This is a genomic window from Priestia megaterium (genome assembly GCF_046599315.1).
Taxonomy (GTDB): domain Bacteria; phylum Bacillota; class Bacilli; order Bacillales; family Bacillaceae_H; genus Priestia; species Priestia megaterium_F.
The window spans coordinates 115344-171040 of sequence record NZ_JBKIKC010000005.1 but is presented as its reverse complement, the minus strand read 5'-3'; the positions used below and the strand labels follow the sequence as shown (position 1 = coordinate 171040).

68 protein-coding genes and 1 riboswitch (2 of these 69 cut by a window edge) are annotated in these 55697 nt (G+C 38.0%); of the genes, 52 read left to right on the top strand and 16 right to left on the bottom strand.

Annotation, left to right across the window (positions count from 1 at the left end):
* From ACLHDF_RS17490 to ACLHDF_RS17475, 4 genes are all read left to right on the top strand, one after another.
* On the top strand, positions 1-742 hold the 3' portion of the coding sequence (locus ACLHDF_RS17490; RefSeq protein ID WP_413919973.1) for an arsenic transporter. 557 nt of this gene lie to the left of the window's left edge; 742 of the gene's 1299 nt are visible here — the last part of the coding sequence; its start codon lies beyond the left edge, outside the window; its stop codon occupies positions 740-742.
* A 23-nt stretch (positions 743-765) separates the two neighbouring features.
* On the top strand, positions 766-1188 hold the full coding sequence (arsC, locus tag ACLHDF_RS17485; protein WP_413919972.1) for an arsenate reductase (thioredoxin): 423 nt from the start codon (positions 766-768) through the stop codon (positions 1186-1188).
* Positions 1189-1395: 207 nt separating this feature from the next.
* On the top strand, positions 1396-3549 hold the full coding sequence (locus ACLHDF_RS17480; protein ID WP_413919971.1) for a DNA topoisomerase III: 2154 nt from the start codon (positions 1396-1398) through the stop codon (positions 3547-3549).
* 113 nt (positions 3550-3662) lie between these two features.
* Entirely contained in the window at positions 3663-4061 is a 399-nt protein-coding gene (locus tag ACLHDF_RS17475; RefSeq protein ID WP_413919970.1) for a PaaI family thioesterase, read from the top strand.
* Between the two features lie 4 nt (positions 4062-4065).
* Here the strand turns inward: ACLHDF_RS17475 and ACLHDF_RS17470 are convergent, their stop codons facing one another.
* On the bottom strand, positions 4066-4695 hold the full coding sequence (locus tag ACLHDF_RS17470) for an NUDIX hydrolase (RefSeq protein ID WP_413919969.1): 630 nt from the start codon (positions 4693-4695) through the stop codon (positions 4066-4068).
* 135 nt (positions 4696-4830) lie between these two features.
* Here ACLHDF_RS17470 and ACLHDF_RS17465 point away from each other — a divergent pair, with 135 nt between their 5' ends.
* Positions 4831-5520, top strand: coding sequence for a DUF421 domain-containing protein (locus ACLHDF_RS17465; protein WP_413920045.1), 690 nt, complete (start codon positions 4831-4833; stop codon positions 5518-5520).
* A 42-nt stretch (positions 5521-5562) separates the two neighbouring features.
* Here ACLHDF_RS17465 and ACLHDF_RS17460 read toward each other — a convergent pair whose 3' ends face one another.
* A complete protein-coding gene (locus ACLHDF_RS17460; RefSeq protein ID WP_413919968.1) occupies positions 5563-7080 on the bottom strand; it encodes an alpha/beta hydrolase in 1518 nt (505 codons plus the stop codon).
* Positions 7081-7335: 255 nt separating this feature from the next.
* Here ACLHDF_RS17460 and ACLHDF_RS17455 point away from each other — a divergent pair, with 255 nt between their 5' ends.
* Together ACLHDF_RS17455 and zwf are read left to right on the top strand one after the other, a co-directional pair.
* Positions 7336-8247 (top strand): AEC family transporter, encoded by a 912-nt coding sequence (locus ACLHDF_RS17455; protein WP_413919967.1) that lies wholly within the window; start codon positions 7336-7338, stop codon positions 8245-8247.
* Between the two features lie 126 nt (positions 8248-8373).
* Positions 8374-9873: a glucose-6-phosphate dehydrogenase gene (zwf, locus tag ACLHDF_RS17450; RefSeq protein WP_413919966.1), complete on the top strand. Its 1500-nt coding sequence runs from the start codon at positions 8374-8376 to the stop codon at positions 9871-9873.
* A 12-nt stretch (positions 9874-9885) separates the two neighbouring features.
* Here the strand turns inward: zwf and ACLHDF_RS17445 are convergent, their stop codons facing one another.
* Entirely contained in the window at positions 9886-10563 is a 678-nt protein-coding gene (locus tag ACLHDF_RS17445; protein WP_413919965.1) for a GntR family transcriptional regulator, read from the bottom strand.
* 210 nt (positions 10564-10773) lie between these two features.
* Here ACLHDF_RS17445 and ACLHDF_RS17440 point away from each other — a divergent pair, with 210 nt between their 5' ends.
* A complete protein-coding gene (locus ACLHDF_RS17440) occupies positions 10774-11829 on the top strand; it encodes a tartrate dehydrogenase (RefSeq protein WP_413919964.1) in 1056 nt (351 codons plus the stop codon).
* 204 nt (positions 11830-12033) lie between these two features.
* On the top strand, positions 12034-13245 hold the full coding sequence (locus ACLHDF_RS17435) for an MFS transporter (protein ID WP_413919963.1): 1212 nt from the start codon (positions 12034-12036) through the stop codon (positions 13243-13245).
* A gap of 117 nt (positions 13246-13362) precedes the next feature.
* Here the strand turns inward: ACLHDF_RS17435 and ACLHDF_RS17430 are convergent, their stop codons facing one another.
* Positions 13363-13686, bottom strand: coding sequence for a winged helix-turn-helix transcriptional regulator (locus ACLHDF_RS17430; RefSeq protein WP_413919962.1), 324 nt, complete (start codon positions 13684-13686; stop codon positions 13363-13365).
* A gap of 354 nt (positions 13687-14040) precedes the next feature.
* On the opposite strand from ACLHDF_RS17430, the gene ACLHDF_RS17425 reads away from it, so the two are divergent.
* The 4 genes from ACLHDF_RS17425 (at position 14041) to ACLHDF_RS17410 (ending at position 17278) form a co-directional block, all read left to right on the top strand.
* Positions 14041-14790 carry a GTP cyclohydrolase II gene (locus tag ACLHDF_RS17425; protein WP_413919961.1) on the top strand — a complete coding sequence of 250 codons (750 nt, stop codon included), beginning with the start codon at positions 14041-14043 and terminating at the stop codon, positions 14788-14790.
* Positions 14787-15878, top strand: a complete 1092-nt coding sequence (gene ribD / locus ACLHDF_RS17420; protein WP_413919960.1) for a bifunctional diaminohydroxyphosphoribosylaminopyrimidine deaminase/5-amino-6-(5-phosphoribosylamino)uracil reductase RibD — start codon at positions 14787-14789, stop codon at positions 15876-15878. Before ACLHDF_RS17425 ends, ribD begins: the two co-directional genes overlap by 4 nt.
* 132 nt (positions 15879-16010) lie before the next feature.
* Positions 16011-16145, top strand: coding sequence for a hypothetical protein (locus ACLHDF_RS17415; protein WP_413919959.1), 135 nt, complete (start codon positions 16011-16013; stop codon positions 16143-16145).
* 257 nt (positions 16146-16402) lie between these two features.
* A complete protein-coding gene (locus tag ACLHDF_RS17410; protein WP_413919958.1) occupies positions 16403-17278 on the top strand; it encodes a helix-turn-helix domain-containing protein in 876 nt (291 codons plus the stop codon).
* 304 nt (positions 17279-17582) lie between these two features.
* Here ACLHDF_RS17410 and ACLHDF_RS17405 read toward each other — a convergent pair whose 3' ends face one another.
* Both ACLHDF_RS17405 and ACLHDF_RS17400 read right to left on the bottom strand, forming a co-directional pair.
* Positions 17583-17729 carry a hypothetical protein gene (locus ACLHDF_RS17405; protein ID WP_013056671.1) on the bottom strand — a complete coding sequence of 49 codons (147 nt, stop codon included), beginning with the start codon at positions 17727-17729 and terminating at the stop codon, positions 17583-17585.
* Between the two features lie 12 nt (positions 17730-17741).
* A complete protein-coding gene (locus ACLHDF_RS17400; RefSeq protein WP_013082820.1) occupies positions 17742-17966 on the bottom strand; it encodes a DUF3892 domain-containing protein in 225 nt (74 codons plus the stop codon).
* A 104-nt stretch (positions 17967-18070) separates the two neighbouring features.
* Here ACLHDF_RS17400 and ACLHDF_RS17395 point away from each other — a divergent pair, with 104 nt between their 5' ends.
* From ACLHDF_RS17395 to ACLHDF_RS17380, 4 genes are all read left to right on the top strand, one after another.
* Positions 18071-18751, top strand: a complete 681-nt coding sequence (locus tag ACLHDF_RS17395; protein ID WP_413919957.1) for a class I SAM-dependent methyltransferase — start codon at positions 18071-18073, stop codon at positions 18749-18751.
* A 65-nt stretch (positions 18752-18816) separates the two neighbouring features.
* Entirely contained in the window at positions 18817-18945 is a 129-nt protein-coding gene (locus ACLHDF_RS17390; protein ID WP_413919956.1) for a YuzL family protein, read from the top strand.
* A gap of 366 nt (positions 18946-19311) precedes the next feature.
* Positions 19312-19584, top strand: coding sequence for a CD3324 family protein (locus ACLHDF_RS17385; protein ID WP_413920044.1), 273 nt, complete (start codon positions 19312-19314; stop codon positions 19582-19584).
* A 141-nt stretch (positions 19585-19725) separates the two neighbouring features.
* Complete coding sequence (locus ACLHDF_RS17380; protein ID WP_413919955.1) at positions 19726-20370, top strand: FusB/FusC family EF-G-binding protein; 645 nt, start codon at positions 19726-19728, stop codon at positions 20368-20370.
* 75 nt (positions 20371-20445) lie between these two features.
* Here ACLHDF_RS17380 and ACLHDF_RS17375 read toward each other — a convergent pair whose 3' ends face one another.
* The gene (locus ACLHDF_RS17375) at positions 20446-21288 is read right to left on the bottom strand and encodes a sulfurtransferase (RefSeq protein ID WP_413919954.1); all 843 of its coding nucleotides are present in this window, start codon (positions 21286-21288) and stop codon (positions 20446-20448) included.
* A gap of 245 nt (positions 21289-21533) precedes the next feature.
* On the opposite strand from ACLHDF_RS17375, the gene ACLHDF_RS17370 reads away from it, so the two are divergent.
* The 3 genes from ACLHDF_RS17370 (at position 21534) to ACLHDF_RS17360 (ending at position 23120) form a co-directional block, all read left to right on the top strand.
* Positions 21534-22283 (top strand): Cof-type HAD-IIB family hydrolase, encoded by a 750-nt coding sequence (locus ACLHDF_RS17370; RefSeq protein WP_413919953.1) that lies wholly within the window; start codon positions 21534-21536, stop codon positions 22281-22283.
* A 141-nt stretch (positions 22284-22424) separates the two neighbouring features.
* Entirely contained in the window at positions 22425-22820 is a 396-nt protein-coding gene (locus ACLHDF_RS17365) for a M15 family metallopeptidase (RefSeq protein ID WP_413919952.1), read from the top strand.
* Between the two features lie 75 nt (positions 22821-22895).
* Positions 22896-23120, top strand: a complete 225-nt coding sequence (locus tag ACLHDF_RS17360; protein ID WP_413919951.1) for a peptidoglycan-binding domain-containing protein — start codon at positions 22896-22898, stop codon at positions 23118-23120.
* A gap of 117 nt (positions 23121-23237) precedes the next feature.
* On the opposite strand, the gene ACLHDF_RS17355 is transcribed toward ACLHDF_RS17360, so the two are convergent.
* Both ACLHDF_RS17355 and ACLHDF_RS17350 read right to left on the bottom strand, forming a co-directional pair.
* Complete coding sequence (locus ACLHDF_RS17355) at positions 23238-23402, bottom strand: hypothetical protein (RefSeq protein ID WP_013056680.1); 165 nt, start codon at positions 23400-23402, stop codon at positions 23238-23240.
* A 455-nt stretch (positions 23403-23857) separates the two neighbouring features.
* Positions 23858-24607: a polysaccharide deacetylase family protein gene (locus ACLHDF_RS17350; RefSeq protein ID WP_413919950.1), complete on the bottom strand. Its 750-nt coding sequence runs from the start codon at positions 24605-24607 to the stop codon at positions 23858-23860.
* 159 nt (positions 24608-24766) lie between these two features.
* Here ACLHDF_RS17350 and ACLHDF_RS17345 point away from each other — a divergent pair, with 159 nt between their 5' ends.
* The 4 genes from ACLHDF_RS17345 to ACLHDF_RS17330 all read left to right on the top strand — a co-directional run bounded on the left by ACLHDF_RS17345 (position 24767) and on the right by ACLHDF_RS17330 (position 26817).
* Complete coding sequence (locus tag ACLHDF_RS17345) at positions 24767-25177, top strand: hypothetical protein (protein ID WP_413919949.1); 411 nt, start codon at positions 24767-24769, stop codon at positions 25175-25177.
* An 84-nt stretch (positions 25178-25261) separates the two neighbouring features.
* The gene (locus ACLHDF_RS17340) at positions 25262-25450 is read left to right on the top strand and encodes a hypothetical protein (protein ID WP_013056683.1); all 189 of its coding nucleotides are present in this window, start codon (positions 25262-25264) and stop codon (positions 25448-25450) included.
* Between the two features lie 312 nt (positions 25451-25762).
* Positions 25763-26005 (top strand): hypothetical protein, encoded by a 243-nt coding sequence (locus ACLHDF_RS17335; RefSeq protein ID WP_029321328.1) that lies wholly within the window; start codon positions 25763-25765, stop codon positions 26003-26005.
* A gap of 614 nt (positions 26006-26619) precedes the next feature.
* On the top strand, positions 26620-26817 hold the full coding sequence (locus tag ACLHDF_RS17330; RefSeq protein ID WP_413919948.1) for a hypothetical protein: 198 nt from the start codon (positions 26620-26622) through the stop codon (positions 26815-26817).
* A gap of 58 nt (positions 26818-26875) precedes the next feature.
* Here ACLHDF_RS17330 and ACLHDF_RS17325 read toward each other — a convergent pair whose 3' ends face one another.
* Positions 26876-27100, bottom strand: coding sequence for a hypothetical protein (locus ACLHDF_RS17325; RefSeq protein ID WP_413919947.1), 225 nt, complete (start codon positions 27098-27100; stop codon positions 26876-26878).
* A gap of 103 nt (positions 27101-27203) precedes the next feature.
* On the opposite strand from ACLHDF_RS17325, the gene ACLHDF_RS17320 reads away from it, so the two are divergent.
* Positions 27204-27941, top strand: a complete 738-nt coding sequence (locus tag ACLHDF_RS17320) for a hypothetical protein (RefSeq protein ID WP_413919946.1) — start codon at positions 27204-27206, stop codon at positions 27939-27941.
* Between the two features lie 264 nt (positions 27942-28205).
* Here ACLHDF_RS17320 and metA read toward each other — a convergent pair whose 3' ends face one another.
* Complete coding sequence (gene metA, locus ACLHDF_RS17315; RefSeq protein ID WP_413919945.1) at positions 28206-29117, bottom strand: homoserine O-acetyltransferase MetA; 912 nt, start codon at positions 29115-29117, stop codon at positions 28206-28208.
* A gap of 352 nt (positions 29118-29469) precedes the next feature.
* On the opposite strand from metA, the gene ACLHDF_RS17310 reads away from it, so the two are divergent.
* From ACLHDF_RS17310 to ACLHDF_RS17285, 6 genes are all read left to right on the top strand, one after another.
* Positions 29470-31158 (top strand): formate--tetrahydrofolate ligase, encoded by a 1689-nt coding sequence (locus ACLHDF_RS17310; protein WP_413919944.1) that lies wholly within the window; start codon positions 29470-29472, stop codon positions 31156-31158.
* Between the two features lie 129 nt (positions 31159-31287).
* Positions 31288-31806 carry a hypothetical protein gene (locus ACLHDF_RS17305; RefSeq protein WP_413919943.1) on the top strand — a complete coding sequence of 173 codons (519 nt, stop codon included), beginning with the start codon at positions 31288-31290 and terminating at the stop codon, positions 31804-31806.
* 61 nt (positions 31807-31867) lie between these two features.
* Positions 31868-32344 (top strand): glutathione peroxidase, encoded by a 477-nt coding sequence (locus tag ACLHDF_RS17300; RefSeq protein WP_413919942.1) that lies wholly within the window; start codon positions 31868-31870, stop codon positions 32342-32344.
* Positions 32345-32469: 125 nt separating this feature from the next.
* Positions 32470-33123 (top strand): HD domain-containing protein, encoded by a 654-nt coding sequence (locus tag ACLHDF_RS17295; protein ID WP_413919941.1) that lies wholly within the window; start codon positions 32470-32472, stop codon positions 33121-33123.
* The gene (locus tag ACLHDF_RS17290; protein ID WP_413919940.1) at positions 33104-35002 is read left to right on the top strand and encodes an ABC-F family ATP-binding cassette domain-containing protein; all 1899 of its coding nucleotides are present in this window, start codon (positions 33104-33106) and stop codon (positions 35000-35002) included. The genes ACLHDF_RS17295 and ACLHDF_RS17290 overlap by 20 nt, the downstream gene beginning before the upstream one ends.
* A 63-nt stretch (positions 35003-35065) precedes the next feature.
* The gene (locus tag ACLHDF_RS17285) at positions 35066-36190 is read left to right on the top strand and encodes a conserved virulence factor C family protein (protein WP_413919939.1); all 1125 of its coding nucleotides are present in this window, start codon (positions 35066-35068) and stop codon (positions 36188-36190) included.
* A 30-nt stretch (positions 36191-36220) separates the two neighbouring features.
* On the opposite strand, the gene ACLHDF_RS17280 is transcribed toward ACLHDF_RS17285, so the two are convergent.
* A complete protein-coding gene (locus tag ACLHDF_RS17280; RefSeq protein WP_413919938.1) occupies positions 36221-37087 on the bottom strand; it encodes a polysaccharide deacetylase family protein in 867 nt (288 codons plus the stop codon).
* Positions 37088-37328: 241 nt separating this feature from the next.
* On the opposite strand from ACLHDF_RS17280, the gene ACLHDF_RS17275 reads away from it, so the two are divergent.
* The 14 genes from ACLHDF_RS17275 (at position 37329) to rarD (ending at position 48241) form a co-directional block, all read left to right on the top strand.
* The gene (locus ACLHDF_RS17275; RefSeq protein WP_413919937.1) at positions 37329-37766 is read left to right on the top strand and encodes a BrxA/BrxB family bacilliredoxin; all 438 of its coding nucleotides are present in this window, start codon (positions 37329-37331) and stop codon (positions 37764-37766) included.
* 134 nt (positions 37767-37900) lie between these two features.
* Positions 37901-38680, top strand: coding sequence for a class I SAM-dependent methyltransferase (locus ACLHDF_RS17270; protein ID WP_413920043.1), 780 nt, complete (start codon positions 37901-37903; stop codon positions 38678-38680).
* Positions 38681-39060: 380 nt separating this feature from the next.
* Positions 39061-39663 carry a YpjP family protein gene (locus ACLHDF_RS17265; protein ID WP_194273252.1) on the top strand — a complete coding sequence of 201 codons (603 nt, stop codon included), beginning with the start codon at positions 39061-39063 and terminating at the stop codon, positions 39661-39663.
* Between the two features lie 189 nt (positions 39664-39852).
* Positions 39853-40167, top strand: coding sequence for a thioredoxin family protein (locus ACLHDF_RS17260; protein ID WP_336438852.1), 315 nt, complete (start codon positions 39853-39855; stop codon positions 40165-40167).
* 90 nt (positions 40168-40257) lie between these two features.
* A riboswitch (cobalamin riboswitch) is annotated at positions 40258-40391 on the top strand.
* Between the two features lie 245 nt (positions 40392-40636).
* Positions 40637-41596, top strand: a complete 960-nt coding sequence (locus ACLHDF_RS17255) for an ABC transporter substrate-binding protein (RefSeq protein WP_413919936.1) — start codon at positions 40637-40639, stop codon at positions 41594-41596.
* 88 nt (positions 41597-41684) lie between these two features.
* Positions 41685-42293, top strand: coding sequence for an adenosylcobinamide amidohydrolase (locus ACLHDF_RS17250; protein WP_413919935.1), 609 nt, complete (start codon positions 41685-41687; stop codon positions 42291-42293).
* A 4-nt stretch (positions 42294-42297) separates the two neighbouring features.
* On the top strand, positions 42298-43284 hold the full coding sequence (gene cbiB, locus ACLHDF_RS17245; RefSeq protein ID WP_413919934.1) for an adenosylcobinamide-phosphate synthase CbiB: 987 nt from the start codon (positions 42298-42300) through the stop codon (positions 43282-43284).
* Positions 43259-44338, top strand: coding sequence for a threonine-phosphate decarboxylase CobD (cobD, locus tag ACLHDF_RS17240; RefSeq protein ID WP_413919933.1), 1080 nt, complete (start codon positions 43259-43261; stop codon positions 44336-44338). Before cbiB ends, cobD begins: the two co-directional genes overlap by 26 nt.
* Positions 44335-44895, top strand: a complete 561-nt coding sequence (locus tag ACLHDF_RS17235; RefSeq protein ID WP_413919932.1) for a bifunctional adenosylcobinamide kinase/adenosylcobinamide-phosphate guanylyltransferase — start codon at positions 44335-44337, stop codon at positions 44893-44895. Before cobD ends, ACLHDF_RS17235 begins: the two co-directional genes overlap by 4 nt.
* Complete coding sequence (gene cobS, locus ACLHDF_RS17230; protein ID WP_413919931.1) at positions 44892-45665, top strand: adenosylcobinamide-GDP ribazoletransferase; 774 nt, start codon at positions 44892-44894, stop codon at positions 45663-45665. Before ACLHDF_RS17235 ends, cobS begins: the two co-directional genes overlap by 4 nt.
* Positions 45623-46237, top strand: a complete 615-nt coding sequence (locus ACLHDF_RS17225) for a histidine phosphatase family protein (protein ID WP_413919930.1) — start codon at positions 45623-45625, stop codon at positions 46235-46237. The genes cobS and ACLHDF_RS17225 overlap by 43 nt, the downstream gene beginning before the upstream one ends.
* Positions 46189-46614, top strand: coding sequence for a bifunctional adenosylcobinamide kinase/adenosylcobinamide-phosphate guanylyltransferase (locus tag ACLHDF_RS17220; protein WP_413919929.1), 426 nt, complete (start codon positions 46189-46191; stop codon positions 46612-46614). The genes ACLHDF_RS17225 and ACLHDF_RS17220 overlap by 49 nt, the downstream gene beginning before the upstream one ends.
* A complete protein-coding gene (locus tag ACLHDF_RS17215; RefSeq protein WP_413919928.1) occupies positions 46611-47180 on the top strand; it encodes a cob(I)yrinic acid a,c-diamide adenosyltransferase in 570 nt (189 codons plus the stop codon). The genes ACLHDF_RS17220 and ACLHDF_RS17215 overlap by 4 nt, the downstream gene beginning before the upstream one ends.
* 134 nt (positions 47181-47314) lie before the next feature.
* A complete protein-coding gene (gene rarD / locus ACLHDF_RS17210) occupies positions 47315-48241 on the top strand; it encodes an EamA family transporter RarD (RefSeq protein WP_413919927.1) in 927 nt (308 codons plus the stop codon).
* Positions 48242-48332: 91 nt separating this feature from the next.
* Here the strand turns inward: rarD and ACLHDF_RS17205 are convergent, their stop codons facing one another.
* The gene (locus ACLHDF_RS17205) at positions 48333-48659 is read right to left on the bottom strand and encodes a MerR family transcriptional regulator (protein WP_413919926.1); all 327 of its coding nucleotides are present in this window, start codon (positions 48657-48659) and stop codon (positions 48333-48335) included.
* 294 nt (positions 48660-48953) lie between these two features.
* Here ACLHDF_RS17205 and ACLHDF_RS17200 point away from each other — a divergent pair, with 294 nt between their 5' ends.
* Positions 48954-49118: a hypothetical protein gene (locus ACLHDF_RS17200; RefSeq protein ID WP_413919925.1), complete on the top strand. Its 165-nt coding sequence runs from the start codon at positions 48954-48956 to the stop codon at positions 49116-49118.
* A 28-nt stretch (positions 49119-49146) separates the two neighbouring features.
* Here the strand turns inward: ACLHDF_RS17200 and ACLHDF_RS17195 are convergent, their stop codons facing one another.
* Positions 49147-50067 carry a CobW family GTP-binding protein gene (locus tag ACLHDF_RS17195; RefSeq protein ID WP_413919924.1) on the bottom strand — a complete coding sequence of 307 codons (921 nt, stop codon included), beginning with the start codon at positions 50065-50067 and terminating at the stop codon, positions 49147-49149.
* Positions 50068-50319: 252 nt separating this feature from the next.
* Between ACLHDF_RS17195 and panE the strand changes: the two genes are divergently transcribed.
* Complete coding sequence (gene panE, locus ACLHDF_RS17190) at positions 50320-51249, top strand: 2-dehydropantoate 2-reductase (protein WP_413919923.1); 930 nt, start codon at positions 50320-50322, stop codon at positions 51247-51249.
* The gene (locus ACLHDF_RS17185) at positions 51249-52052 is read left to right on the top strand and encodes a GIY-YIG nuclease family protein (RefSeq protein ID WP_413919922.1); all 804 of its coding nucleotides are present in this window, start codon (positions 51249-51251) and stop codon (positions 52050-52052) included. Before panE ends, ACLHDF_RS17185 begins: the two co-directional genes overlap by 1 nt.
* A 47-nt stretch (positions 52053-52099) precedes the next feature.
* Here ACLHDF_RS17185 and ACLHDF_RS17180 read toward each other — a convergent pair whose 3' ends face one another.
* Positions 52100-52411, bottom strand: a complete 312-nt coding sequence (locus ACLHDF_RS17180) for a hypothetical protein (protein WP_413919921.1) — start codon at positions 52409-52411, stop codon at positions 52100-52102.
* A gap of 242 nt (positions 52412-52653) precedes the next feature.
* On the opposite strand from ACLHDF_RS17180, the gene ACLHDF_RS17175 reads away from it, so the two are divergent.
* From ACLHDF_RS17175 to proC, 4 genes are read left to right on the top strand one after another with little or no spacing between them, the layout of a single operon-like run.
* A complete protein-coding gene (locus ACLHDF_RS17175; protein ID WP_413919920.1) occupies positions 52654-53541 on the top strand; it encodes a 5'-3' exonuclease in 888 nt (295 codons plus the stop codon).
* A 46-nt stretch (positions 53542-53587) separates the two neighbouring features.
* Positions 53588-53935, top strand: coding sequence for a YojF family protein (locus tag ACLHDF_RS17170; protein WP_413919919.1), 348 nt, complete (start codon positions 53588-53590; stop codon positions 53933-53935).
* 23 nt (positions 53936-53958) lie between these two features.
* Positions 53959-54621 carry a bacillithiol biosynthesis deacetylase BshB2 gene (gene bshB2 / locus ACLHDF_RS17165; RefSeq protein WP_413919918.1) on the top strand — a complete coding sequence of 221 codons (663 nt, stop codon included), beginning with the start codon at positions 53959-53961 and terminating at the stop codon, positions 54619-54621.
* 3 nt (positions 54622-54624) lie between these two features.
* On the top strand, positions 54625-55428 hold the full coding sequence (proC, locus tag ACLHDF_RS17160; protein WP_413919917.1) for a pyrroline-5-carboxylate reductase: 804 nt from the start codon (positions 54625-54627) through the stop codon (positions 55426-55428).
* A gap of 162 nt (positions 55429-55590) precedes the next feature.
* Here the strand turns inward: proC and ACLHDF_RS17155 are convergent, their stop codons facing one another.
* Positions 55591-55697, bottom strand: partial view of a thiol-disulfide oxidoreductase DCC family protein gene (locus ACLHDF_RS17155; RefSeq protein WP_413919916.1) — the final stretch only. Its footprint extends 292 nt past the window's final position; 107 of the gene's 399 nt are visible here — the last part of the coding sequence; its start codon lies off the right edge, out of view — the gene reads right to left on this strand; the stop codon is at positions 55591-55593.

The window sequence follows — 55697 nt, the reverse complement described above, 5'->3', positions numbered from 1 at the left end:
TTTGGTTTCTTTGTTTGCAAGTATTATGGTCTTGTATGTGTATTTCTGTAAGAGGATTCCTAAGAAGTACAATGTAGCAGATTTACGGAAGCCGGTAGATGCCATCAAAGATGAAAAAATGTTTCGTTTATCCGGAATTGTCTTAGTTTTGTTGGTACTAGGCTATTTAATTGGAGAATTTTTTAGCGTTCCTGTTTCTATTATTGCAGGCATTATCGCTATTCTGTTTTTAATGATGGCTAAAAAAAGCCGAGCGGTTCATACAAAAAAAGTGTTACAGGGGGCTCCATGGGCGATTGTCTTTTTCTCCATCGGCATGTATGTCGTTGTATACGGCTTGCGTAATGCTGGTTTAACAGAAATTTTGTCTGATGTGATCCAAGCAGCGGCTAGTCATGGACTGTTTGCAGCAACAATTGGTATGGGATTCACTGCCGCTATTCTTTCATCGATTATGAACAATATGCCAACCGTTATGATTGATGCACTAGCAATCGATGCAACACACGCAGCTGGAACAATCAAGGAAGCGTTGATTTACGCAAATGTCATTGGATCGGATTTAGGCCCGAAAATTACTCCGATTGGCTCCTTAGCCACACTTTTATGGCTCCATATTCTTTCAACAAAAGGCGTGAAGATTTCGTGGGGAACGTATCTTAAAACGGGTATTATCTTAACTATCCCAACATTATTTATTACGCTTGTTGGATTGTATATTTGGTTACTCATTATTTCATAACATATCAAAAGGAGATTTGACACATGTCTAAAAAAATACTTTATTTCTTATGTACAGGCAATTCTTGTCGTAGTCAAATGGCAGAAGGATGGGCGGAAAAGTACCTTGATAACGATGAATGGGATGTACGAAGTGCCGGTCTTGAAGCACATGGACTAAACCCTAACGCTGTTAAGGCAATGAAAGAAGCGGGCGTTGACATTTCACACCAAACGTCAGATGTCATTGACCCTGCCATTTTAAACAATGCAAATTTAGTGGTTACGTTATGCGGACATGCAGCAGATCACTGTCCAGTAACACCACCTCATGTGAAACGTGAACACTGGGGTTTTGAAGATCCGGCAAAAGCAGAAGGAACAGATGAAGAGAAATGGGCCTTCTTCCAACGTGTACGCGATGAAATTAGTGAACGTATTCAACGCTTTGCCGAAACAGGCAAATGATACGTAAAGTCAGATGAGCCGGGAGAATTAGTTCCGGCTTTTTTTAGTGGGAGTATAACAAGAAAGGATATACCTTCAAATTGAACCATGTAACTCTCTCATCAAAACTACTTTTTCCCATTCATGCTCCAACAGCTCTTTCTATGATAAAATAATAAAACTGACTAAGTTTCACATGGAAATTTGAAATGTAAGGTGATTAAATATATGAAGTTAATTATTGCAGAAAAGCCGGATCAAGGATCGACGCTAGCTTCACAGTTTAAGCCAAAGCGTCACGACGGCTATTTAGAGATTCCACCGAATGAAGTGTTTACAGACGGAGCGTATGTGACGTGGGCAGTCGGGCATTTATGCCAGCTTGTAAGTCCGGAAGATTATAAGCCGGAGTGGAAAAAGTGGTCAATTGACACGCTGCCAATGATTCCAGACCGTTTTCAATACGAAGTGACGCGCTCAAAAGCTAAGCAGTTTCAAGTGGTGAAAAAGCTGCTTAAAAAGCCGACGGTCACAGAAATTATACATGCCGGAGATGCGGGGCGCGAAGGAGAATTAATCGTTCGTAATATCATTCAGCTGTCAGGTGTGCACAAGCCGATGAAGCGATTGTGGATTTCTTCTTTAACGCCAAAAGCCATTTATGATGGGTTTCAGCAGTTAAAAGACGAAAGCGATACGCGTAACCTTTATTATGAAGCATATACAAGAGCATGTGCGGATTGGGTTGTTGGGATGAATGCCTCACGAGTGTACAGTATCTTATTAAAAAAGCATGGCATGTCAGATGTTTTTTCAGCAGGGCGTGTGCAGACTCCGACGCTTGCTTTGATTGTAAAGCGTGAAAAAGAAATTGATAATTTTAAATCAGAGCCTTTTTGGGAAGTGCTCGCTAAGTTTGATATTGAAGGAAAGAAGTATGAAGGAAAATGGCATCAAAACGGAGAGTCGCGTCTCAAAGAAAAAGAAATGGCGTATAAAATTGCTCAGTTTTGCGAAGGGAAAGACGCGGAAGTTCATGAACTCGTAACGGAGCGAAAAGAGTTTCAACCGCCTTTACTATTTAACCTATCATCACTTCAAGCAACGGCGAATAAAGCGTTTAAGTTTTCTCCTAAAAAGACGCTTGATGTGCTGCAAGGGCTGTACCAGAAAGGAATTGTTTCTTACCCAAGGTCAGACTCAAACTACGTAACAGAAGGAGAAGCGGAAACGTTTCCTGAGATTTTAGAAAAGCTGAGTGCTTTTTCTGAATATGAACAATTATTTCCGCTTCCTTCCGTTTCAATTCTAGGAAATAAACGCTATGTAAATGCAAAAAAAGTGAGCGATCACTATGCGATTATTCCAACGGAACAAGTGAAGGACCCTAGCAAACTGTCAGGAGACGAACAGAAAATTTACGACTTAGTCGTAAGGCGGCTGATTGCGGCACACTATGAAAAAGCGATTTTCGACTATACAACGATTACGACACTTGTGGAAAAGCGAGCAGCTTTTATTTCAAAAGGAAAGCAGCAAATTCAAGAAGGTTGGCGCAAGGTAATTTTTCAAAATGAGAAAGATGACGACGTCATTCTTCCGAATGTCCAAGAAGGCGAAGAAGGAAAAGTTATTAAGGTAGACGTAAAAGAAGGCAAAACACAGCCTCCAAAACGCTACACGGAAGGTCAGTTGATTACACTGATGAAGACAGCAGGCAAGCATTTAGATAATGATGAGCTGGAGAAAATTTTAGCAAAATCAGAAGGTTTAGGTACGGAAGCTACGCGTGCTGGAATCATTACAATGCTTAAAGACCGTAAATATATTGATGTGAAAAAAAACCAAGTATTTGCGACTGATAAAGGAAAGGTATTGATTGACGCGATTGGAGATAAAATTTTAGCTTCTCCAGAAATGACGGCTAAGTGGGAGCAGCGTCTAGCTGAAATTGGGGAAGGAACAGCATCGGCCGCTGCTTTTATGGAACAAACAAAGAAGCTGTCAGCTAAAATTATCGAAGACGCTGTCGAAGCAGAAAGCAAGTGGAACTTCAGCGGATACGACACTGAATCCATTCAGCGAAAAGGCAAGGACAAAGGTAAAAGTTTTTCTTCTAAATCGTTTGGTTCATGTAAGCTTTGCGACGGAAAAGTAGTCGATAAAGGCTCATTTTACGGATGCTCAAACTATGCAAAAACAAAATGCACGTTTACCGTATCGAAAAAGATTTTAGGTAAAACAGTGACCCAAGCTAATTTAAAAAAGCTGTTAAGCGAAGGTCAGACAGACTTGATCGAAAATTTTAAAAAAGGCGATAAGGCATTTAATGCCAAGTTAGAATGGAAAGAAAACAAAGTGCAGTTTTTATTTGAAAAGTAGAGGAATAAAAAGCGTTTGCTAAAGAGCAAGCGCTTTTTGTACGCGAAAAAACAGGAGTTTTTCAGCTTTTCTAGAATTTCTTACATAGTTTATTTATGCAAAGGATGAGATTGATGAAACGAACGAGTAAAGGGATGATTCCGTTTTGGGATTATATTGGCATTGAAGAAACGCTGCTTAAAAAAGGGTATGCAGAGTTGAAAATTAAGATTCAACCGCAGCTTCTGCAAGGAAGAGGAACGGTTCATGGAGGCGTTATTGCCACGCTTATCGACGCGGCGGTTGGTTCGGCTGTGCGGTCTTCTCTTTCTGAGGCTGAAAGTGCCAGTACAGTTGAGTTAAAAGTAAATTACACAAGGCCAGGAATAGGCGATTATTTAGTTGCAAAGTCTACATTGTCTCACCGAGGCAAAACGCTTGCTGTTGGCGAAGTGAAAATTGAAGACAGCAGCGGCAAGCTTGTTGCGCTTGGCAGTGCAACGTATATGATTTTTTCAGTAGAAAAAGCTTAGAGTTCTAAGCTTTTTCTACTGAATGAAGCTGTTGGCTAATCAATGTAATAATCGTTTCATAGTAAGCTTCGGGATGAGGAGCAAATTCACTTTTGTGTGCTGTACGGTGAATAGGCTCTTTTTGATTTGTTATTCCTTTAATGATCAGTTCTGTTTGATTCCCAAGCCACAGTTCGTAAAAGTCAGAAAACGGTGTTTTTACAAGTCCTGATACTTCTTCTTGCTGCAAAGTAAAAGCACTAAGTGGATGAGAGCTATGATATAAAAACACGTGTGCGAATTCTTTGTCAATGTAGTGTGGCTGAGATACTTCGTATTTAAAAACATCTAAAGGAAGCAATTCATCAAATGAAATGTTTACGCCGAGCTCTTCTTGAATTTCTCTTACTCCATTTTGAACGGTTTCTGTATGAAGCGAGTGTCCGGCAGCTGTGATATCAAGGGCACCGGGATAATCTTGTTTTTGTTCGCTGCGAATTTGAAAATAAATATAGTCTGTATCATTTTCACGGCTGACAAGCCAGCAGTGAAACGCTTCGTGCCAATAGCCTTTTTCGTGAACTTCTCTGCGAGACGCTGTTCCTATGCGCTGCTGTTGATCGTTAAATACGGTTAATACTTCATCGTTCATCATAAGCCCCCCATTTGTTTCCTACTTCTTTCTACTCTAACCTGTCATAAAAGGTATGTAAATAATGGAAGATAAAAATCTGCTTTGATACATAAAAATGTGCATAAAATAAAGGGTACATCAATTTTAGTAAAGAAGGTGCATGCGTTGAATCATTGGATAGAAGTGGTACTTCGTTCAGTGTTGATCTTACTTGGCTTGTTTTTTATTACAAAGCTGTTAGGAAAAAAACAGTTATCCAAACTTTCTTTTTTTGAATATATCGTTGGCATTACAATTGGAGATATTGCCGGAACAATTTCAATGGATGTAGATTTACAGGCAAGTCACGGGGTAGTAGCGATTTTAGTATGGGCATCGTTTCTTATTGTTGTATCAAACATATCGTTAAAAAGTATAAGCTTTCGAAAAGCGGTGGAAGGCACGACGACAATCCTCATTAAAGAAGGAAGAATCCTTGAGGAAAATGTAAAAAAAGAAAAATATACAGTAGATGAGCTCATGGAGCAGCTTCGAAAAAAAGATATCTTTTATGTGGAAGACGTCGCTTTTGCTATGCTTGAAACAAACGGCGAATTAAGCGTATTGTTAAAAAAAGAAAAGCAGAACGTTACGCGGGAAGATCTATTGATAAAAGAAGAGGAGACACGATTACCTCAAACGATTATCATGGATGGAAATATAATGAGAGAAGCCGTTCATGAGCTGGGCTATAGCGTAGCGTGGGTTAAAAAACAGCTAAAAAAGAAAGGTGCCGCAGTCGACAAGGTATTTTTAGGACAAGCAGACTCAGCCGGGCATCTGTATCTTGATTATTATGAAGACTAAAAGAAAACAGAAAGCAAATAGCATTTGCTTTCTGTTTTTTGTTTAGCGGGGATCTACTTCTTGTCCCGATTCTATGTCGATTACTTTAAGAGTATTTTGAGGTGCTTGAATATCTTTACTTGCAGGCGCTGCTTTTTTATTTTCCACCCAGTCTACTAACAAATCAAAAGATTGATGGGCATATGGAAGAAGGGGCTGAAGCTCTTGATTTGGATCCGTTTGTTTATTCCATACTAAGCTATCAATGTGATTTCCATTTTTTACGGTATAGAGGCGATGAAGCTTTGCTTTGCCAGCTTTTTTAACGAGCTTTTCATAGCCTTCCGCATGAATAGATGGGAAGATAAGTGAGTCGAGAGAGCCGGTCATACTGATAAGAGGCACATCAATATCGCCCGTATTTTCTACTTTTGCTATATTTTCTTTTACGCTTTTTGGTCGGGTTTGATAGCGATAATTTTCAAAGATGTAATCCCATGAACGGTCGCGTAGGCCTGATGAAGTAAAGTTTAAGTAATTGTGCCAGTTTGTTCTTCCGGGAGCTGTCGGATCAAAGTGATCACGGTAAATGTTTAAAGTGACCGCCCAGTACACTTGATCATGATAATTCCACAATTTTTCTGATCCCTTCGGAAGGCCAGCTTTATACATTTGTTTAATAGCTTTTTTCTGTTCTTTTCCCGTTCCGTACAGTGCTTCTTCTGCGTTGTTTACAACAGGTGTTAGTGAGCTAATTAAATTTGGCGCTTTTGCACTCCATAACACGCCTTCCCAATCAACGCCTCCATCAAATAAACGAGGCTCTTTTGTTTGTTTTGGATCATCGTGTTCAAGTGCATATCTGACGACGTATCCACCGTTTGAAATTCCAATTGCATACGTTGGTACTTTATGATTGTTTCGAATCAAATCGCTTGCCGGGTTTTTTCGATTGGCCGGGTCGATTAGTTTGTCCGAGTAATGAGTAGTCAAGTATTGCTGGGCAGCTTTTGTCATTTGACGATAGCGCATATTCCATTCTGCTACGCTGTCGTCTTCGTTAGCAAGTGCATTTTTTACTTTAGCAAAAGGATCGTTAGGATCACTTTCTCCTTGCGTTCCTTTATCAATCGCTGCAAACGCATAGCCTTTTTTAAGAAGGTAATCACTGAATAATAAATCGGTGGACGTTTCGTTGCGTGTGGCAGGAATGCCGGCTACCACAAGTTTTCCATTCCAGTTATCAGGAACTCGGATGACGAACTGAGCGTCTTCAAAAATTCCATTTACTTGCGTTCCTTTAACCGCAGCGGGCTGATTGATTCGATACCAGCCCGACTCATCTTCAGCTTTTCCCCAGTTATAAGGAGTAAGTCCAATGTTGCCATAGAGCGTAGCTTGCTGATATTGAGCGGGGTTTTTAGTCGTCAGCCAGTTCCCGTTCGCTCCGTCAAAATAGGTTTCTGCCGACTGGTCAGCATTTGGAATTACATTTGTTGTGCTAGAAGCTTCAGCAAGAGAGCCTGAAGCTGAAAAGCAAAGAGCAGCAGAAAAAGTAAGCGCTATTATTTTTCGTTTCACGTTTCTTCCTCCTCATAAAAATAATTCATACCTTTTATAAAAATTCCATAAAAAAGAAAAATTTCCTGTTTTAAAATCAGTTTAGAGGCAAGTTTTTTTGTTTGTTCCTAAGGTGATTTTGTCTGACAAATAGGTAAACTGCATACAATTCTCTAGTTCCTTTTTAAGCTGCTTATATTATAATGTAACAAGGGTTAAAAAAGACAGGGTAAAAATCGATTAAATAAGTATAAAAGAGAGTAAGGGAGTAGGTCTATGAGTAGCTTTAACAGTCAGTTTTTGTATTCCATTACAATCATTCTATTAGGATACATACTAAAACGAACAAACCTCCTTCGACAAAAAGACGGAGAAGCTTTAGCAAGAATTATTTTTAATATTACAATGCCTTGCTTGATTATTGTCACATTCAGCAGTATTAAAATTGACGAATCGCTTATCTTACTATTGGTTATTGGAATTGTCTATGGCTTATTGCTAGCCGCTGTAGGAATTTTTGTTTTTCGGAAAGATGAGCGAAAAGTGAAAGGCATGCTGACAATGATGATTCCAGGGTTTAATATTGGAATGTTTGCTTATCCATTAGTAGAAGGCATTTGGGGAAAAGAAGGGCTTAAATATTTTGGTATGTTTGATGTCGGAAATGCCTTTGTTATTTTTGTTTTATGCTACGTGATTGGCAGCTACTACTCAGGAGATGGCATTGATATTGAATTCAAAAAGATTTTATACAAAGTATCAAAATCGATGCCGCTTCTTACTTATGTAATCATTTGTCTTCTTGCGATTATAGGCATTCATTTACCATCATACGTATTAGACGTTTCAGGTATTATTTCTAAAGCTAATATGCCGCTTTCTCTTTTGCTTTTAGGCGTATATTTAAATTTTTCATTTCAAAAAAGCTACTTGAAAAAAATTATTATGTTTTTGAGTATCCGCTACGTGATTGGACTTGGCGTAGGCATTGCGCTGTTTTTCTTGCTTCCATTTGAAGATATGTTCCGGTATACTATCTTAGTTTGCTTTATTCTACCAGTAGCGGGTTCAGTTTTACCTTACGCAGTAGAATTCAAATATGATCAAAAATTTGTTGGCACCGTGTCAAATATGACCATTTTGCTGAGCTTTTTGCTGCTGTGGGGAATGACCAATATTTTAATGTAAATAACAAAGGACACTCGCACTTGTGAGCGTCCTTTTTGATGAAAAAAGGATATTCCCAAATAAATAGAGGTAAGCTAGGAGAAGAGAAAGTCCATCATACATACAACATGACGGGAGGAAAAAAAAGTGGAGTCCTTAACTTTTGTTTTATTTGGCGCAACGGGTGATTTAGCAAAAAGAAAAATCTTTCCCGCTCTTTATAATTTATTTACAGACAAAAAGCTCCCTGCTGCTATTTCTATTATTGGATCAGGGTATGAGCAGCTATCTCATGCTGATTTTAAAGAGCATGTAAAGCAATCTATAAACAATTTTTCGAGACGAAAAATGGAAAGTAACGAGGAAGCTTTTTTGTCGCTGTTTCATTATCAAGCAGTGGATGCAAGCAAAACAGAAGATTACGAACAATTACTAAAGGTTGTTAATGAACAAGAAACAGCTCATGGAAGTGAAGGGAATCGTTTATTTTATTTGTCCGTAGCACCAGAATACTTTGATGTGATTGCTCTGCATATAAAAAAAAGCGGCTTGGATCAAACCAACGGCTGGAAGCGTCTTATGATTGAAAAGCCATTTGGACATGATCTTTCTTCAGCAAGAGAGCTTAATGAGAAGCTAAGCAGTACGTTTAAAGAAGAAGAAATTTATCGCATTGATCATTATCTGGGTAAACCGATGGTGCAAAATTTAGAAGCGCTTGAATTTACGAACCCCGTACTGCAATCGCTGTGGAATAACAAACACATTGCAAATGTACAAATTACGGCAAGTGAAACAGTCGGTGTTGAAAATCGTGCAGGATATTATGATCATACGGGGGCCATACGTGACATGATTCAAAATCATATGCTACAGGTTCTCATGATGACAGCCATGCATCTTCCAAAACGAATTTGCTCAGAAAACATTTTAGAAGAAAAGCAAAAAGTGATGGAGTCTCTGAGGAAAATTCAAGCAGAAGAAGTAGCTCGCGATGTTGTGCGAGGGCAATATGGAAGCGGAGAAATCGATCAAAAATTTGTTAGAGGATACAAAGAAGAGCCCGGCGTAGAAGCAGACTCTAAAAATGATACGTTTGTGGCAGCACGTTTATGGATTGATAATCCATTTTGGAAAGGGGTTCCTTTCTATATTCGAACGGGTAAACGAATGAAAGAAAAATCAACTCGTATCGTAGTAGAATTTAAAGATTCTTTAAAAGGCCTGTATGAAACTCCTTATGACAAGGTAGCACCGAACTTATTTATTATCGAAATTAGTCCAAGCGAAAACGTCGCTCTGCAGCTTAACAGCAAAAATCCATTAAAAAATGGTGTTATTGAGCCGGTTCGTATTACGTTTTCAAGAGAAGAAGAAAGTGTGCCGGAAGCATATGAACGAATTATTTACGACGCGTTAAGGGGCGACTCCACATTTTTCGCTCATTGGAAAGAAGTAGAGCTATCTTGGCAGTGGGTGCAGCCTGTATTAGATGCATTTGAGTCTGATATGCTGCCGCTTCATGAGTATCCATCGGGTTCACAAGGTCCTGAAGAAGCACAGAACTTAGTTGCACAAGAAGGCTTTAAATGGTGGCTTGATGACGATGATCATGGGGAAGCACCTGGAGTATTTTTGCCGATTTAAAAAAAACGCCTCTTAATTTAAAGAGGCGCTTTTGGTGGTCAATCGTTTTTGTAAATGAACAAGATCATGATGTAAATGTTTTTGCATATGCTCAACAGCCTTTAAACTGCGTTTTTTCATAAAAGTGAACACTTGCTGATGCTCATGTAAAATCTCAGCAGCTCGTCCCTTGCCTTTAAAATTAAGCACTCGACAAAAATAAATCAATACATTTACGCTATCAAGCTGTTTTTTTAAATATTTACTATGACTATATTGAAGAATTAGCTGATGAAAACGTTCATTTAATTCAATAAGCTGAGAATCTTCGGATCCTTGCTTTATTTCCTCAGCGGTTCTTTCTAACAGCTGCCCGATGAAAAGAAGCTCTTCATCGGAAGCGCGAGTGATACACAGCTCGACGGCTAAAGACTCTAAAGCTGTACGAATTTGATAAATTTCTTCTACGTCTTCAGCAGAAAGAGAATAAACAATAAAGCCTGTTTTTTGATCCGCAACTAAAAGACCGTCTTTTTCTAATAAACGCATTGCTTCTCTTATAGGAGAGCGGCTGACCCCGAATGCTTTAGCTAGCTGTGTTTCATTGATTCGCTGACTAGGTTCATATTCACCGTTCACAATCATTTGCTTGATTTTTTCATAAAATTGGAGATAGTATGGTAACGGCTTATGTAAATCAAAATTGTTCATTGATACCCCTCGTTTATTTATAATCATTTATTTCCTAATTATAATACGCTTGTTCATAAAGTCATAAGAATTTTTTTGATTTTAAAGTAAGTGGAATATATTCAGAATTTTCTTGATGAAAACGTTCTTTTTACGTATACTCAAATAGATAACATCGGTCGACGGTCGACCGATAAGTTTTTTACATAAAAAGACACAGGGGGATTTTATATGAAAACGTTAAAAATAGCAAATATACCAGGAGATGGAGTAGGGAAAGAAGTTGTTCCGGCTGCGGTTAAAGTCCTTCATACGATCGCAGATATTCACGGAGGATTAAAATTTGAATTTACAGAATTTCCTTGGAGCTGTGATTATTATTTGAAATACGGACAGATGATGCCTGAAGATGGGCTCAGGCAGCTTCAAGACTTCGACGGAATCTTTTTAGGGGCCGTAGGAAATTTAAACCTTGTGCCAGATCATGTTTCGCTATGGGGTCTGCTCATTAAAATTCGCCGAGAATTTCAGCAGGTAATTAATATTCGTCCAGCCAAGAGGTTAAAAGGCATCGCATCTCCACTAACAAACCCAAAAGATTTTGATTTAATCGTTGTTCGTGAAAATAGTGAAGGAGAATACAGCGAAGTAGGAGGGCGCATTTATCAAGGAGAAGATCAAATTTCGATTCAAAATGCAGTTTTTTCTCGAAAAGGAACGGAACGAGCGATGCGCTATGCGTTTGAACTAGCCTCTAAAAGAAAAGCAAAAGTTACAAGCGCAACGAAGTCAAATGGAATTGTTCATTCTATGCCGTTTTGGGATGAAGTGTTTCAAGATGTTGCAAAGGATTATCCTCAAATTGAAACAGACTCACAGCACATTGATGCGCTGGCGGCTTTTTTTGTCACCAACCCGAGTCGTTTTGATGTAATTGTGGCGAGCAATTTATTTGGAGATATTTTAACGGATATTGGAGCGGCTATTATGGGAAGTATTGGCGTTGCTCCTGCTGCAAATATTAATGTGAATGGGAAATATCCTTCTATGTTTGAACCTGTGCACGGGTCCGCTCCTGATATTGTCGGAAAAGGAGTTGCAAACCCAATTGGCCAGATTTGGACGGCCAAAATGATGTTGGACCATTTTGGTGAACAAGAATTAGGCAATCAGTTATTAGAGGTTATTGAACAAGTGACGGAATCAGGCATCGTTACACCGGATGTTGGAGGCAACGCAACTACTATTGAAGTAACGGATCAAATTATTTCTCATTTAAAGAAGTGAAGGTTCTAAAAGGCACAAATTTTTGTGTCTTTTTTATATTTCATTTGTTTCTATAGAAAAGTAAAATCGATAAATACATGTTGACACTTACATATATGAACCCTATAATAGTTTGAGTTGATATAATTCGTATACATATTATTTATAGACTATGTTTTAGTTTGTGTTAATAAATACGGATGAAAAGATAAAAGGAGGAAAATAATGCAAAAATCGAAATTATGGACAAAAGACTTTTTAGCAGTCTCATTGACTAGCTTTTTTGTTTTTGTCATTTTTTATATGTTAACTGTCACATTGCCGCTGTTTGCAACGGATGAACTTCATGCAAGTAAGCAAAGCTTAGGCTTAATTGTGACAATCTTTTTAGTGTCCGGCATTGTGTTCAGACCGCTAGCAGGTAAGTGGATGACAACATTAGGACAAAAGAAAGTACTATTAATAGGTGTCTTCATCTTTTTAATTGGTTCTATTTTATATATGAACATTCACTCATTATCAGCGCTGCTGATGCTGCGTGTGCTTCATGGCATTGGTTTCGGAATGAGCACAACTGCTACAGGAGCAATCGTCGCAAATGTAATCCCAGAACAGAGAAAAGGAGAAGGGATGGGATACTATGCAACATTTATGAACTTAGCGATGGTAGTAGGTCCGTTTGTAGGATTAACATTAACAAATAGCTTGAGTCATACAGCGGTATTTACCGTTACGGTGGTATCCTCTGCTTTAGCAGTACTATGCAGTCTAGTACTTCGTGTACCTGAGGTGAAGCCAGTTTCTTCTGCAACAAATGAAATGAAGCCAGCCAAAGGTCTTGCGGCGTTTTTTGAATACCGCTCACTGCCTATTTCAATCGCTGGCCTCGTAGTAGCTTTTTCATATGCAAGTGTTATTTCATTTGTGTCTATTTATGCAAAAGAAATGGGCTTTACTCAAGCTTCAAGTTTTTTCTTTGTTGTATACGCGGTGTGCTTATTAGCTTCTAGACCCTTTACAGGAAAATGGTTTGATCAACACGGAGAAAACAGCGTGGTATATCCATCGATTTTATCTTTAGCTATCGGTATCTTTTTGCTTAGCCAAGCGACAACGAGCTGGGTATTTTTATTAGCAGGAGCATTGATTGGATTAGGTTTTGGAACGATTACATCAAGTTTTCAATCCATTGCTGTAAAAAAAGCTTCTCCTCATCGCCGAGGTGTCGCCACAGCTACGTTTTTTGTGTTTTTTGACTCTGGAATGGGATTAGGATCCTTTTTATTAGGTATTCTATCGACAGCAGCCGGATACAAAGGAGTGTATGTATTCTGTTCCATTATTGCTCTTTTAGCTATAGCAGTATATTTTGTATTGCACGGCCGAAAAAGCCAGAAGCAACGTATTGTTTCTCAAAATGAATCATTAGGAAAATAACGTAAGTAAAAAAAGGCGTGCTCATGGAGAGCATGCCTTTTTATTTATGAGGCTCTAAAGAAAATGGCTATGAGTATATCCATGTAAAAACGCTTCTGATTTCTTTAGAGATTCCTTTTATTCTACTTCTTCTTGTGTAATCCACTCACTTGACCATGTTTGAATTTCCTTAATCACCGGTGCTAGCGCTAATCCTTTTTCCGATAAAGAATATTCAATTCGAACAGGAGTTTCCGGAATAACCGTACGAATAACGATTCCTTCATACTCTAGTTCTTTTAAGCGCTCGGATAAAAGTCTTCCGCTTACTGGAAGTGCTTCTTGCATTTGAGAAAATCGTTGTGAGCCGGAAAGTAGCTGAAAAATGATCAAACTCGTCCAACGTTTCGTTAGTATAGTAACAGCCTTTTCAAAACGTGGGCAGAGTGCTAAACCGTCCATGTTATTACCTCCATTCTCTTCCTATAGTATAAAACAAAGTGAGTATTTTATCTAGTGTTATGTAATTTGATTACTTAAAGATTATAAATTACTTTACGTATTTACCTTTAAATTATATAATCTATTTAATTAAGGAATTAAATTACTAAAAGTAACAAAAAGACATAAAAGCTTTACAAGAGAAATGTATCGTCATATAATACTTTATGCAAGTAAACCTACTTACTTTTAGTAAGCTGATAAATCAATTAAAAAAGATAAATGTAGTGAAGTGCTAAAAAAACGCTGCTCATGTGAGAAATTGAGCAAAACATAAAAATGGTGGATAAGTGAGAAGACATGTAAAAGGAGGAAATGACTGTGATTAACCAAAAAGTTGTTTCAATTTTAAAAGATAAAATTAATGTAGTAAAAAATGAAGACCATTTTATCTATATAGTAGGACCAATTACGCTTCCTGTAAATCTGGACGGCGAGACACAAGTATTTAGTTGGTATTCATGGTTGCGTTCTGATAATGTAAAAGAAGGAACATTAAGTACGGAAGAACTGATTGAAAAAATGCAAGGAGCTAATTTGGCTGACATGCAGCAATCGAGCGTTCTTGTGTACGGGGATTTTCAAGAGTCGCATGAGTCACTCATTCGTATGCACAGCATTTGTCATACGGGAGATATTTTCGGAAGCAAACGCTGTGACTGCGGTTTTCAATTAAAACAATCTATGAAGATGATCGTCGAAAATGGAAGTGGAGCGCTCTTTTATTTAGCAAATCACGAGGGACGCGGCATTGGGCTGTTCAGTAAAGCAATGGCGTATGTTCTTCAAGAAAATGGATTTGATACGGTAGAAGCGAATGAAGGATTAGGATTTGAAGATGATACTCGCAGCTATAGCGATGCGATCAGCGTGTTAAAAGTGCTTCGTCAAAAACCTGTTACGTTGATTACAAATAATCCGAAAAAGCTAACAGCGCTTGAGAAAAACGGCGCACTTTTATCAGGGCGTGTTCCACTTTGGGGAGATGTATCTCAGTTTAATGAAAAGTATTTAGACACTAAAGTTAAACGTTCAGGACACTTAAAAGAGGAGGTTCTTCTTTGATCAATCACGAATTTTACATGAATGTAGCTTTACAAAATGCAAAAGCAACAAAGGGACAAACAGATCCAAATCCACTTGTAGGCTCGGTTATTGTAAACGATAATCGAATCGTTGGGATCGGTACGCATTTAAAGGCAGGAGAACCGCACGCTGAAATTCATGCGCTGCGAATGGCTGGCGAACAAGCAAAAGGAGCGACTGCTTACGTAACGCTAGAGCCTTGTTCACACCACGGACGTACAGGTCCTTGTGCTGAAGCGCTGGTTGAAGCCGGTGTGAAAAAAGTGGTCATAGCAACTTTAGACCCGAACCCTTTAGTAGCGGGGAATGGAGTTGAAATTTTAGAAAACGCAGGCATTGAGGTCATAACAGGTGTATGTGAAGAAGAGTCACGTCAAATGAATGAAGTCTTCAATAAGTATATTGTAACGAAGAAGCCGTTTGTTTCGTTAAAATCAGCCATTACGTTAGACGGTAAAATAGCGACTGCTTCTTCTCACAGCAAGTGGATTACGTCAGAGGAAGCTCGTTTGGATGTGCATCAGCTGCGTCATGAAACAGCGGGTATCTTAGTAGGGGTAAACACGGTTATTAAGGATAACCCAGAGCTGACAACTCGTATTGAAGGTGGTCGAAGTCCCATTCGTATTGTGCTGGATTCGAAGCTGCGCATGCCCCTTGATTCTAAGCTAGCAACGGATTCTTTAGCCCCAACGTGGGTATTTACAAGTGAGAGCTATTCAAAAGAAAAAAAAGAACAGCTTGAGAAACAAGGCGTCCAAGTATTTATCACAAGCGGTAAGGACAAAGTAAACCTCGAAGATATGCTTTTTATGCTAGGTGAGAAATTTGTTTCGTCTCTTTTAATTGAGGGAGGCGGCGAAGTGAATGCTGCATTTGTAGAGAATCGTTTAATTGATAAACTAATTCTATATATGGCACCAAAGCTTTCAGGAGGAAAAGAGGCTCCTACTTTCTTAGAAGGAAAAGGTGTAGAGAAAATGTGGGACGCAGTGGATGTAGAGCGTCTTTCGGTCACTTCAATAGGTAAAGACTTTAAATTTGTGGGATACCCTGTTTATAAATAAAAAAATGTAAATGAGGCTGGTACAAAAGTAGTTTAGTTAAGGAAAAATCCGAACGATGAATCTTGATTCATCGTTCGGATTTTTTGTTGTTGTGGTGAACGTAGGTTTCATGTATGTAGTTGCTTCTAGCGTTTGATTGGAGGGCGAGGCGAAGACTCCTGCGAGAAAAGCGGGATAGATGAGACCCCGCAGGAGCGCAAGCGACGAGGAGGATCATCGGCCGCCCGCGGAAAGCGAAGTCTTGCACGGAGATCAATCGCGGTGTAACAAGAGATTTATACCAGCTCATGTATTCCATTTGTTCGTCCGTAGATTAGATTGATATAGTTATTTCTCAACCTCATTTTTTTGTAGGGAGAAATCATACACTATTTTACTGTTATAGATTAATTTGCTATTATAGGGAATGGTTAATTTAGAAACATTGGATGAATTTTTAACGTTTTTACAGTTGACTATCTAAATAAAAGCACTATATGTTTATAGAGAGAATATATTATGTGAAAGTAAGGGTGAGAAAAGAGATGAGAGAGTATAGAATTGGGAGTGTTATGAGAGACCTTCGCAAAATGGCGGGGTTGACACAACAAGAATTATCAAGAGACATTTGTACACAAGCGCAAATCAGCAAAATTGAAAACGGTGAAGAATATCCATCAAGCATTACCCTCTATAAAATTTCTAAGCGCCTTGGCGTAGATGTTAACTACTTTTTTGATAGTGTAGAATCACCTCGACTTGATTACGTAGATGCGGTTCAATCGTTAATTCGTCAATATATTCGTCAGAGAGATTATGATGCTATTCATAATATCATTATAAAAGAAAAAGAAAGTCCGCTGTTTCAAAATCCGCTGAACAAGCAATTTTTAATGTGGCATGAAGGTATTTGTGTGTATTACATTCATCATAATAAAAAAGATGCGCTGTCAAAGATGTACCAAGCAATCGAGCTTACTAAGCAATCGGCAACGTTTTATAAAGAAAGAGAAATTGAAATTTTAAATAGTATTGGGATTATTCTTTACGAAGAGAAAGAGTATGAACAGGCTTTAGATACATATCAGATAGCACTCAAAAGCTTAAATGAGCTCCCTCAAACGAAAGATGAAAACATAAAAATTAGAATTTTAAATGCCCTTGCCAAAACGCTTGGAGATATGAGTAACTACGATGAATCATTAATATATAGCAACCGAGGAATCGATTTGTGCATCAGTAATGAATCAATGTATTTATTTGGCGAGCTCCATTACCAAGCAGGAGAGAGCTTAATTAAATTAGGTAAAATCGAACAAGGGAAAGAATATATGGAAAAATCTATGACCATTTTCACCCTGCAAAGAAACGAGCGATTCGTCAAGCTAGTAGAGAAAGAACTTGAAACGCTTTTTGTTTAAAATATTCCTATCATTATAATTTTTGAGAAATTTCTATCAAAATGAAGAAAATACGCGGTTTTAAGGTGATAAATGCTGATAGAAAGGAATTCATCCACTTTTATCCTGTGATACACTAGAGTCAAATCATAGAAAGAGGAGGAAATAATTATGAAAAAAGTATTAGTCGGTATGGCATTAGCGTTTACATTAGTAGCAGGTGTTGCTTCAGTTGGAACAAGCGTAGCAACAGGAGATTTTTCAACATTAGGTCTTCCAAGTCAACATTAATAGCGAAAGCCGTGCTTCTTAGCACGGCTTTTTCTTATTGTGTTTTACTTGACTGATCTTTGTTGCGTTTGTTTCCTTTAGAATTATCTCCGCTTGAAATTTCTTCACCCATTTCTACAAGATGGTGCTGGGTTTTTGGATTACTTTGATTAGCGCTTCCTTTATTATTCTTTTTTGTCATATTCATTCTCCTTTAAAACGATGGCAATGCATCGAGATTATTGGTTTTGTCATGATCAGGAATACTGCGAATATACGTACCGCCGTCTTTTCCTACAAAGGTACTTACATGCTCCACGTCACCAGCTTCTACTTTCTTCAACGCTTCTTCATAGGTTAAAACAGCTCCTGAAGCTGTTTGGAATTCTAGCAAGTCACCGTCTGCATTTTTACGTACCGCAACGAAACGTTCTTTCATACAAATAAACACCTTCCTTTACATCTATATGGTTGCTGAAATAGCCGTTTTTATTCATTGCAAAAAGTGATAAGGTAAAGAAAAGAGTGCAAAGGGGATAAAAAATGACAACATTTAATTGGCATGATCAAGCTCAAGAAGAGTGGAATCAAAAAGTATCATTTTGGAATAGCCGAAGTGAAGAGATGTGGAAAAACGGAAGTCGGAAAACAGTTGTTCCATTTATTCAAAAACACCTTAAAAAAGGTGCTTTGTTAGCAGACGTCGGCTGTGGTGATGGGTTTGGGACGTCTCTTTTAGCCGCTTCTGGATATAAAGCAATTGGTCTTGATTTGTCAGAAGAAATGATTCAAAAAGCATCTGAGCTGCATAAAAGTGAAAATTTGTCGTTCGCTCAGGCTGATATTATGGAGCTGCCGCTTTCTTCTGAATCAGTAGAAGGGGTTATGGTGATCAATGCGCTAGAATGGACAGAGCATCCGCGATTAGCTTTGAAGGAATTGCACCGAGTTGTAAAACCAAAAGGGTATGCATGCGTAGGCATTCTTGGACCAACTGCTCAGCCTCGTAGCAATAGTTTTCAAAGACTATATGGTGAAGACGTCATTTGCAATACGATGATGCCGTGGGAGTTTGAACAGCTTGCAAAGGAAAACGGATGGGAAGTAATCGATGGAGAAGGTATATATAAGCGAAATGTTACCGATAAGCTGATTGGCCAGCTTCCACACGAATTAAAACAAGCCTTAACGTTTCTATGGCTATTTATGCTCAAGAAACAATAAAAACGGCACACCTCTCCTTATATGTAGCTGTGCAAAGGGTACACTACAAACTGGAGGTGAGTGACATGAGTAAAATTAAAAAAGACCGCTCAAAATCAGGGCTAGGTTCACCAAATGTAGAAGGACAAGGAACGACAACTTCTGAACAAGGTGTTCAAAGAAGTTCAGCCAACAAAAAGCAAAAGCGTTCATAACAAAAATAAAGCGAACTTGCAGTGAGAACACCGAGCTCTTTGCAAGTTCGTTTTATTTATGGCGTCACCTTTATAAGTAAGAAGGTATTGTGTGCAGAATTATAAATAGCTTATAATAAAATTTGAGCCAATAATTGTAAGTTTATACAAGTTTGGTTTACAGTCGATGTAAAGTGGAGGTGTAATAAATGGTAAATAAAAGATGTTTACCCGATACTGCAGCGTCTCATGCAAAGCCTGATATTAGAAAGGCGATACTTTGCATGGGATGGACGGTTTAATAATATACATCGCCTAACCAAGCATATCTCATTTCTAATATATACGGCTTTGCCCCTTATTGTATAAGCAAAATCACATAAGGAGCTGGCAGAAATGACGTATGTAAAAGCAACAAATATTTTACCTGAAGAGCTGATTAGTGAAATTCAAAAATACATTCAAGGAGAAACCATTTATATTCCGAAGCCGCAGAAGGCAAAGAAGAAATGGGGAGCTTGTTCTGGTGGGAGAAAATTGATTGACGAGCGAAACGAACGGATTAAGTCCTTGTTTAAAAAAGGGACTTCAATTGAAGATCTAGCTCGTGAATACTTTTTATCAACCGAAACCATCAAAAAAATTGTATATAAAAAATAACGGTAGAAATCAAGCGCTGGCGACTGAATGCCCGCGCTTTTTTAGGTATAGTTTAATTCTGATTTATTCTTTACATTTCGTAAAAGGCGTCCATACGGTAAAGTAAAAAGTAGCTGGTTAAATGAAGAAGGAGTGAAAAACGTGGAAGCATTTATAAGAAATGATCAATATAACGTTATTAAAAGTCAAACGCAAATCCTTATTAATGGACATGGGACAGTGAATAATTCCGATGTGCTGCAGGCCTTAAAAGCTCTTGCAAAAGAAAAAGTCTTAAACGTGTTTGATGTTCTAAGCGAGGAACAGGAAGAATTACTGTTACCGGTTGCTGAAGTTAAAAATAAGGAACAAGCAGAGGTGTTTTTAGAAAGGATAAAGCCTTATGTGATTCCATTTAAATCTTTGACAGAAGCTGCCGTGAAAAAGCTGTTTCCGAAAGTGAAAAAGCTAAAAGTTCCTTCTGCTGAAAGCATTGATCTAACGAGCATTTCATATGTTAGCTGGATCGATAAGGGCTCAAGCAAAAAGTTTATCGTAGCGCAGGATCCGTATACCCAGAAGTTAAAAGGCATTCAAGGAACGTTTAAACCTATCAACCAGAAGGGAATATGTACGCTTTGTCACAGTTATGAGGAAGTCGGTATGTTCACTGCTGAAATTAAAGGAACTGTTCAAGGGACATTTACGCAGCGAGGAAATTATATTTGCCAAGATAGCGAAGCATGTAATCAAAACCTGCTTACTTTAGATCGGCTTCATGACTTTATGTTAAGGCTCAGTAAATAACATGCGGCTAATAGGAAGAATACAAACAAGAAGGTTCAGCCTCTATCCTTTTGGTGAGACTGAGCCTTCTTTGTGCTATCTTGTTTTCTCAATGGGATTGTCACTATAGCTAATCCAATCGCTCCAGCTGCCGGCGTATAGTTTTACATTGGAAAAGCCTGCTGATTTTAAAGCTAAAACGTTCGGACAAGCAGATACACCTGATCCGCAGTATACAATGATTTCAGCGTGAGGATCAATAGCTGAAAACATCTCCTTCCATTCTTGATTTGTTTTCCATAAACCTTCTGAAGTTAAGACATCTTGCCAAAAAGAATGAATGGCACCAGGGATATGTCCTGCTATAGAATCGATGGGTTCTTCTAAGCCTAAATATCTCTTTTTTTCACGAGAGTCAATAAGGACCACATTAGGATTATGAAGATTTTCTTTTACGTATTCAACTTCTGCAAGTCCCCAATCTTGTTGAACCACAGGTACAAAAGTTTGGGGCGAAGCTGCTGGAACGCTCGTAGTTGTTTCATACCCCGATTGTTTCCAGCTATCAAAACCTCCATTTAAAATTTGTACGTATTCAATTCCTATATATCGCAGTAGCCACCAAGCTCTTGAAGCCATCATTCCGTTTCGTTCATCATAAACGACGACTTTTGAATCAGCATTAATTCCTAAGTTGCCGAGCTTCTGAGCTAGATTTTGAATATCAGGAAGCGGGTGTCTGCCTCCATGAGAAGTAGCCTCAGAGGACAAGTCTTTTTCTAAATCCAAATAATGAGCATACGGGAGGTGCTCATTTTGATAAGCATCTGCCCCTACCTCAGGATTTCCAAGGGTAAATCGACAGTCAAGCAAAACAATTGAGTGTTGGGGTTGCTGTAATGCAGTATGTAAGTCAGCTGGTGAAATAATAGTATTCATAACATTCACATCCTTTTACTAAAATTCTAGTTGAAATAAATAAAAATGAAAAGCGTTACATATAAATTACGGCAAATCTATTTTGTTTTCCTTCAATTATTCCCCATAGAATAATTGAACATTTTAGCGCTTATCTGATGCAGAGCGAAATGCTCCTGTGCTACAGTTATAATAAGAGTTACATAGTATAAGTCAAATGCTCAGCGTAATTTTATACCTACTATTAATAAGAAGGAGAGAGAAAGATGCAAACAAACGAAAAGAAAGAATTTAAACTGATCGCACTGGATATGGATGGAACGCTGCTGAACAATCAGCAAGAAATTTCTGAGGAGAATCGTGATGCCATTGCTAAAGCTCAAGAGCAAGGTGTTCATGTCGTATTAAGTACGGGGCGATCTCTTTTAACATGTCGTGAATACGCACAGTCTCTTCAGCTATCTTCTTATCTTATTACAGTAAACGGAAGTGAAATTTGGGACGAATCTGGGCAGCTTGTAGAACGAAAGTTAATTGATGCTGCTTACATTGAGAAAATGTGGAACTTAACACAAGAGCATAAGCTTAACTTTTGGGCTGTGACGACGGATAAAGTATGGAGAGATGAATTTCCAGAAGATATTGCTTCACAAGAATGGCTGAAGTTTGGCTATGATATTCCAGATGATGCTTTAAGAGAAGAAGTGCTGAAACAAATAGCCGGCATTTCAGATTTTGAAATCAGCAACTCTAGTTTAACGAATCTAGAAATTAATGCACTTGGTATTAACAAAGCAAAAGGGATCATGACTGTATGTGAACGTTTAGACATCTCAATGGATGAAGTGATTGCGATGGGAGACAGTTTAAATGATATGGCTATGATTGAAGCGGCAGGGTGTGGAATTGCCATGGGAAATGCTCAAGAAGCTGTAAAAGAAGCAGCGGACTGGGTGACAGATACAAATGTCAATAACGGAGTAGCGAAGGCTATCAGCCACTGGGTGCTGAAATAACAGCAGCCCTACACAGCACGCCGTACTTTTACACAACTTAACGACTTCCCGCATAAACTGATACTGGATGCCTCCCTTATACTTATAGTTCGTCTTATACGTATATATAAGGAGAAGTCATCTAGTTAAGGAGTAGGGAGTATGAGCGATTTATCATTAGACAAGTTGTTAAAAAAAGCAGAGCATAAATTACATGATGTGCATGAAGTAGTTCGAGAAAAAGCGTACGAGCTCATTCAGCAAGCATATAAAGAAAGCATATTTGTGATGGTTACTGAAGGGTTTAGATCGATAGAGCATCAGCACAAACTATATTCACAGGGCCGAACAACACCAGGAAGTATCGTGACTAATGCCAAAGGCGGTTATTCTTATCATAATTATGGACTATCTTTTGACATTGCGCTGCTTGATAAAAACGGAGAAGTTGACTGGACCATTAATCGAAGGTGGACCAAAGCGGGAGAGATAGGAAAAAGGATCGGGTTGGAATGGGGAGGAGATTGGACAAGCTTAAAAGATTATCCTCATTTTTAATATACATTTGGTTTATCACTGCCAGAGCTTCGGAGCGGAAAAACACCTAAAAAACAGAGAGCAAAGGCTTCAAGAGTGCTAATTAAATACGGCGACCGTGGAAATCAGGTACAGTTGATTCAGCGTATGCTTATTCACTTAGGTTATTCTCTTTTTGGTGGAGCAGACGGTATATTCGGGTCATCCACCCTCAAAACGGTAAAAGCTTTTCAACAAGCGCTTCATTTACAGACAGATGGAACAGTTGGACCGAAGACACTTGAAAAACTCTATGAAAAATTTAATAAAACTATGTTCTAAATAACAATAAGAGAATAAGAAAAGGAAGAAAAGAGATATATAGAAATTATCTCCTTTCTTCCTTTTCTGTAGTTATAGTAGAAAAACTGAAATTTATAAAGAAATAAAAAGGATTTTCTAAGCGTAAGAAACGTTCACATGATCTAACTGGATAACATTGCTCAACAACACGATATCTTTATATATTTCACTTTTTACAGAGGCGTTTGAACAGTTTTGATAGTCTTTCAACAAGCGGCCAAGTTCTTTAATAAATAACAACGTCTCTTGTTCATTAATCATAGTCAAAACTCCTTGTTTAGAAATGAATCCAGGTCATTATATACATTATATAGGAATTCTATCATATCTATACGCACCTGTTGACAAAAAAAGTTCGTCAATTTTTTTGTGAGAAGAAGAAATTCAGGGATATTTGGAGCACGTTTGACGCTCTCATTTTATACATATGCAGCTTGTCTAAAAATATGAGAGTAGTTATAGTAATATTTACTCCTAATCATGAAACTTAAAACCTATTTTAGAGGTTATCCGTAAATTCCCTTTATTGTAGAGCGAAGGAACAAAAAGAGAATGCCTCTTTTTGTTCCTTTAGTATAGCAATGTTTTGAAGAAATAAGGCATACTTTTGAGTTTTAAGATGAACTTGAATTAGATCTTTTGACACATTCTTTTTGTATGATAGGCATAGCTGCTTTTTATCAAAGCGAGTTGTAAAGCTCCAAAGAGTTTCTAAGTCAGAGACTCTTTGGAGCTGAATTTTTTGAATAAGGGATGTGCAAAAGTTCTGGGACGGTTACAAAATGATATCCTTCTTGCTTAAGTTTAGGAATAATGGTATCCAGCGACTTTGCTGTGTTCGAAAGGTCCATAGTCCAATGGCCTCCGTCGTGCATTAAAACAATTGTTCCAGCGTGCATATTTCTAAATACATTCTTAGTGATCTCTGTGTCTGGAATCTGCTTCCAGTCTAATGAATCAGAAGACCAGTTAATCGCATAGACATTTTCATTTGGCAGTTCGTTGATCATTTCTTGTGTTAAATTTCCATAAGGAGGACGAAACAGCTGTGTTTCAAAACCGGTAATGTTTTTAATAATAGCTTGAGTTTTGGCAATTTCCCAGTGAAACTTTTCAGTCGATTCTTTTAGTAAATTGGGGTGCCAATAGGTATGAATCCCAACAGCATGACCTTCAGCTACCATTCTCTTCACCAGCTCAGGATGCTCGTGAGCTTTTGCCCCAATAAGAAAAAAGGTTGCTTTAATACCATGCTTTTTCAATTGATCTAACACATGTGGAGTAAAGCGCGGATCTGGTCCATCGTCAAATGTAAGGGCAGTTTGCTTTAGTTGGTTATTACCTTGATAAAGCAAACGGTCATGCACAGCTACATTTTTTACTTGTTCCGCTTTACATAGTGCGGGAAGAGCTCCATTAAATAAGAGACACAGTGTGAAAAGCAGTATACTGCTTCTTCGCATCATGTACATGCACGCTCCTTTCTAGGGCAAAGTATAACGTTATGATACCCGATTAAAAATTTTGTATGAAGCTTATTTCCCTTTTGGGCCAAAACGTATGATATGCATAAAACAGCGTACTATAATAAATAGTTACTATTAGGTGGAGAAAGGAAAAAATAGATGAAAAAAATAATAATTGCCGTAGCATTAATTTTTTCGCTAAGTTTATCTCCCTTAGCTGAATATATTTCCTATCATGATGACTATAGCGTAAGTGCGCGGTCGTATCGTTCCGGGAAGCGGTCGTTTAATAGACAGCCAAGCGTTAGACAAAATGAGCCAAGGTCTAATTTTTCAAACCGTAGAAATGAAACTGTAAATCGAGGCGTTACCGGTTCAAAACGAGGAGGATTCGCCCGTGGATTGCTGTATGGGGGTCTGGCAGGGCTGTTATTTGGCGGTTTGCTTGGTCATATGGGGGCACTGGGCGGAATTTTTGGGTTATTAATTAATATTTTGGCTATTGCGCTTGTAATTAATTTAATTCTGCGTTTATTCCGCTCTTCTCGACGCGACAATAATTGGAGATAGACTGTCATTACTGTCATAAACTGATAAGAAAGCTCCATATAAATAAGTAAACGCTTTCTATGGTTAATCGAAAGGATGAAACGTATGTCAGCAAACAGACAGCGCAGCAAATACCTGGCGTTTTGCACAGAATGCGGTCTCCCGAACAGGTTAACATTGTTTCTTTTAAGACAGTACGTTGCGACAGACGAATACAGCGGATTTTATTGTGGAAATTGCGGAAGTCGAAATGAATTTCCAGATTCAGTCATCGAATATATTAAAGAACTATAAAACGCAATCTCTTAGAAGATTGTGTTTTATTTATTTGATAAAACTATGTTCTAAATGAAATTAAAAAAAGAAAAGCATAGCTGCTTATGAAAAATGGAGAAAAGAAACGCTTTTTTATTAATGATGGCCCAGAAAACCCCTACCTCAAGCTTTCTAAGTAGAAGTGGTTCAAAATGATTTATGGGAAAAAATATATAAAATTAATGTCTGTAAGATATAACTAACATTTTTAAGTGCAGAAAATCGATTGAACCATACTTTAAAAGGACGCATATACTACATTAAAATTTTAGAAAACGGAGGAATTGACTAATGCCTGTTTCCGTCATTTTCAACCAAATAAATGTAGTAAGTATGGTTTCCAATTCAGTAATTGCTTCCGGTCAAAATAGCCAGCCAGATTGGAATTCCCAAGGTAAATTTAACTTAGGAAACGGATTTGCCGTAAATTCAGCTATATTGGGGAGTACAAATATCATTAATGATCAAGATGTTTGTGACACGCCAATTACCCAGCCGGAAAATATTAATCCTCAACCAGTCTCTCAATTTTAGGGAAAAAGAAGATGAAAGAAGATGAAAAACGTTGATTATAAAATTTACTAATCTTAATGTTACGTATATTTCTACTAATTCAGGTATTTTTACTGGAGAAAATACCCAATCGAATTGGCAAGTGAATTGGAAGAGTAATACAGGGTTCGGTGAAATAATCGGCTATAATAATTTTACCTCTCAAATTGTAAATATCATTAACGATAACGACGTCGTTGATTCCTATTTTTCTGAACACATAGATTTCAAGAATGCCCCTGTTACTCAAAGTTAAAGAAGAAAACCAAGCTCTTTTAATACCTAGTTATTCTATCAATTATTCCGTCAGAGTGGAGAGAGTATATCAGCGACAGGTTTAAACCATCTTTTGTACAGATGGTTTTTTGCTAGCTTATTTTTCCGGGAATTATAGCCGTTAATATAGACTAAAAGGTAATGAGAGGAATACTTTGATAGTAAATGGAGTAAGTATCATATAAAAGATATGAAAGCGTAAATGGTTAAAAAGAAATTCAATTTGAGACAAACAGGTAAGAAGTTAAAAATAAGATAAGGTATCTTTAGTTTCATAATTGAATTAGGTGAAGTAAACTGCTGTCTGTGAGGTGTTATCTATGGTTAATATTCACTATCATTCGATTAAAGTAAATAAAATTCAAAACAGTTCAGGCTTATTTTACGGCGCTAATATTCAATATAAATGGAATCATAAAAGTCGAATTTCTGAAGGCTTCGGAAAAATAGTTGGAGATTCTAATAAAATTTTAAATAATACCACCATTGTGAAAACACCTAGAAAGAATAATGAATAGAAGTTTAGGTTTAGAGTTAAAAAAACCTTTTTGTATAAATTCCTTTTTTGTGACCTGTTCAAAACGAATCATTTAAATCATCTTCACCAAGAACGAGGTGTGTGTTATAGGATAGTTGATTATCATCTCCAGAAATTGTGCCGAAACCTGAATTACTGCTGTTGATAGTAGTTTCCCAATTTTGTTGAACATTTTTCCCTATAAAAACCCCTGCATTGTTTTTAACCGCATTTACGGTGATATCATCAAAAACAATTTGAGGAGAACTGAGATCTATTTTCATAATTCCTCCCTATACATATGAGACATTAATAGAAGTCATCTAATATACCATTATATGTTGTAGATAGGCTAAAAGTGTTAAATCAAATAAGGGGTCAAACTCTATGGATGAAAAGGTGCTGAATATCCTGCAAAATATTGAAAAAAGGCTTACCAGTTTAGAAAAAAACATGAATGAACTTTCAAAAAGAACGGCGCATTCCCTTCATTTAGATATAAAGAACGTTGAAACACTGAACTTGGACGAACTGTCTTATTATTTAGAACATATTGATGTAAAGGAACTTAGTGGAACTCTGAATATTGGTAATACGTTTCCTTCACGCACCAATCAAGTTCAAGCTACAGGAGAAAAAGGTAAAAAAACAACAATTGACTCTGATGCCAATCTAAACTCTAGGAAGAACATTGAAGCAAAAAATAAAGAAAAAGGGCCTTCTGAAATATCAGTAAAAGTTAATGAAAAAAGTGTCCCTTACAAACTAATCGATACAGAAGAAATGAGGGAGCCTGATAAAACTCTAGAATCAACTTTTAGCATAGGTGACATTCATATTGGCACGATTGAAGATGCTTCAGCCGTGAATTTTGGTAATAACTTTCCGACAAACTTCAGAAGCCATAAAAAAGTCACTCAAGGATTTGGCAATATTTTAGGTAATCAAAATGATATTCATGACATCTTATCCTCTTTAGAGGAAAAAGATGTATCAGAATTATACAATGAAAACCAAGATCAGAAGCCGCCTGAATGGCTAGACACAATGATAGAAAAACAAAAGAAGGAAACGGATGAAACGAGGCTAGAAGAAGATGAAAAGGAAGAAGGTCGAAGAGGGTAAAGCCTTTGGATTCTAAACGTAGAGTTGTCGGTTTAAACTTCTGAAAGGAGGCTGAACAAAAAAGAATATGTAATAGAAAACCCGCTATTCTAAACGAGTAGCGGGTTTTCTATTTTATTTCTCGGTTGCTGCAGTTTCATTTAAGGTATTGGTTAAAGTGATTGATTTCTTATCGTTGATTTTAGAAACTGCCATCAATACGGTAGTTTCAACATGGAAAAGAGCATGTGTAATTTAATTAAACACTGGGACAGATCGGTTCTTTCATTCCCACAGATATGGAGTCTCTTGGTAAACATAATAGTTCAACCAATTCATAAACAACAGGTTGGCATGAGAGCGCCATGTTTTTAAAGGGTTTTTGTCGGGATCATTGTTTGGGAAATAGTGTTCCGGAAGCTTCGGTTCTAGTCCTTTTTCTGTATCTCGAAGAAATTCTTCTTGCAGTGTTTGAACGTCGTACTCTGGGTGCCCGGTAACGAAAATAAACTTTTCATCTTTAGACATAGCCATATAAACACCAGCTTCTTCAGAGTAGGAAAGAAGCTCAAGGTCAGGATGATTTTTTACTTCATTCATGTCGACGTCAGTATGACGAGAATGAGGAGAATAAAAGACATCGTCAAATCCTCGCAGCAACTTAATCGGTTCTTCACTGGATACAACATGTGTAAATACACCCGTACATTTATCTGAAAGAGGTCTCTTGTCTATGCCAAAGTGATGATAAAGTCCAGCTTGGGCTCCCCAGCAGATATGAAGAGTTGACGTTACATTTGTTTTACACCAATCCATAATTTCTTGAAGTTCTTTCCAGTAGTTTACCTCTTCAAAGGGTATATGTTCTACAGGTGCTCCTGTAATAATCATTCCGTCATATTTTCGCTCTTTAATTTGTTCAAACGTTTTATAAAACTGATCTAGGTGATTTTTACTCGTCGTTTTTGCTTTATGGCTTGCCGTGTAAAGAAGTGTAATATGCACTTGCAGCGGTGAGTTCCCGAGTAAACGTAATAATTGAGTTTCAGCTTTTTCTTTTTCCGGCATCAAATTTAGGATAACAATATTAAGCGGGCGAATTTCTTGGTTAACCGCGCGTACGTCGTCCATAATAAAAATTCTCTCTTTTTCTAAAATTTCTTTTGCCGGAAGATCACGTGGAATATTAATAGGCAATAAAATTCCTCCTATTCGATTTCGAAGTAATGACGCGTATAAATGTTCTTTCTCACGTGAAGATGAGGTTCAACATTTATGTACAATATACTATTATAGGAATATACAGAATATTAAGCAATTGAATTTTGAAAAAAAAGGGCATTAATATGCGTAATGGCGAAAATGAAATGGTACAATAAGGGTGAACTAGAGCGTTGTTATCCTTTTTAAGATTGACTAAAACCTAGTAAAGTTGATAGCATAGTTCGTTCCTGTATTTATTAAACTTCATACCTCCCCCAGAAAATGGATTTTATCCTTTTTTGATGAAGTGTTTAAAAAGAATTTTCAGCAGAAAAGGGGTTTTTATATGACAACTAAGAAGCAAATAAAAAGTGATTTGCAAATTGCACAAGAGGCAACGATTAAACCGATTAAGGAGATTGCCGAACAGCTAGATATTTTAGAAGCCGAGTTAGAGCCGTACGGACACTATAAAGCCAAGCTTTCTTTGTCCGTTATGGAACGTTTAAACACAAGAAAAGATGGAAAAGTGATTTTAGTTACAGCTATTAATCCAACTCCAGCAGGAGAAGGGAAGTCGACAGTGACAGTTGGCTTAGCTCAGGCATTACATAGATTAGGTAGAAAAGCGATTGTCGCCATGCGTGAACCATCTCTTGGTCCGGTAATGGGAATTAAAGGAGGTGCCGCTGGAGGCGGCTATGCTCAGGTGCTTCCGATGGAGGATATTAATTTACACTTTACTGGAGACCTGCATGCCATCACAACAGCTAACAACGCGCTGGCAGCTATTTTAGACAACCATATACATCAAGGCAACGAACTGCGTATTGATACACGTAAAATTACGTGGAAACGAGTGGTCGATTTAAACGACCGCGCGTTGCGTCAGGTTGTCATTGGATTAGGTGGTGCGATGCAAGGTGTTCCACGAGAAGATGGATTTGATATTACGGTTGCATCAGAAATTATGGCTATTTTCTGCTTAGCGTCAGATTTACAAGACTTGAAACGTCGCTTAGCAGCGATTGTTGTAGCTTATAACATGGACAATGAGCCTGTAACGGTTGCGGACTTAGGTGCACAAGGAGCTCTTACGCTTCTTTTAAAAGATGCGATTAAACCCAACCTTGTACAGACGTTGGAACATACTCCAGCTCTCATTCACGGAGGCCCTTTTGCTAATATTGCCCACGGTTGTAATAGTGTTATTGCAACAAAAATGGCCGCGAAACTAGGGGACTATGTAGTAACAGAAGCCGGATTTGGTGCAGACTTAGGGGCAGAAAAATTCCTGAATATTAAAGCTCGTATGGCAGATATTAAACCGGAAACGGTGGTTATTGTTGCTACAATTCGCGCTTTAAAAATGCATGGAGGTGTTCCTAAAGAGCGTTTAAATGAAGAAAACATTGAGGCCTTAGAAGCAGGAATTGAAAATCTTGAAAAACATATTGAAACAATTCAGGCATTCGGCGTTCCTTATGTTGTAGCAGTGAACCGCTTTGTAACGGATTCAAAAGGTGAAGTAGAAGCGCTTATGAATTGGTGTGCTTCAAAGAATGTTCCAGTTGCTTTAACAGAAGTATGGGAAAAAGGCGGAGAAGGCGGGGTTATGCTTGCTGAAAAAATTCTTGAAGTCATGAATGACACAAAAAGTCAGTTTTCTCCTCTATATGATGTGTCAGCTTCAATCCCAGAAAAAGTAGAAACTATTGCTAAAACTGTATACGGTGCACAAGGCGTGGACTTTGCTCCAAAAGCATTAAAACAAATACAGCAATTTGAAGCAAACGGGTGGGATCACCTGCCAATCTGTATGGCTAAAACGCAGTATTCGTTAAGTGATGATCAAACGAAGCTTGGACGCCCAACTGATTTTAAGGTTACGGTGAGGGAATTCCGTCCTTCACTCGGCGCTGGTTTTCTCGTTGCGCTAACAGGTTCAATTATGACAATGCCTGGACTTCCTAAAAAACCTGCCGCGCTCAATATGGATATTGATGAAAATGGACATGCACTAGGTATTTTTTAAGAGAAAAGCGATGCCAAGGCATCGCTTTTCTTATGATATAAAACAAAATAACAGGTATGTTACGGAGTAATTTGGCAAGAAAGAAGAAGAGTTGACTGTTCGCATTTTATAAAAAAGGAAGTAGTTGAAATGTTTGATCCAATTGTATTTGATAATTTAAAAGTAGTTGTAGAAGGAGAAATCTATGATCTTGACTTATCTGGGCAAGTATCTGTTACGAATCGCGAAGATTTTGTAGACTTAGCGCAGTTTACCCGAACGTACCGCATTTCTTTTCAACAGCATTTTTGCTGTACCGCTTCGCTAACTTTATCAACAGATTTAGACAACATTCATGCCGAGCTAACGCCTTCCCGTGTAGAAAAACCTGGCTGTACAGTTTATATTCATTTTCAGCTAAAAAAACAAAAACCGTTTGAAGAAGCTGAGTTTAAAGATATACAGGAAATGTGTGAGGGGATCTGGGGAACAACAAGAGTTGTTAAACAGCGTGTTACTCATGAAGTCGGAGAAAGTGAATATGAAAACAATATCGAGGTCACTTTTAATCGGTTTATTTATGAAGATCAAGTAGGAGACTTAATTGAGATGATTGATTATATGCTGCAAACGACTGATCAGCTAAAGGTTCTTTACGACAAATCATAAGAGCATTTCAGTTGTACTTCAGAAATAAAGTGAATTACAATAGGGAAAAGGAGGCGTTTTGATGAGCGTGTATGAATACTCTGCAAAAACAATTAAAGACGAAGAAGTATCGCTATCTAACTATCAAGGTGACGTCCTGTTGATTGTGAATACAGCTAGCAAATGTGGCTTCACCCCGCAGTATAAAGATTTGCAGGCGCTATACGAAGAAGAAAAAGAAAACGGCTTAACGGTTTTAGGTTTTCCTTGCAATCAATTCGGCGGTCAAGAGCCAGGAAGTTCAAATGATATTGAACAATTTTGCGAGTTAAACTACGGCGTTTCATTTCCGATGTTTGCAAAAGTAGATGTAAAAGGTGAGCATGCACATCCGTTATTTACATACTTAGCGGAACAAGCGCCTGGTTTACTAGGTTCTAAAGGGATAAAGTGGAATTTTACAAAATTTTTAGTGAATCGTCAAGGTGAAGTCGTGAAGCGATACGCACCTCAAACTGCCCCAAAAGATATTCAAAAAGATATAAAAGAATTGCTGTAAAAGCAGGTGGATCTCCATCTGTTTTTTATTTTTCAGCGAGGGTTTTCAAATGGCGCTCAGCTGTCAGTGAGACGAGTGTCTTACTTTGTGCTAAAATAATGGTGGATATAATTTGAGGTGAGCGAATGAATAAAATAGCAGAGACGGAAAAGTGGGTTCAAACAAAGCTTGCGCATGACACGACGGGTCATGACTGGCAGCATATCGATCGCGTGCGTCGAAATGCAGTACTTTTGTATAAAAAAGAAGGCGGCAACCGAGAAGTTATCGAACTAGCCGCGCTTTTACACGATGTTGTAGATGGTAAGCTAGTGGAAGATGTGGAAAAAGCATACAAAGAAGTGCGGGATTGGCTGAAAAGTCAGCAGGTAGAAGAGAAAGACTCCAAGCATATCGTTGCCATTTTACAAACGATGTCATTTAAAGGAGGAAATCGTCCGGCTATGGCCACGCTTGAAGGTCAAGTTGTCCAAGATGCAGACCGTTTAGATGCTATCGGTGCGATTGGTATCGCACGTACGTTTATGTATGCAGGTTCTAAAGGGACGGCCCTGTATGATGAAAACGTTGCTGTACGAAGTGAGATGACAGAAGAAGAATACAGGCACGGGAAATCAACGGCTATTGCTCATTTTTATGAAAAGCTATTAAAGCTGACTGCGTTAATGAATACTAAAACAGCACGGTCTTTAGCGGAAGAGCGACATACATATATAAAAGAATTTTTAGTTCAATTTAAGAAAGAGTGGAATTATCATTATGAAAATGCTGACTGTTGAAAACTTAACAAAAACATATGGAGAAAAAGAGCTGTTTCATCAACTAACATTTACAATTACGGAAAATGAGCGAATCGGCTTAATTGGTGTAAATGGAACAGGAAAGTCGACGCTTCTTAAAATTATCGCAGGTTTAGAGCTCGGAGACGAAGGTGATATTGTTCATGCTAAAGACTACAGCGTGACATATTTACCGCAGCATCCGGATTTTGATGAAGACTTAACGGTTTTAGAACAAGTTTTCAGCGGAGATACGCCTCTTCTTAACTTATTAAAAAACTATGAGCTAGCTCTGTATGCGTTAGAGCAAGATTCTGCAAGCGAAAAAAACCAGCAAACATTGTACAACTTGCAGCAGAAAATGGATGCGATGAACGCGTGGGAAGCCAACTCTAACGCACAGTCGATTTTAACGAAGCTGGGAATTTCAAATATGAGTGCAAAAATCGGTGAGCTTTCAGGTGGACAGAAAAAGCGTGTGTCAATTGCGCAAAGCCTAATTCAAACACCTGATTTATTGATTTTAGATGAGCCTACTAACCACTTGGATTATGAGACAGTTAAATGGCTTGAAGAATATTTATCCAAATATCAAGGAGCCGTGCTGCTTGTTACTCATGATCGCTATTTCTTGGATGCTGTTACAAATCGAATTTTTGAATTAGACGGTGGAAATTTATATAGCTATAAAGGAAACTATGCTGCTTTTCTAGAAGGAAAAGCCATTCGAGAAGAACAGGAAAAAGCAACTCAAGCAAAATTAAGCAATTTATATCGCAATGAATTGGCTTGGATCCGTAGAGGAGCAAAAGCGCGTACGACTAAGCAAAAAGCGCGTATTCAACGATTTGATGAATTAGAGGGGAAACTCGATTCCTCTGAAAAAGAATCACTAGATTTAAGTTTAGCAGGCAGTCGCCTTGGGAAGAAAGTGTTTGAACTAAAAGATGTGTCTAAGACGTATGAAAATAAAATCATTCTTTCAGACTTTACGCACATCGTGAAAAAACAAGATCGAATTGGAATTGTCGGAAAAAACGGAAGCGGAAAGTCTACACTTTTGAATATGATTGCAGGGCGAATTGAGCCGGATAGCGGTGAAATTGACAGGGGACAAACGGTTAAAATAGCTTACTATACCCAAGAAAGCGATGATATGGACTTGAATCAACGCATGCTTGATTATATTAAAGAATCGGCAGAAGTTGTGCATACGACGGATGGAAAAATGATCTCTGCATCGCAAATGCTTGAGAGATTTCTATTTCCTTCGCATACGCACGGTACACCGATTCAAAAATTATCTGGAGGAGAGCGCCGTCGCTTATACTTGTTGAAATTATTAATGACATCGCCGAATGTTTTGCTTCTAGATGAACCGACTAACGATTTGGATACTCAAACGCTAACAGTGCTTGAAGACTACCTTGAAGAATTTCCGGGTGTCGTTATCACCGTATCACATGATCGCTATTTCTTAGATAAAGTAGCAGATTACTTACTTGTCTTTGAAGGAGAAGGAAACATTTCGACTTATTTTGGCGCTTATACGGATCAATTGGAAGAAGCGATGAAGAAGAAGCAGGCAATGGCTCAGCAGGCTAAAGTAAAAGAAGAAAAGCCAAAACAGCCGGAGAAAACAAAAAAGCGTCGCTTAACGTATAAAGAACAAAAAGAATGGGAAGAAATCGAAGATAATATTGCAGCAAAAGAAGAAGAAATTGAACGTTTAACAAGCGAAATTGAACAGGTGGGCAGCGATTACACAAAAGCGCATAACCTATCATTAGAACAAGAAAAAGCAAATGAAGAATTAAGTACACTGCTTGATCGTTGGGCAGAGCTTTCAGAGCTGATTGAAGAAATTGAAAACGCGTAAACAAGTCGTTAGACTGAGTATAAGCCACGTGCTACAATTTTAATGAGAGGAGTACGATACGACATGAACATTAAATCAATTGAGCCAACGCCAAGTCCGAATACAATGAAAATTAATTTGGACGAAGTGTTATCAGGCGGAAAAAGCAATAACTATACGGAAAAAAATGTTGAAGCGGCACCCAAAGTTGTTCAAGACATCTTAAAAGTAGAAGGGGTAAAAGGAGTCTACCACGTAGCGGACTTCTTAGCCGTAGAACGAAACGCTAAATATGATTGGAAGCAAATTTTGCCGCAAGTTCGTGCAGCATTTGGTGAAGATTTGCAAAGTAACAATGAACAACATAAAATGAATGAGCATTTTGGTGAGGTCAATGTGTCAGTTCAAATGTTCAAAAATGTACCGATGCAAGTCAAGTTAACGGACGGAAATGAAGAAAAGCGCTTTGGCCTGCCCGAACGATTCGCAAAAGCGGTAGCAGAACTTCAACGTTTTTCAGATAATGTGGTATTAGAACGGAAGTGGAAAGAACAAGGCGTTCGTTACGGAGAATTAGCGGCTATCGGAGACGAAGTCGTAGAAGAGTTAGCAGCGGCATATCCACAAGAAAGGTTAACTCGTCTTGTTGCTAATGCACAGGAAGAAAAAGAAGGCGGAAAAGTTATGCAGCCGCGTAAAACCTATAAAGTTACTGAAGAGATGCTAGAAGACAAAGATTGGTCAGTGCGCTATGCCCATTTAGAACAGATGGATCCTACAGAAGATGATTTGGACGTTTTAAATAAAGCACTTGATGATGAAAAAGCATCTATTCGCCGCTTAGCTACGGTCTATTTAGGAATGATTGAATCAAAAACGGTACTACCTTATTTATACAAAGCATTAAAAGATAAGTCAGTTACTGTGCGCCGCACAGCTGGAGACTGCATGTCAGATTTAGGCTTTGAAGAAGGTATTCCGGCAATGTGTGAAGCTCTTAGCGATAAAAACAAGCTTGTGCGCTGGCGTGCAGCTATGTATTTATACGAAGTAGGAGACGAGACGGCTCTTCCTGCCTTAAAAGCAGCAGAGAATGATAAAGAATTTGAGGTAGACTTACAAATCAAGCTAGCGATTGAACGTATCGAGGGCGGAGAAGAAGCAAAAGGTTCTGTTTGGAAACAAATGACGGAAAGTAGAAAAGCATAAAAAAAGATCATTCACTTGAATGATCTTTTTTTATGAATGTTTTGCAGCGGGAGTTGGAAATTGCATAGGCTGCATCGTATTATCAATTTTAATAGGCTGATAACCGGATTGCTTTAAGAAAGTCAAAATAGCAGGAAGAGATTGTGCAGTAAAGGATTTATCATGAAATAAAATGACTGGTGTTCTTCCATTGGAGTTAACCCCTTGAATATGAGGCTCAATGGCCTGAATAATTCTAGGCGCAGAACGAAGTGCCCAGTCTTCACTGTCTACATTCCAGTCCCATAATTTAAAGTGGCTTAGCAACTCTGTGCGGTGTGGCTCTTTTAAATAAGGGACGCTGCCGTAAGGAACGCGGATTAACTTACTGTCAACGCCGGTTACTTTCTTAACTGTCGCTTGACACTCCTGCATTTCTTTTAATGCAGCCCCATCCTCGCTATACATGACATGAATATCATGGGAGACGCCGTGACAGCCGATGGCATGTCCTTCTTGTGCTACTTTTTTAGCAATTTCGGGATGAGCATCAATTTGATACTTTAACATAAAGAAAGTTGCTTTTACGTTATATTGACGCAAGGCATCTAAAATATGAAGAGTATCAGGTGTTGGACCATCGTCAAACGTAATGTAAACAGGCTGAGTAAGAGTTTGGTTTTGGTCGTTCAACGTATTCGCTACATACATATTATGCTGAAGTGTATTCAGCAGCTTCTCAGGTTGTGCTGAAGATACAGCTTTTTTCAACGGCAATGCGGTAGATGCTAAGACTTGCTGGGATGCAGCGGATTCACTTCCTATGGCTTCTGTGATAAAAAACAAAGAAGCCACGATCACTAATACTAAAGACAAAAATGCATAAAATCGTTTGTTTGGCTTAAATCGTTGGTTCAATTTGAAAATCCTTTCTACTAAACTACTATTTCCTACTATAGTACAAAAAATGGAATATTAATAGTAAAAATCGACATTTTTATGGAAAAAAATTAGATGATATGACCCGGTTTTAGTCATCCTTTGTCATATGAAAAAGAGAAATGGGACAACGAGAAGGATTTGGAAGTTGAGTAGCTAGATTTTTCCTAGCTTTTATAGTATGCTTTTAGCGTGAATGATTGTTAGGAGGAATGTTAATATGTCAATGGCATATGAAGAATATATGCGTCAGTTAGTTAAACCAATGCGTCAAGAATTAACTCAAGCTGGTTATGAAGAATTAACAACAGGGGAAGCCGTAGTTGATTTTATGGAGAATGTAGAAGGAACAACTTTTGTTGTAGTTAATTCAGTTTGCGGATGCGCTGCTGGTTTAGCACGTCCTGCAGCAACACAAGCATATTTACAGTCTGAACAAAAACCAGATCAAGTGGTAACTGTTTTTGCCGGTCAAGATAAGGAAGCAACAGCTAAAATGCGTGAATATTTTGGAGACATTGAGCCTTCGTCACCGTCTATGGCGCTTTTAAAAGGAAAGGAAGTCGTTCATTTTATTCCTCGACATGAAATTGAAGGTCAGCCGTTAGAAGTTATTTTTGAAAACATTTTAAATGGATTTAAGCAGCACTGTTCATAAAATGTCCTGCTTTTGTCACATCTAGTATATAGATTTTTAGAGAAAAATCGCATATACTTTATAAGAAAAAGGATGTCTATAGACATCCTTTTTCTCTATGTAAATAGCCAAACAGTGTAGGGGGAGTTATGAAAGTGATTGTTACGACTGCTGGTCGAACAAATGAACACATGATTGTAAAAGCTAAACAGGTAGCCGCTGATTTAAGTATACCTTTTGTAAGAAGAGAGAAGAAATCCGTTGCAGATCTTCAAAATCTTGAAGCCGCAGATGTGCTGGTTGTTGGTAAGAATAGAGTAGAATTACATGTCCAAAACGAAGAGGAGCCTATTTTTTTTCATCCAAATTCCGCTATGTTTAGAGTAAAGAGATGGCTGCGTGGAGAACGTGATCCGTTTATTGAAGCTGCTAGTTTGGAAAATGGAATGAGCGTGCTTGATTGTACACTCGGTCTTGCGTCAGATAGCATGATGGCGAGCGCAGCAGTGGGGAAAAACGGGAAAGTTGTCGGACTAGAAGGCAACCGCTATGTAGCTTATTTAGTCAAACAAGGACTTCTAAATTGGGAAAGTGACGTAAAAGAGTTGAACGATGCGATGAAGCGTATCAATGTGGTTCATCAAAATTTTGAATCGTTTTTGGCATGCTGTGAAGATAATTCTTTTGATGTGGTCTACTTTGACCCCATGTTTCAAGAGCAAATTGATGAATCTAATGGAATCAATGGTATTAAAGCGATAGCATTGTACACTACGCTAACGCCAATGGCCATACAAGAAGCAAAAAGAGTAGCTAAACAAAAGATTGTGCTAAAAGATCATTGGAAAAGCACTCGTTTTGAAGAGCATGGATTTACCGTACAAAAACGCAAAACATCTAAATTTCATTACGGTACAATCAACATACAAAAATAAACAAAAAAGTAAAATAAAACGCGATCATTGAAAAGACTTCCAAAACTTTTTAGTAATTAAAAAGTTTTGGAAGTTTTTTTTATAAATTTCATCTAAAGTTCATAAAAGTATGATATATTTTTGAACATAAAAATACTTTTGTGTTTAAGTATCCAGCAAAAAAGGAATATCTTGTATAGATTTCCGCTTGATGTGACAAGCTCAAACAGAAGAGAGAAGGTGTTAACTAAAAAGTCTTCGAATGCCCGTAGACAGCGTAAATGAATAAGCAAATATAGGTGAAAAATTAATAAGTATGTTACAATACCTAGTGAGTTATGATAATGAATTTTACGATATGAAAAGACCGTATGGGAAAAGATGAGAAAGGAAAGATATGAATGCCTAGATGGATAAAAAGAATGCTAGTTGTATTTATTACAGTATTTACATTTGGGCTTGTCACTCCACCAGAATATTTATACGTTGATGATGCAAAAGCGGACAAGCAACATAAAGCAGGGTATGTAAGAGAAACAACTCCTATCACAGCTGTTATAGAAGATATTCATTTGCCATATGAAGAACCAAAATATGAAGATGTTTCATCATTTGTTACGTATGCAATGGAATCAGCCGAAAAACAGTCAGTAGAAAAATTCGGGACAAAAATTGGGCCTGTCATTGAAGATGAATTTCGTCAAGCGGTGTTACCTAAAATTGAAGAAGTGCTGACCGACATTGGCACTGAACGTGAACAGTCAATTCAGAATCTCGAGATAAGCGAGCACCCAGCCGCTGGATATGGTGAAAAGATTTTCCATGTATATGACCGGGAAACCGGTCAGGACTTAATACGTTTTCATGTGCGGCGCGAAAATCCTCCAAAAGATGGATACTGGTTTAATTTTCACTATCATGCGGCTGCAGATAATTTTCAAAAGCATTATGATTTAGGGAAAATTTATTGGAACCGAAACATGCCGCCTAAATGGTTTAGCTGATAATAGACACAACATTCTACGAATTCGAAATGTTAGCTTCATTAAGCTAGCATTTTTTTTACGTCTAAAACCGTTATGGTCTAAATAAGCTGAAACATTAGCACAACGATAAAAAAATCGTTTATAATGAAGTCAGACTTCTTACCATAGAATGGTGAGAAGGAACGAATAGATGCTGGAGGTAACACAATGAAACAATTTACGGAAGAAAAACAATTTCGCGAACAAATTAAGAATGAAACACTAAGCGTTGGGATTTTTACGACAACGTGGTGTCCTGATTGCAAACGCTTGGATATGTTTATTGATGAAATCGTTGATGAAAATAAAGATAAAGCATGGTTTAAAATTGACAAAGATGAGTTTGAAGAACTTTCTGCTGAAAACAATGTAATGGGTATTCCTTCTCTTCTTGTATATAAAAACGGTGAAAAAATTGCGCACCTGCACAGTGCAAACGCTAAAACGCCTGAAGCGGTCCGTGAATTTTTAGCAACTCTTTAATTGCCTAAGCTGCGAGAGCATTCTCGCAGCTTTTTTTGTGAGGAATGCTATTTCCATTTTTCGATGAGTGGGGTATACTAGGACAAGTGAATAATCGTAGAGCAATAAGGTCTCAATTTAAAGATTGAGTGAAAAGGGAAGTTTGGTGAAAAACCAGCACGGTCCCGCCACTGTAAGCGCTTTGTGCGTAAGTCAGGAAACCTGCCTTATTGTTAGCTGTGAAACCTTCGAGGAAAGGTGAAGCAGGGTAATGAACATACATATCAAGTATAGTAAACGGATTTTTTCTTGCTTATCTTGACGTTCCCTGCTTTGCTTTCAAGTGAAAGTAAAGCTTTTTTATTTTGAAGCGTCCACGAGCAGTGTACATAGTCAAAGTGGAAAAACCGGATTTTGCATGGTCATTTGCTTTTCCTTTAAAGTAGAGGTTTCGTATTCACAATGAACAATATATAGGGGGAGTATTTAGATGAAAAAATGGCTTTCGTATTCCATTATTGCACTGTTAGTCATCGTCCTTGCAGCATGTGGTTCAGGCAACCAAAGCAACAGTGATAAAAAAGCGAAGCAAGATACAACGCAAACGTCACAAGCTGCATTTCCAGTAAAGGTACAAGACGCACGTGATAAAGAAATTACGTTAAAAAAACAGCCGAAAAAAATTGTTTCATTAATGCCAAGTAATACGGAGATTGTATATGCCCTTGGCCTTGAAAAAGAATTAGTTGGTGTAACAAGCAATGATGATTATCCTAAGAGCGTAAAGAAAAAAGCGCAGGTGGGAGATATGAACGTTAATGCAGAAAAAGTTATTGCTTTAAATCCGGATTTAGTACTAGCGCATGCTTCAAGTATGGGCGTTTCCGATGAAGTATTTAAACAAATTGAAAGCGCGGGCATTCCGGTATTTGTTGTAAAAGATTCAACGACGTTTGATACAGTTTATGATTCTATTACGCAAATCGGTAAATTAACAGGTAAAACAAAAGAAGCTAATCAAACAATTAAAGATATGAAAGAAAAAGTAGCTTCAATTGAGAAAAAAGCAAAAACGATTTCAAAAGAAGATCGTAAAAAAGTATGGATAGAAGTATCAGGGGCTCCTGAGATTTATACAACAGGAAAAGGTACATTCATGAACGAAATGCTTACTATGATCGGTGCTGACAACGTAGCAGCTAGTGAAGAAGGTTGGGTTAAGTTTTCTGAAGAGCAGGTTGTGAAGTTGAACCCTGACGTTATTATAGCAACGTATGATGCAGATAAAAATGAAATTATGAAGCGTCCCGCTTGGAGCAGTATGACTGCTGTAAAAGAGGGTAACATTGAGAAGGTTGATCCAAACAAAATCAATCGCTTAGGACCTCGTATTGTAGATGGCTTAGAGGACTTAGCAAAAGCGGTATACCCTGAGGTGTACAATAAATAAGAAAAGGGACCATATTCCAGTTCGAATTGAAAAGGGGATTGGTCCCTTTTCACATCTTAAAATTGAAGAACGGCCTGAGCTTTTAATCATGAAAACCGAGACTTCTTATAAAACATACAGCTCAGGGGTTTTAGGAACAGGTATTACAGAAACGGACACCTTTTATAATCGATTTGTTCACAAGGATTACTGTTCAGATACTCCTTCTTTAGAGTATGAGCAATATTTGATAAAGGAAAAGGTACGCCATGATCAAATCGTAGGGTTGATGACAGCCGTTTGGTTAAAGGAAAGAGCGATTTACTGTTATGAGGGCTACGGAGTAAGAGTAGCATCAGTGATAACAGCTGGAGTAGGAAACGCTGTGGATATTACAGCTGATGAAGCTGTCCCGTTCTATTCTTCTCCTGGTACAATTAATATGTTTTTTTTCGTGGAAGGAACGCTTACGGATGCTGCGTTTTTACAGCTTTTTATTGCGGCTACAGAAGCCAAAACAAAAACGCTGTCACAACTTGGTGTCATAGATCCATCTACAAAGACGATTGCTACGGGAACATCTACGGACAGTATCTCAGTTGCAGCGTCTCAGCAAGGACCATTATATGAATATGCAGGCTCTATGACCGCTTTAGGTCAAGCGGTAGCCAAACTGGTGAAAATAAGCTTAGAGCAGGGACTTAAGAAAAAGAGGTGAAGAAATGAATATTACAGAAGCGATGATTGCACACGTGACGGCTATGACTATTGCTTTACTAATTGATCGAATCATAGGCGACCCAGAAAATTGGCCGCATCCTGTGCGTTGGTTTGGCAAGTGGATTTATTGGATGGACTCTAGATTAAATAAAGGTATAGGAAAACGATTCAAAGGATTGCTTCTTGTCATAAGTATGGTTGTACTAGCAGGAGTTGTCCCTTTCTTATTTCTTCATGCTTTGTACGAAGTTCATTTTATAGCAGGTGTTTTGGTAGAGGGCGTAATGATTGCGACTACCATATCTACTCGTTCCTTAAGTGAAGCTGCTTATAAGGTGCAAAAGCCGCTTCAGCTAGGAGATATGGAGAAAGCTAGGTATGAAGTAAGCATGATTGTGGGACGAGATACAGATCGTTTGTCAGAAGGAGAAATTGCCAGAGCGACGGTCGAGACTGTTGCTGAAAATACAAGTGATGGTATTACAGCTCCGCTTTTTTATGCATTTATAGGAGGAGGGGCACTAGCTTTTTTTTACCGAGCCATTAATACATGTGATTCAATGGTTGGGTACAAAAATGACCGCTACTTTCTGTTTGGCTACTTTAGTGCGAAAACCGATGACGTATTAAACTATATTCCAAGTCGGTTAACTGCAGTGGTGATGACCGCTGTTAATGTAGCAAAAAGCAAGTATTCTCTTTGGCATGTAACGAGTTTAATTAAACGCGATGCTAAGAAGCATCCAAGTCCAAATAGCGGATACGGGGAAAGTGCAGTGGCTGCTCTTTTAGGTGTTCAACTCGGTGGGCTTAATACATATAAAGGCATAGAATCTAATCGTGCAAAGATGGGCGAACCACTCATTCCCCTGCAAGCCGGTCATATTGAGCAAGCTGTTTTCATTATGAAAAGGACGGTCTATGCTACTTGGTTATTATATCTTTTGTTAGGAGGAGTTATTAGTGCTATTACCTACACATGGGGCTAACCCTAATGTCTTTTTGAAAGCAATAGGGGCCAAGAATTTATCGCATATAAAAGATTTTAGTGTGAACACAAATCCTTTGGGAGCTCCAGCTGTGCTTCACGAAAAATGGAACGAATTTAAGAATGCTGCGTTTAGTTATCCTGATCCCCAAGTAACAGAACTAAAAAATAAACTTTCAGCTGCTCATCGTGTTTCAGCTGCTCAAGTGTTGCCTACAAATGGCGCCGCTGAAGCATTTTTTCTTATTGCTTCTTTATTTTCAGAAGAGAAAGTAGGAATTGTACAGCCGACTTTTGTCGAATACGAACAAGCAAGTAAAGCCTATGGATGTGAAGTGACATACGTTCCTTTAGTAGAGGAAAATGGATGGAATTGGGATGTAGAGTTGATTATGAGCACTCTTCCGTACATAAAAGTACTGTGGATTTGTCACCCAAATAATCCAACGGGCGTTATGTATAATTATGAAGAATGGATGAGAGTAGTAAAAGCTGCTGCTCATTATGGTACATACTTAATAATTGATGAGGCATTTATTGATTTTGTCGAACATCAGCCTTCATTTGATTCTCTTATTCTAGATTATGAGCATATCATTATTGTGCGTTCCATGACAAAGATGTTTAATATTGCCGGGCTTCGCCTTGGTTATATTTTGGCAAATGAAGCGATTATTCGTAAGATGTCTAAAAAACAGCCTCCTTGGAGTGTAAATGGATTGTCGCAGCAAGTAGGGATGATATGTGTAGGTGAAAAAGAATTTGTAAAAAACACCGTACATTATATTAAACAAGAACGGGAGCGGATCTTGAGTCAACTAGAGGAATGGGGGCTTTTAGTCTCTCCTTCTCAAACAAACTATTATCTTTGCAGCGTTCCCTCATCTATTAAAACGCGTGAGTGGCTTGGTTATTTAGCAAGTCATGGCGTGGTAGCCCGTCATACCGAAAACTTTCCATTTTTAAATGGACGTTATATCCGTTTGGCTGTGAAAACAAAAGAAGAAAATAATTATTTACTTAAAGTAATCAAACAAGGACTCGATGAAATATGATTATCTTTATTAGCGGAGGCGTTCGAAGCGGCAAATCACGTGCAGCGGAGAACATGGTTCAAACCTTTTGTACAAAGCGCGCTGTTTATATCGCTACAAGCAGGCAAACAGATAAGGAAATGCAAAAACGTATCCAGCTTCATCAAACAGAACGCCAAGCAGCGAAAATACCTTGGGTAACAATAGAGAAGTCTGTAGATTTACAGCAAGTTCTACCAAATCTTCAAAGTGATGATGCTATACTTTTGGATTGTGTCACGAACTGGCTTGCCAATGAGCTTTTTTTGACTGAAAAAAGGTGGCAAACAAAAGAAGGAAAACGGTATGTTTTTTGTCATATGATAGAAGCGCTCAATAAGCTGTTTGCGCATTCTCAAACGATCGTGCTAGTATCTAATGAACTGTTTGAAGCTGGCGTGTTAGAAGAGCCGACGTATAGCTATATGCAGATGTTGGGAAAATTGCATCAGTATATTGTAGAAAAAGCGGATGTGGCTATTTGTGTAGAAGCAGGACTGTATCGTTTTAAAAAAGGAAAGGAGTGTGTAGACCTATGAAAGAATGGATAGCTATACTACGAATCTCTCTCCAGTTTTTTACGATCTTACCACTGGCTAAAACCGTTCAATGGACTGAAAAAAGAACAGCACGCTCACTTTTTGTACTGCCTTGGATTGGCATTTTACTAGGTTTGATGTTTTATAGCTTTTTACAGTTGCTTCAATGTTTTCCTATCACTACAATTGTTGGTAGTATTTTAGCTTTGCTTTTACCGCTTGTTTTAACAGGTGGTCTTCATTTAGACGGATGGATGGATGTAAGTGATGCGTATTTTTCCCATCAATCAAAGGAAAAGAAACTGCGGATTTTAAGTGATCCGCACGTTGGGTCTTTTGCTATTCTTTCTCTTATTGTTCTGCTGCTGCTGCGTTTTAGTGCAATCTATGAATTAGCATCACTTCCTTCTTTGTCGATTTGGACATGCGTAATCGTCTTTACACTTCCAAGAATTGGAGCAGCTTTCTTATTGATGAGAGATAAGCCGGCTAAAGATACGGGACTGGCTGCTTATTTTCAAAAAGGAGTTACCAAACAGTCTATTTATGCATTTACGATCATGAGTCTATTCTTAGTTGCTATTCTCATTGTTTTTATAGACAATAAATTCATTATCCTTTTCTTTGCCTGTTTTTTATGGCTGTGGATACGATTTTATCGTTCGCAGTTTGGTGGTGTAACAGGAGATGTTATAGGTGCAACCATTGAAGGAGGAGAAACGTTTCTATGGATAATTCTTTGGTTATCACATGTATTCGTCACGGTATGACGCTTGAAAATCAACAAAAAAAATATATAGGGTGGAGTGATCCCCCTTTAAGTATAGAAGGAAAAAAAGAATTAAAAGAGCTTTCTCTAGAACCTCAGCTGGTTATTTCCAGTGATTTAAGAAGAGCGCTAGAAACAAGTTCAATTGTTTTTCCAAAATCTCAGGTGGTTAAAAGTGAAAATTGGCGCGAGCTGCATTTTGGAGATTGGGAAGAGAAGACGTATGAAGATTTAAAAGATATAAGGGCGTATAGAAATTGGATTGATCACTGGACAGAACATACGCCTCCGAATGGCGAAAGCTTCTCAGGCTTTTCAAACCGAGTCTGGGAAGCGTGGAAAGAAGCGATTGATTTAGCGGCCATTCAGCAATTGCGTCACATTGCTATTGTTTCACACGGCGGACCTTTACGTTTAATTGCGTCGCATTTTAAACAGACAGCGTCGCTTTGGGATGTTTCTTTTTCTTATGGGGAAGGTTTTTCAATAACGTGTACATACAAACAAGCAAAGGAGAGAAGAACATGCATTTCGTATTCGGCGGTGCATTTACCGGCAAAAGAAAATGGGTGAAGCAGCATTATGCCGGTGAGTCGGTAAAATGGCATTGCTTGTATGAAGACCCTGTTTTACCAGTGTTTGAGTTCGAAGAAAGTTACATTGTGCTAGAAGGATTTGAGCACTATGTTAAGGAATTAATACATAGCGAGCTGGAGACTCCACACCTTGCTGTTAAAAAGTTAATACAGAAGTGGATAGACAGCGGTATATGGGAACAGTTAATAGTGATTGGAACTGAAGTCGGCAAAGGGATTGTTCCTTTAGATCCAATAGAGCGGCAGTGGAGAGATGAATGTGGATATGCGTATCAGCATTTAGCGGCACATGCTCGGAAAGTAGATCATATTTGGTACGGAATTGCGAATCGAATGAAGGAGGAAATACGATGAACATTTACACAAAAACAGGGGACAAAGGGCAGACAAGCCTAATTGGGGGAAGAGTAAATAAAGATGATATTCGAGTGGAAGCATACGGTACAATCGATGAGTTAAATGGCTTTGTAGGCCAAGCGATTTATCAATTGGATGAAACAACATTAAAAGATGTAAAAGAAGAACTAGTTACGATTCAACATGAGCTTTTTGACTGTGGAAGTGATTTAGCATTCGCAAAAGATGATCATCCGTACAAAGTAACAAATGACATGATATCAGTACTTGAAAAGCGCATTGATGCCTATATGTCGGAAGCGCCAGCCATTGAGCGTTTTATTTTACCTGGGGGCACACCTGCAGCGACAACGCTTCATATCTGCCGGACGATTACACGTCGCGCAGAACGGCTTGTTGTTGGCGTGCAGCGTGAGCATAAAATTAATGCGGCAGTGCTGCAGTATTTAAATCGCTTATCCGATTATTTCTTTGCTGCCGCTCGAATCGCTAATGCGCGAGAAAACGTCCAAGATGTAGAGTATATTCGCAGTGCCAAAGTATTTAAACAGCCTAAAAAATAACGTATAAAAAACGATCGAGCTAAAAGCGATCGTTTTTTTATGAGCTATTTCAATAAGTAAAATAAAACTATAAAAAAGTGGTAAATGCATCTATAATGATAAGAGACAGAGGGATAAAGAAAAGAGGTTGAGAAATGAATCAAGATTCTAAACGAGCAGGTATTGTTTATACAGCCAGCGCTTACGTCATGTGGGGGCTTTTTCCGCTTTACTGGAAGCTTCTTGGCGAGGTGAACGCGAACGAAATACTCGCTCATCGCGTCATATGGTCATTTATTTTTATGCTTTTACTTTTGCTTGTGACAAAGCAAATGAGTTCTTTCAAGAAGACGCTTGGCTTATTATTTCGTAATACGAAACAAGCGGTTATTTTGTTTGTAGCTTCAGTGCTTATCAGCATTAACTGGTTTGTTTACATTTGGGCGGTTAACCATAATCATATTATTGAAACAAGTCTAGGTTATTACATCAATCCGCTCGTTAGTATTTTGCTTGGTATAGTCGTTTTAAAAGAAAAGCTTAATTTTTGGCAAGGGGCGTCTGTTGGATTGGCTGCTATAGGCGTTATCGTTATGACAGTTACATACGGGCATATTCCATGGGTATCATTAAGCTTAGCACTTAGCTTTGGTTTGTACGGCCTTGTAAAAAAGACCATTCAATTAGAAGCAAAAGTAGGATTAACGATTGAAACGATGATGGTTGCACCGATTGCAGTTATTTATTTTATTTTTCTTTTAGCGAAAGGATCTTCAAGCTTTTCGCTTCAGTCGCTTGATCTCAGTGCTTTTTTAATCGGAGGCGGCGTTGCTACAGCTATGCCACTACTGTATTTTGCTAAAGGGGCCCCGCTTATTCCGTTATCGATGGTCGGTTTTTTACAGTATATTGCTCCTACCATGACGCTTTTATTAGGGGTGTTCGTATATCACGAACCGTTTTCTAGCGTTGAGATGATTGCCTTTTTGTTCATTTGGGGCGGATCGGTTATGTTCATTTTATCTAAAACTAAATTCATGAGTTCCCATCAGCCGAAATTCTTTAAAGGGCGTTCGGCTTAACAGACAAAAAAGCGGATATCTTTGGATATGCGCTTTTTTGTCTGCAGTAAAGAAATAAAAACGGAGACGGAAAAGTCACCGTATGTATACTTTATAGCTTTCGCTTGAAATGAGCGTTCAACTGACCTTGAAGCATTTGGTTTTTTACTTCTTTCATTTTCCTCGCTTCGTCTTTTTTAGCCAGCTCTGTTCGTATTTCACTCGTTTGGACTCCTTCTTCTATGCGATCCGCAATTTCCATTAATCGTTCGACATCTGAAAACGAATATTTCCGGATACCCGTATTGGTTCGGTCAGGAAAGAGCAGGCTTCTTTTTTCATAGTAGCGAATTTGCCTTTCTGATAGACCGGTTAATTCTTTTACAATCCCAATAGACATGACTTTTTTATCTCGATATGATGCTTCATTCGTAGACAATCTCCCTCACCCCTGAGTACGTAGTAGTATGTTATTACAAAGGAAAAAAATACAAAAAATTATAACATGTAATACATTCTAACATATATATGTTATGTTTTTGAATTACTGTGTGAGAAAAAATGACATAAATAATGAAATAGGGAAAAGAGTCCTATAAACTAATAATTAACTCGATCCCAAGTGGTTAACCAGACAGGATAAAGCCTTGTGGTTAATCACTTGCTTTCAAAACGATGAATAGAAAATAAATGTGAGAATATACATAAATTCTAAAAGGGAAGGGCGTTTTACATGGCTGTCCAACAATTAAAAAAAGAAGAGATTATTGAGCTGGCAAAAGAAATTATTGAACTCGATTTGAAAAGAGATGAAAAATTTGAAGAATTGACAGAATTAGCGGGAAATCGGGCGTATGAAATTTTACGGAGAGTACAAAATGCATGTGTTTATAAGTAATAAAAAAATCCCGCCTAGAGCGGGATTTTTAATTGGATTGCTGTTCAAGATTAAATAATTCTTGTTTTATCTTGTCGTGATCGAGTTTTTCCCCTATAAAGACAAGAGTGGTGGGCAGCTTCATCATTTCTTTCATGTATAGAGGCATGCCGTATGAATATTGAAACGAATACGTATCATTTGAATGAGTAAAGCGCATATAGCCTTTAATGCGATAAATGGTATCTGGCATTTGACGCAGCCAATTTTCAAATAGTTCAAGATCCACCTTTTTTTTTAACTCATATACAAATGTTTTCAAATGAAGGTGATCTTCAACATGAGCCTTATGATGCTGCTGTTTTTGAGACAGCTGAGCTTTTTGAATCACATCAAGTTTCACACGAGAAAATGTCGTTAATAATGTCATTGCACTAGCGTTAATTGATTGAATTTCAAAAAGCAGGGAAGACTTTTCCGACTCAGACAGCATGTCCGTTTTGTTTAATAAAATCACATCTGCATGTTTTACTTGTTCTTGAAGGAGTTTTTGAAGTTGAATGCTTAAGGAACCGCGTTCTGTCCATCTTGTTGCATCGAGTGTGGTGACAATACTTTTAATCATAACTTGATGCGCAAAAAGAGGAGACATACAGGCATCCAATACTTCGACTGGATGTGCAACTCCGGTTGTTTCTATATAGATAGCATCCAATGTGTTCTCCTGTAAAAGTGAATGAAGCTGAGTTTCAAATTGACCTTGAATGGTACAACACACGCAGCCGTTTAACAATTCTTTTAACGGCGTATCTTCTTCTACTTCATTTGAGTCAATCGAAACTTGGCCAAGCTCATTCATCACAACTGCAATATTACGGTTGCGATCTTTTTCTTGCTGAAGCAGCTGTTTAAGTAAAGTTGTTTTTCCACTGCCTAAAAATCCAGATAAAATGTAGATTTCTGTTTTCATTTTAGTCTCTCCTATGTAAATAACATTGTTTAAATCGAAACTTTTCCGATTATGGGTTGATAAATAGTATAACCATTGAAGGGGGAAATGTCTAAGCGTGAGTTCTCGTGCTTTTTTGTATTTATTATAACAACTTTAAAAGCGCTATGGTTATCTTTTGTGAAAAACTCAAAATATAATGAAATAAGAATATTATAAAATTTCAAACTAGCTGTGCTACAATAAAAGAAAAAGAAAAGGAGAGCAAAAGTTATGCGAATATTAGTTTTAGGTGCAGGTGGCGTTGGAGGTTATTTTGGAGGCAGGCTTGTGGAAAAAGGAGAGGATGTTACATTTCTTGTCAGAGAACGTAGAAAAAAAGAGCTAGAGCAAAATGGACTTGTGATTAAAAGCGTACACGGTGACTTTACTTCACCTGTACAAGCTATTACAAAATCTGAGGTGAAAGGATCTTATGATGTTATTTTGTTCACAACTAAGGCTTATCATCTTAAGCAAGCCATTGAGGATGTACGTCCTTTTGTAGGGGATCAGACAGTTGTAGTACCTTTGTTAAACGGTATGGCTCACCTTATTCCTTTGCAAGAAGCTTTTGGGGAAGAAAAAGTGATTGGGGGACTGTGCTTTATTGAAACAACTTTAAACAAAGATGGAGATGTCGTTCAGACAAGTCCAGCGCACCGACTTTTATTCGGTGAATTTAATCAAAAAGAAACAGAACGATTACAACGGATCGAGCAAGCGTTCAGTGGTACAAAAGCTTCGTTTGTAAAAAGTTCATATATTGAACAGGATATGTGGCATAAGTATTTATTTATTACGGTTATGTCAGGCATGACCACTCTTATGCGCGCACCTGTTGGCCCAGTGCTAGCGGCAAAAGGCGGGCGTCAATTTGTACAAGAGCTTTTTAAAGAAGTTGAAAATATTATGATGGCGTACGATGCACCATTAGCTGAAGGGATTATTGAACAGCATATGAATACGATGGACAAAATGACGTATGACATGAAGTCATCGATGCAGCGTGATATGGAAAAGAGTTCTCAAATTGAAGGAGACCACCTTCAAGGATATTTGCTAGAGTTAGCTGAAAAATCGTCTATACACGTACCGCTTCTTCAAACTGTGTACACGCATCTAAAAGTGTATGAAGAAATGTTAAAAGGTTATCAAAAATAATGACAGCAAAAATTGATTTAGCAGTCATGCAGGTATTGCAAAAGCTGCTAGGTACAGCAGAAATGGGACAGTTGCCTTCAGCCCCTGGCATTTATTTTTTCTTTGATGAACCCGGCAGGCTTTTGTATATTGGAACAACGACCGGTTCTCTAGCAGAAAGAGTGAGAGCTCACGTTGCAGGAAAAGGCGTTAGCAACACAAAAAAATTTCATAAAGAAATTCACGCCGTTGGATATATTGAAGTTCATGGATTAAAAAAAGAACTAGATATGCTGAGAACGATGCTTGTCAATGGTTATTTTCCGAAATACAATAAACAGGATGTAAAAAGAGAAAATGAATACGACATTTATACCGTTCACGGCAAAGTCCTCCGGAATACAGAAGTTGATAAGAAAAAAGTCTCCAAGCGAAAAACGGTGCTAAAGCCAATGTTAAAAGATATAGAGATTCGTCAAGAAAACAGCGATATTACATATGCACGAGTTGCAAATATGAATACTGAAGATCGAGTGAAAAAATTATGGTCTTGTCAAGAAGCGGGAGCGCAGCTACATCTTCCGGAGTCAAAAGTGTTAGCTATAAGCGAACGACTCTTAAAAGAGCAGTATACATTTCAGCGAGACATGAAAAAGAATATGATGTTTACGATGCGAGATTTAGTTGTTATTCAAGTGTTATTAAATTTAAATTCAACACATGATTTGAAAAAGAGAGAAATAAAGGAAGCTATCAGTTTAGTTCGTAAATTTGGCATAGAAGAAGCTCTTCGCATCTCTGAAAAGTTGCTCAAAACGCAATGAAATCCATGATCACAATGATCATGGATTTTATTATTTATTTTTTACACTTAAGCTAATTCGTCAATAACTTTTGGTAAGGCCATAATAGAAATAACGCAAAGTGAACTTACAACTTGATGCATTTCAAAAATGGCGATGATGAATAACATCAGTGATATATATAATTGAAGGCCTTTTAATCCCCACGGCTTGCGATCGAAAAAAAAGTCGCTAAGTACAAATACAAAGAAAATGAGCGAACTGAACAAAATAATCATGGTTGTAGACATGGAACGATCATAAGCAATGATAAATAACAAAGCGAGCAGCGACAAAACAGATATAATTTTTAGTGTTTTAATCATCGTGTTTTTATTCACTTTTTTCACCTTCATTTTAGGATTAATCTTTCATCCTCATTCTATAGGATAGTCAAAAGTTCTAAAAGTCAACCGAATAAATCATAACAACAATTTAACATCTTTATACTACATTTACATTGAGAGCAAAAAATGGGCAGGTTTTGAGCTTTTTGTACTTCATTGACGTGTGCAAAGAACAAGTGCTATAGTATGTTTGCTCTAAAAGCTAAAGGAGCAAAGTTTTCAAAGGACGTGACTATGTGAACGAAACACTATTAGTAATTGATGGATTTAATTTATTAAGCCGCTGTTATTTTGCTACTTCTTACGGCAGAGATGAAGCAGCGCTGACAAGAAACAGCAAGGGTCAATTTACGAATGCCCTGAGAGTAACGATTCAAAAAATGCATGCATTGATCCACCAATATGAGCCAAGTCATATTTTCGTCGCTTGGGATGTTAAGCGCGAGGATACAAAACGTAAAGATACATATGCACTATATAAGCAAACAAGAGCAGAGCTGCCTCAGCCGCTGATTCAGCAGTACGAAACCTTAAAGCAATTTTTTGATACAGTAGGCATTTATCAAATGTCTTTGTCTTCTTATGAAGCAGATGATTTAATTGGAGCACTTGCAAGCAAGTGGAGTAAGGAAAAGCAAAGTCCAGGGTACATCTATAGCAACGACCGAGACTTGCTTCAGCTCCTAGATCAACATATTTCGCAAATTATTGCCAAAAAGCAGGTTGGAGATCTTGTTTATAGCTTTAAGGACTTTCAAGAAGAATATAATATTCATCCTCGTCAATGGGTAGACGTAAAAGCATTACTGGGTGACAAATCTGATAATATTCCTGGTGTTCCAGGTGTAGGAGAAAAAGCCGCACTGCCTCTTATTCAACAATATGGCTCTATCCATGAAATTTATGCACAAATTGAGCAATTAGATCCAGCTTTTAATCGTTACAAAAAAAAGCTGGCAGAAGGAAAAGAACTAGGTATGCTTAGTCGTGAACTCGCTGAAATTATTATAGATATTAAAGAAATCAATACATTAACATGGGAAGAATTTACATTTATGTATGATTCTGAACGATGGAATAAAGAAATTCAAAGTCTAGAACTAAACATTAGGATTCGCTCATGATTTTTAGTACAATACAATTTATGAACATGAGAAAGGAGTAACAAGCGTGCAACCAATTCATAAAGAAACAGTCCAAAAAAAAATAGAAACATTTTTAAATAAAGACGTATATGTACACCTTGAAACAACAAACGGCGCATATGCTTCACACGTAAATGAAAAAGTAATGACAGTTGGGGCTTTTATTCGCAATGGTAAAGTCACTATTTCAAACGGAAAGATAACGGGAGAAGGTCCTTATCGTGTAGGTCTTCAAATTGACTTAGGATGGATTTATGCAGAGGGTTTAACAGATTGGGAAATCGATGAAGAAGGCCGACTTCTTCTAGCTGGACATGATTTTGAAGGTCGTTTAGCAGTTGCCCTTCAATTAAGTGAACATCCGTTTTCATAATAGAAAAGAGAGGAGAATAAGACATGGAAGAGAGATTATTAATTGTATTTCCGCATCCTGACGATGAAGCATATGGAGCAGCAGGAATGATCACGCAAGCTAGACAAAAAGGAACGCCCGTTACATATGCCTGTGTTACACTAGGTGAAATGGGACGCAATATGGGGAGACCGCTGTTTGCTAACCGTGAAACTCTACCTCAAATTCGAAAAAAGGAACTTTTAGATTTAACGAATGTTTTGGATATTCAAGACTTGCGTATGCTAGGGCTTCGTGATAAAACATTAGAATTTCTTGATATCGATGTTTTTGCAGATAAAATTGAAGAAATCATTAATGATGTAAAGCCGACTCACATTTTAACGCATTACCCTGGCTTCGCGGTACATCCTGACCATAATGCTACGGGAGCAGCTACGATTCAAGCGGTAAAACGTATGCCAAAAGAAAAACGTCCGGTTGTTTGGTGTCATGCGTTTTCAAAAGATCGTATTGAACATATTGGAGAACCAGATGTTATTTTTGATGTAACAGCGGTGAAAGATAAAAAAATTGAAGCGTTAAAAGCGCATCGTTCTCAAACAGAAGGAATGATGAGCGCAATTGACTTTGACCGCTTATCTGATTATCCTCAAATGGAACGTTTATTAACAAGAGAAGAATTCTGGACATATAACTGGGAGTAACAGATGAAAAAAAAGCGAATTTTATTTATTGGAGCAGGAAGAATGGCTGAAGCCGTAGCGGCTGGTTTGGTTACAAGCAGCGCTGACAGTATCGAGGCAGTAGTGATGTCAAACAATGGAGATATCGAGCGATTACAGCGAGTTGAAAGAACGTATGGCGTACAAACGACGCAAAATTGGCGCCAAGAAGTTGCCAATTCTGATGTTATTATTTTAGCGATGCCTCCCGAGGCGCACCCTTCCGTTCTCAAGGAACTTTCGACTTGTTTAGATCAACAATTTATTGTAACGTTAGCAGCAGGAATTGGTCCGACTTACTTAGAAAATCATCTTCCACAGGACACGCCTGTCGCTTGGATTATGCCAAATACAGCTGCTATGATTGGACAATCGATGTCCCTGTATACACTTGGAACTTTTGCGACAAAAGAGCATAAGCAAGTGCTTCAAATGATCTTACAAGGAATTGGTGAAGCGCATGAGTGTTCAGAGAAAGAAGTGCATGAGCTAACGGCTGTAACTGGCAGTGCACCGGCGTTTTTGTATTATTTTGCAGAATCGTTAATTGATGCAACTACTGCTTACGGTGTGGACCAAAAAACAGCTAAAGATTTAGTTATTCAAATGATGTATGGCTCTGTGCAAATGTTACATGAAACCAAAGACCCTGCGTCTTTAAGAGAGCAAGTCACCACTCCAGGCGGTGCTACTGCCGAAGGGTTAAAAGTGATGCAAGAACAAGACTTTTCCTTCATAATTCAGCAGGCAATTGAAGCAACGAATAAAAAAGCAATGGGTGGAAGCTAAAAAAGCTGATACAAAAATAGGTTGACTAAAAAAATCCGAACTATCATTCAACATTCTTTCATTAGAATGTTGAACTAGTTCGGATTTTTTAATTAATGGACTTTCTTAACATAAAAATATTCCTCTTCGGAGCTGGATTTTTCGTTATGTTCCGAGACTTTTTTAGTCATCAACAAAACGCTTTTTCGTATCAGAAGTTGGAAGCATGCAGTGCTGTTGTTTGCCAAACCACTTATAGCGGTTGCGAGCGATCCAGTCGTATGCTATAT

Bases quoted from the DNA above. Each gene is read 5' to 3' on its own strand.
- ACLHDF_RS17310 (WP_413919944.1), top strand. From the start codon at position 29,470: ATGACAACTAAGAAGCAAATAAAAAGTGATTTGCAAATTGCACAAGAG.
- proC (WP_413919917.1), top strand. From the start codon at position 54,625: ATGAAAAAAAAGCGAATTTTATTTATTGGAGCAGGAAGAATGGCTGAA.
- ACLHDF_RS17390 (WP_413919956.1), top strand. From the start codon at position 18,817: ATGAGTAAAATTAAAAAAGACCGCTCAAAATCAGGGCTAGGTTCACCA.
- bshB2 (WP_413919918.1), top strand. From the start codon at position 53,959: ATGGAAGAGAGATTATTAATTGTATTTCCGCATCCTGACGATGAAGCA.
- ACLHDF_RS17300 (WP_413919942.1), top strand. From the start codon at position 31,868: ATGAGCGTGTATGAATACTCTGCAAAAACAATTAAAGACGAAGAAGTA.
- ACLHDF_RS17260 (WP_336438852.1), top strand. From the start codon at position 39,853: ATGAAACAATTTACGGAAGAAAAACAATTTCGCGAACAAATTAAGAAT.
- ACLHDF_RS17410 (WP_413919958.1), top strand. From the start codon at position 16,403: ATGAGAGAGTATAGAATTGGGAGTGTTATGAGAGACCTTCGCAAAATG.
- rarD (WP_413919927.1), top strand. From the start codon at position 47,315: ATGAATCAAGATTCTAAACGAGCAGGTATTGTTTATACAGCCAGCGCT.
- ACLHDF_RS17330 (WP_413919948.1), top strand. From the start codon at position 26,620: ATGGTTAATATTCACTATCATTCGATTAAAGTAAATAAAATTCAAAAC.
- ACLHDF_RS17425 (WP_413919961.1), top strand. From the start codon at position 14,041: ATGACTGTGATTAACCAAAAAGTTGTTTCAATTTTAAAAGATAAAATT.
- ACLHDF_RS17370 (WP_413919953.1), top strand. From the start codon at position 21,534: ATGCAAACAAACGAAAAGAAAGAATTTAAACTGATCGCACTGGATATG.
- arsC (WP_413919972.1), top strand. From the start codon at position 766: ATGTCTAAAAAAATACTTTATTTCTTATGTACAGGCAATTCTTGTCGT.
- ACLHDF_RS17445 (WP_413919965.1), bottom strand. From the start codon at position 10,563: ATGAACAATTTTGATTTACATAAGCCGTTACCATACTATCTCCAATTT.
- ACLHDF_RS17200 (WP_413919925.1), top strand. From the start codon at position 48,954: ATGGCTGTCCAACAATTAAAAAAAGAAGAGATTATTGAGCTGGCAAAA.
- ACLHDF_RS17435 (WP_413919963.1), top strand. From the start codon at position 12,034: ATGCAAAAATCGAAATTATGGACAAAAGACTTTTTAGCAGTCTCATTG.
- ACLHDF_RS17255 (WP_413919936.1), top strand. From the start codon at position 40,637: ATGAAAAAATGGCTTTCGTATTCCATTATTGCACTGTTAGTCATCGTC.
- ACLHDF_RS17355 (WP_013056680.1), bottom strand. From the start codon at position 23,402: ATGATTAATGAACAAGAGACGTTGTTATTTATTAAAGAACTTGGCCGC.
- ACLHDF_RS17285 (WP_413919939.1), top strand. From the start codon at position 35,066: ATGAACATTAAATCAATTGAGCCAACGCCAAGTCCGAATACAATGAAA.
- ACLHDF_RS17475 (WP_413919970.1), top strand. From the start codon at position 3,663: ATGAAACGAACGAGTAAAGGGATGATTCCGTTTTGGGATTATATTGGC.
- ACLHDF_RS17340 (WP_013056683.1), top strand. From the start codon at position 25,262: ATGTCAGCAAACAGACAGCGCAGCAAATACCTGGCGTTTTGCACAGAA.
- ACLHDF_RS17350 (WP_413919950.1), bottom strand. From the start codon at position 24,607: ATGATGCGAAGAAGCAGTATACTGCTTTTCACACTGTGTCTCTTATTT.
- ACLHDF_RS17295 (WP_413919941.1), top strand. From the start codon at position 32,470: ATGAATAAAATAGCAGAGACGGAAAAGTGGGTTCAAACAAAGCTTGCG.
- ACLHDF_RS17400 (WP_013082820.1), bottom strand. From the start codon at position 17,966: ATGAAAGAACGTTTCGTTGCGGTACGTAAAAATGCAGACGGTGACTTG.
- ACLHDF_RS17320 (WP_413919946.1), top strand. From the start codon at position 27,204: ATGGATGAAAAGGTGCTGAATATCCTGCAAAATATTGAAAAAAGGCTT.
- ACLHDF_RS17395 (WP_413919957.1), top strand. From the start codon at position 18,071: ATGACAACATTTAATTGGCATGATCAAGCTCAAGAAGAGTGGAATCAA.
- ACLHDF_RS17185 (WP_413919922.1), top strand. From the start codon at position 51,249: ATGACAGCAAAAATTGATTTAGCAGTCATGCAGGTATTGCAAAAGCTG.
- ACLHDF_RS17470 (WP_413919969.1), bottom strand. From the start codon at position 4,695: ATGATGAACGATGAAGTATTAACCGTATTTAACGATCAACAGCAGCGC.
- ACLHDF_RS17375 (WP_413919954.1), bottom strand. From the start codon at position 21,288: ATGAATACTATTATTTCACCAGCTGACTTACATACTGCATTACAGCAA.
- ACLHDF_RS17305 (WP_413919943.1), top strand. From the start codon at position 31,288: ATGTTTGATCCAATTGTATTTGATAATTTAAAAGTAGTTGTAGAAGGA.
- ACLHDF_RS17480 (WP_413919971.1), top strand. From the start codon at position 1,396: ATGAAGTTAATTATTGCAGAAAAGCCGGATCAAGGATCGACGCTAGCT.
- ACLHDF_RS17335 (WP_029321328.1), top strand. From the start codon at position 25,763: ATGCCTGTTTCCGTCATTTTCAACCAAATAAATGTAGTAAGTATGGTT.
- ACLHDF_RS17365 (WP_413919952.1), top strand. From the start codon at position 22,425: ATGAGCGATTTATCATTAGACAAGTTGTTAAAAAAAGCAGAGCATAAA.
- ACLHDF_RS17275 (WP_413919937.1), top strand. From the start codon at position 37,329: ATGTCAATGGCATATGAAGAATATATGCGTCAGTTAGTTAAACCAATG.
- ACLHDF_RS17325 (WP_413919947.1), bottom strand. From the start codon at position 27,100: ATGAAAATAGATCTCAGTTCTCCTCAAATTGTTTTTGATGATATCACC.
- ACLHDF_RS17250 (WP_413919935.1), top strand. From the start codon at position 41,685: ATGAAAACCGAGACTTCTTATAAAACATACAGCTCAGGGGTTTTAGGA.
- ACLHDF_RS17220 (WP_413919929.1), top strand. From the start codon at position 46,189: ATGCATTTCGTATTCGGCGGTGCATTTACCGGCAAAAGAAAATGGGTG.
- panE (WP_413919923.1), top strand. From the start codon at position 50,320: ATGCGAATATTAGTTTTAGGTGCAGGTGGCGTTGGAGGTTATTTTGGA.
- ACLHDF_RS17225 (WP_413919930.1), top strand. From the start codon at position 45,623: ATGGATAATTCTTTGGTTATCACATGTATTCGTCACGGTATGACGCTT.
- ACLHDF_RS17405 (WP_013056671.1), bottom strand. From the start codon at position 17,729: ATGACAAAAAAGAATAATAAAGGAAGCGCTAATCAAAGTAATCCAAAA.
- cbiB (WP_413919934.1), top strand. From the start codon at position 42,298: ATGAATATTACAGAAGCGATGATTGCACACGTGACGGCTATGACTATT.
- ACLHDF_RS17290 (WP_413919940.1), top strand. From the start codon at position 33,104: ATGAAAATGCTGACTGTTGAAAACTTAACAAAAACATATGGAGAAAAA.
- ACLHDF_RS17265 (WP_194273252.1), top strand. From the start codon at position 39,061: ATGCCTAGATGGATAAAAAGAATGCTAGTTGTATTTATTACAGTATTT.
- ACLHDF_RS17345 (WP_413919949.1), top strand. From the start codon at position 24,767: ATGAAAAAAATAATAATTGCCGTAGCATTAATTTTTTCGCTAAGTTTA.
- ACLHDF_RS17440 (WP_413919964.1), top strand. From the start codon at position 10,774: ATGAAAACGTTAAAAATAGCAAATATACCAGGAGATGGAGTAGGGAAA.
- ACLHDF_RS17455 (WP_413919967.1), top strand. From the start codon at position 7,336: ATGAGTAGCTTTAACAGTCAGTTTTTGTATTCCATTACAATCATTCTA.
- ACLHDF_RS17215 (WP_413919928.1), top strand. From the start codon at position 46,611: ATGAACATTTACACAAAAACAGGGGACAAAGGGCAGACAAGCCTAATT.
- ACLHDF_RS17195 (WP_413919924.1), bottom strand. From the start codon at position 50,067: ATGAAAACAGAAATCTACATTTTATCTGGATTTTTAGGCAGTGGAAAA.
- cobS (WP_413919931.1), top strand. From the start codon at position 44,892: ATGAAAGAATGGATAGCTATACTACGAATCTCTCTCCAGTTTTTTACG.
- ACLHDF_RS17430 (WP_413919962.1), bottom strand. From the start codon at position 13,686: ATGGACGGTTTAGCACTCTGCCCACGTTTTGAAAAGGCTGTTACTATA.
- ACLHDF_RS17235 (WP_413919932.1), top strand. From the start codon at position 44,335: ATGATTATCTTTATTAGCGGAGGCGTTCGAAGCGGCAAATCACGTGCA.